Source organism: bacterium, from assembly GCA_017744355.1.
Classification (GTDB): domain Bacteria; phylum Cyanobacteriota; class Sericytochromatia; order S15B-MN24; family UBA4093; genus JAGIBK01.
In genome coordinates, this window is the sequence record JAGIBK010000003.1 from 1 (window position 1) to 57,671 (window position 57,671).

General features: G+C 66.0%; 47 protein-coding genes and 1 rRNA gene (1 of these 48 running past the window's edge). 29 read left to right on the plus strand and 19 right to left on the minus strand.

The genetic code is table 11. From position 1 onward, the window contains the following. Positions 1-186 (minus strand): 23S ribosomal RNA (locus tag J7643_08895); the annotation flags it as partial. A gap of 445 nt (positions 187-631) precedes the next feature. Then, a complete protein-coding gene (locus J7643_08900; protein ID MBO9540692.1) occupies positions 632-1,171 on the minus strand; it encodes a hypothetical protein in 540 nt (179 codons plus the stop codon). Positions 1,172-1,405: 234 nt separating this feature from the next. On the opposite strand from J7643_08900, the gene J7643_08905 reads away from it, so the two are divergent. Further along, positions 1,406-3,184 (plus strand): M3 family oligoendopeptidase, encoded by a 1,779-nt coding sequence (locus J7643_08905; protein MBO9540693.1) that lies wholly within the window; start codon positions 1,406-1,408, stop codon positions 3,182-3,184. Between the two features lie 55 nt (positions 3,185-3,239). Here the strand turns inward: J7643_08905 and J7643_08910 are convergent, their stop codons facing one another. From J7643_08910 to dusB (J7643_08925), 4 genes are all read right to left on the minus strand, one after another. Then, on the minus strand, positions 3,240-4,400 hold the full coding sequence (locus J7643_08910) for a glycosyltransferase family 2 protein (protein ID MBO9540694.1): 1,161 nt from the start codon (positions 4,398-4,400) through the stop codon (positions 3,240-3,242). Positions 4,401-4,567: 167 nt separating this feature from the next. Further along, positions 4,568-7,117, minus strand: a complete 2,550-nt coding sequence (gene glgP, locus J7643_08915; protein MBO9540695.1) for an alpha-glucan family phosphorylase — start codon at positions 7,115-7,117, stop codon at positions 4,568-4,570. Positions 7,118-7,249: 132 nt separating this feature from the next. Then, positions 7,250-8,251, minus strand: a complete 1,002-nt coding sequence (locus tag J7643_08920; GenBank protein MBO9540696.1) for a hypothetical protein — start codon at positions 8,249-8,251, stop codon at positions 7,250-7,252. A gap of 117 nt (positions 8,252-8,368) precedes the next feature. Beyond that, entirely contained in the window at positions 8,369-9,376 is a 1,008-nt protein-coding gene (gene dusB / locus J7643_08925) for a tRNA dihydrouridine synthase DusB (protein ID MBO9540697.1), read from the minus strand. A gap of 89 nt (positions 9,377-9,465) precedes the next feature. On the opposite strand from dusB (J7643_08925), the gene J7643_08930 reads away from it, so the two are divergent. The 4 genes from J7643_08930 to J7643_08945 all read left to right on the plus strand — a co-directional run bounded on the left by J7643_08930 (position 9,466) and on the right by J7643_08945 (position 14,307). Beyond that, a complete protein-coding gene (locus J7643_08930; GenBank protein MBO9540698.1) occupies positions 9,466-10,059 on the plus strand; it encodes a cob(I)yrinic acid a,c-diamide adenosyltransferase in 594 nt (197 codons plus the stop codon). Positions 10,060-10,156: 97 nt separating this feature from the next. Next, the gene (locus tag J7643_08935; GenBank protein MBO9540699.1) at positions 10,157-11,908 is read left to right on the plus strand and encodes a DEAD/DEAH box helicase family protein; all 1,752 of its coding nucleotides are present in this window, start codon (positions 10,157-10,159) and stop codon (positions 11,906-11,908) included. Between the two features lie 83 nt (positions 11,909-11,991). Beyond that, complete coding sequence (locus J7643_08940; GenBank protein ID MBO9540700.1) at positions 11,992-12,441, plus strand: hypothetical protein; 450 nt, start codon at positions 11,992-11,994, stop codon at positions 12,439-12,441. Positions 12,442-12,549: 108 nt separating this feature from the next. Further along, positions 12,550-14,307, plus strand: a complete 1,758-nt coding sequence (locus tag J7643_08945; protein ID MBO9540701.1) for a hypothetical protein — start codon at positions 12,550-12,552, stop codon at positions 14,305-14,307. Between the two features lie 11 nt (positions 14,308-14,318). Here J7643_08945 and J7643_08950 read toward each other — a convergent pair whose 3' ends face one another. After that, on the minus strand, positions 14,319-15,059 hold the full coding sequence (locus J7643_08950) for a 1-acyl-sn-glycerol-3-phosphate acyltransferase (GenBank protein MBO9540702.1): 741 nt from the start codon (positions 15,057-15,059) through the stop codon (positions 14,319-14,321). A 104-nt stretch (positions 15,060-15,163) separates the two neighbouring features. On the opposite strand from J7643_08950, the gene J7643_08955 reads away from it, so the two are divergent. Continuing rightward, positions 15,164-16,648 (plus strand): HAMP domain-containing protein, encoded by a 1,485-nt coding sequence (locus tag J7643_08955; GenBank protein ID MBO9540703.1) that lies wholly within the window; start codon positions 15,164-15,166, stop codon positions 16,646-16,648. After that, a complete protein-coding gene (locus J7643_08960) occupies positions 16,641-17,294 on the plus strand; it encodes a response regulator transcription factor (protein ID MBO9540704.1) in 654 nt (217 codons plus the stop codon). The genes J7643_08955 and J7643_08960 overlap by 8 nt, the downstream gene beginning before the upstream one ends. A 53-nt stretch (positions 17,295-17,347) precedes the next feature. On the opposite strand, the gene J7643_08965 is transcribed toward J7643_08960, so the two are convergent. After that, positions 17,348-18,328 carry a hypothetical protein gene (locus J7643_08965; GenBank protein ID MBO9540705.1) on the minus strand — a complete coding sequence of 327 codons (981 nt, stop codon included), beginning with the start codon at positions 18,326-18,328 and terminating at the stop codon, positions 17,348-17,350. 206 nt (positions 18,329-18,534) lie between these two features. Here J7643_08965 and J7643_08970 point away from each other — a divergent pair, with 206 nt between their 5' ends. Further along, a complete protein-coding gene (locus tag J7643_08970; GenBank protein ID MBO9540706.1) occupies positions 18,535-19,254 on the plus strand; it encodes a hypothetical protein in 720 nt (239 codons plus the stop codon). A gap of 70 nt (positions 19,255-19,324) precedes the next feature. Here the strand turns inward: J7643_08970 and J7643_08975 are convergent, their stop codons facing one another. The 3 genes from J7643_08975 to J7643_08985 form a co-directional block, all read right to left on the minus strand. Further along, complete coding sequence (locus tag J7643_08975) at positions 19,325-19,666, minus strand: hypothetical protein (protein ID MBO9540707.1); 342 nt, start codon at positions 19,664-19,666, stop codon at positions 19,325-19,327. A gap of 91 nt (positions 19,667-19,757) precedes the next feature. Then, positions 19,758-20,756 carry an amidohydrolase family protein gene (locus J7643_08980; GenBank protein MBO9540708.1) on the minus strand — a complete coding sequence of 333 codons (999 nt, stop codon included), beginning with the start codon at positions 20,754-20,756 and terminating at the stop codon, positions 19,758-19,760. A 75-nt stretch (positions 20,757-20,831) separates the two neighbouring features. Next, a complete protein-coding gene (locus J7643_08985; protein MBO9540709.1) occupies positions 20,832-22,472 on the minus strand; it encodes an ABC-F family ATP-binding cassette domain-containing protein in 1,641 nt (546 codons plus the stop codon). A 169-nt stretch (positions 22,473-22,641) separates the two neighbouring features. Between J7643_08985 and J7643_08990 the strand changes: the two genes are divergently transcribed. The 7 genes from J7643_08990 (at position 22,642) to J7643_09020 (ending at position 30,446) form a co-directional block, all read left to right on the plus strand. Next, positions 22,642-24,153 (plus strand): MFS transporter, encoded by a 1,512-nt coding sequence (locus J7643_08990; GenBank protein ID MBO9540710.1) that lies wholly within the window; start codon positions 22,642-22,644, stop codon positions 24,151-24,153. Positions 24,154-24,157: 4 nt separating this feature from the next. After that, positions 24,158-26,062, plus strand: a complete 1,905-nt coding sequence (locus J7643_08995; GenBank protein ID MBO9540711.1) for a PBP1A family penicillin-binding protein — start codon at positions 24,158-24,160, stop codon at positions 26,060-26,062. Between the two features lie 3 nt (positions 26,063-26,065). Then, entirely contained in the window at positions 26,066-26,878 is an 813-nt protein-coding gene (locus J7643_09000) for a carbon-nitrogen hydrolase family protein (protein MBO9540712.1), read from the plus strand. A gap of 104 nt (positions 26,879-26,982) precedes the next feature. Then, positions 26,983-28,146 carry an alpha/beta hydrolase gene (locus J7643_09005; protein MBO9540713.1) on the plus strand — a complete coding sequence of 388 codons (1,164 nt, stop codon included), beginning with the start codon at positions 26,983-26,985 and terminating at the stop codon, positions 28,144-28,146. Beyond that, positions 28,097-29,200 (plus strand): tRNA dihydrouridine synthase DusB, encoded by a 1,104-nt coding sequence (dusB, locus tag J7643_09010; protein MBO9540714.1) that lies wholly within the window; start codon positions 28,097-28,099, stop codon positions 29,198-29,200. The genes J7643_09005 and dusB (J7643_09010) overlap by 50 nt, the downstream gene beginning before the upstream one ends. Before the next feature lie 110 nt (positions 29,201-29,310). Beyond that, positions 29,311-29,946: a hypothetical protein gene (locus J7643_09015; protein ID MBO9540715.1), complete on the plus strand. Its 636-nt coding sequence runs from the start codon at positions 29,311-29,313 to the stop codon at positions 29,944-29,946. Between the two features lie 5 nt (positions 29,947-29,951). Further along, positions 29,952-30,446 (plus strand): 8-oxo-dGTP diphosphatase, encoded by a 495-nt coding sequence (locus J7643_09020; protein ID MBO9540716.1) that lies wholly within the window; start codon positions 29,952-29,954, stop codon positions 30,444-30,446. A gap of 63 nt (positions 30,447-30,509) precedes the next feature. Here the strand turns inward: J7643_09020 and J7643_09025 are convergent, their stop codons facing one another. Next, positions 30,510-30,791 carry an HU family DNA-binding protein gene (locus J7643_09025; GenBank protein MBO9540717.1) on the minus strand — a complete coding sequence of 94 codons (282 nt, stop codon included), beginning with the start codon at positions 30,789-30,791 and terminating at the stop codon, positions 30,510-30,512. Between the two features lie 149 nt (positions 30,792-30,940). Beyond that, on the minus strand, positions 30,941-31,768 hold the full coding sequence (locus J7643_09030) for an endonuclease (GenBank protein MBO9540718.1): 828 nt from the start codon (positions 31,766-31,768) through the stop codon (positions 30,941-30,943). A gap of 336 nt (positions 31,769-32,104) precedes the next feature. Here J7643_09030 and J7643_09035 point away from each other — a divergent pair, with 336 nt between their 5' ends. The 8 genes from J7643_09035 to hrpB all read left to right on the plus strand — a co-directional run bounded on the left by J7643_09035 (position 32,105) and on the right by hrpB (position 41,780). Further along, positions 32,105-33,217 (plus strand): EAL domain-containing protein, encoded by a 1,113-nt coding sequence (locus J7643_09035; GenBank protein ID MBO9540719.1) that lies wholly within the window; start codon positions 32,105-32,107, stop codon positions 33,215-33,217. Between the two features lie 74 nt (positions 33,218-33,291). Then, a complete protein-coding gene (locus tag J7643_09040; GenBank protein ID MBO9540720.1) occupies positions 33,292-34,434 on the plus strand; it encodes a DEAD/DEAH box helicase in 1,143 nt (380 codons plus the stop codon). Between the two features lie 57 nt (positions 34,435-34,491). Continuing rightward, complete coding sequence (locus J7643_09045; protein MBO9540721.1) at positions 34,492-36,225, plus strand: M61 family metallopeptidase; 1,734 nt, start codon at positions 34,492-34,494, stop codon at positions 36,223-36,225. A 92-nt stretch (positions 36,226-36,317) separates the two neighbouring features. Further along, positions 36,318-36,599: a hypothetical protein gene (locus J7643_09050; GenBank protein MBO9540722.1), complete on the plus strand. Its 282-nt coding sequence runs from the start codon at positions 36,318-36,320 to the stop codon at positions 36,597-36,599. A gap of 99 nt (positions 36,600-36,698) precedes the next feature. Next, positions 36,699-38,069, plus strand: coding sequence for a M20/M25/M40 family metallo-hydrolase (locus J7643_09055; GenBank protein ID MBO9540723.1), 1,371 nt, complete (start codon positions 36,699-36,701; stop codon positions 38,067-38,069). 78 nt (positions 38,070-38,147) lie between these two features. After that, positions 38,148-38,678, plus strand: coding sequence for a type II secretion system protein (locus J7643_09060; protein ID MBO9540724.1), 531 nt, complete (start codon positions 38,148-38,150; stop codon positions 38,676-38,678). Positions 38,679-38,768: 90 nt separating this feature from the next. After that, entirely contained in the window at positions 38,769-39,302 is a 534-nt protein-coding gene (locus J7643_09065) for a type II secretion system protein (GenBank protein ID MBO9540725.1), read from the plus strand. A 39-nt stretch (positions 39,303-39,341) separates the two neighbouring features. Continuing rightward, positions 39,342-41,780, plus strand: coding sequence for an ATP-dependent helicase HrpB (gene hrpB, locus J7643_09070; protein MBO9540726.1), 2,439 nt, complete (start codon positions 39,342-39,344; stop codon positions 41,778-41,780). Here hrpB and J7643_09075 read toward each other — a convergent pair. Together J7643_09075 and J7643_09080 are read right to left on the minus strand one after the other, a co-directional pair. Further along, positions 41,746-42,339, minus strand: a complete 594-nt coding sequence (locus J7643_09075; GenBank protein MBO9540727.1) for an SRPBCC family protein — start codon at positions 42,337-42,339, stop codon at positions 41,746-41,748. The two genes, hrpB and J7643_09075, sit on opposite strands and share 35 nt — an antisense overlap. A 15-nt stretch (positions 42,340-42,354) precedes the next feature. Further along, a complete protein-coding gene (locus tag J7643_09080; protein MBO9540728.1) occupies positions 42,355-43,764 on the minus strand; it encodes a hypothetical protein in 1,410 nt (469 codons plus the stop codon). Positions 43,765-43,956: 192 nt separating this feature from the next. Between J7643_09080 and J7643_09085 the strand changes: the two genes are divergently transcribed. After that, entirely contained in the window at positions 43,957-44,559 is a 603-nt protein-coding gene (locus J7643_09085; GenBank protein MBO9540729.1) for a YceI family protein, read from the plus strand. Between the two features lie 32 nt (positions 44,560-44,591). Here the strand turns inward: J7643_09085 and xth are convergent, their stop codons facing one another. After that, positions 44,592-45,371 (minus strand): exodeoxyribonuclease III, encoded by a 780-nt coding sequence (xth, locus tag J7643_09090; GenBank protein MBO9540730.1) that lies wholly within the window; start codon positions 45,369-45,371, stop codon positions 44,592-44,594. Between the two features lie 242 nt (positions 45,372-45,613). On the opposite strand from xth, the gene J7643_09095 reads away from it, so the two are divergent. From J7643_09095 to J7643_09110, 4 genes are all read left to right on the plus strand, one after another. Further along, the gene (locus J7643_09095) at positions 45,614-46,030 is read left to right on the plus strand and encodes a DUF421 domain-containing protein (GenBank protein ID MBO9540731.1); all 417 of its coding nucleotides are present in this window, start codon (positions 45,614-45,616) and stop codon (positions 46,028-46,030) included. 94 nt (positions 46,031-46,124) lie between these two features. Next, positions 46,125-47,537 carry an FAD-dependent oxidoreductase gene (locus J7643_09100; protein MBO9540732.1) on the plus strand — a complete coding sequence of 471 codons (1,413 nt, stop codon included), beginning with the start codon at positions 46,125-46,127 and terminating at the stop codon, positions 47,535-47,537. Next, positions 47,534-48,424 carry a peptide chain release factor N(5)-glutamine methyltransferase gene (prmC, locus tag J7643_09105; GenBank protein ID MBO9540733.1) on the plus strand — a complete coding sequence of 297 codons (891 nt, stop codon included), beginning with the start codon at positions 47,534-47,536 and terminating at the stop codon, positions 48,422-48,424. The genes J7643_09100 and prmC overlap by 4 nt, the downstream gene beginning before the upstream one ends. 68 nt (positions 48,425-48,492) lie before the next feature. Next, positions 48,493-53,472, plus strand: coding sequence for a GAF domain-containing protein (locus J7643_09110; protein MBO9540734.1), 4,980 nt, complete (start codon positions 48,493-48,495; stop codon positions 53,470-53,472). 2 nt (positions 53,473-53,474) lie between these two features. Here J7643_09110 and J7643_09115 read toward each other — a convergent pair whose 3' ends face one another. Together J7643_09115 and J7643_09120 are read right to left on the minus strand one after the other, a co-directional pair. Next, the gene (locus J7643_09115; GenBank protein MBO9540735.1) at positions 53,475-54,200 is read right to left on the minus strand and encodes a hypothetical protein; all 726 of its coding nucleotides are present in this window, start codon (positions 54,198-54,200) and stop codon (positions 53,475-53,477) included. A 90-nt stretch (positions 54,201-54,290) separates the two neighbouring features. Then, positions 54,291-55,181 (minus strand): hypothetical protein, encoded by an 891-nt coding sequence (locus J7643_09120; GenBank protein ID MBO9540736.1) that lies wholly within the window; start codon positions 55,179-55,181, stop codon positions 54,291-54,293. Positions 55,182-55,423: 242 nt separating this feature from the next. On the opposite strand from J7643_09120, the gene J7643_09125 reads away from it, so the two are divergent. Continuing rightward, positions 55,424-57,583, plus strand: a complete 2,160-nt coding sequence (locus tag J7643_09125) for a carboxypeptidase regulatory-like domain-containing protein (GenBank protein MBO9540737.1) — start codon at positions 55,424-55,426, stop codon at positions 57,581-57,583. Positions 57,584-57,644: 61 nt separating this feature from the next. Here the strand turns inward: J7643_09125 and J7643_09130 are convergent, their stop codons facing one another. Continuing rightward, positions 57,645-57,671 carry the end of a peroxiredoxin gene (locus J7643_09130; GenBank protein MBO9540738.1) on the minus strand. It continues 444 nt past the right edge of the window, so 27 of the gene's 471 nt are visible here — the last part of the coding sequence; its start codon lies beyond the right edge, outside the window — the gene reads right to left on this strand; its stop codon occupies positions 57,645-57,647.

The window sequence follows — 57,671 nt, forward strand, 5'->3', positions numbered from 1 at the left end:
GCTTACCTCCTCGTAACCTATGGATTCAGTTACGGGTCACCAGGTATTACCCTGGCGGGGTTGCCCCATTCGGAATCGTGCGAGTCAACGCTTGTTGACAGCTCGTCGCACACTATCGTGGCCTGCCACGTCCTTCATCGGCTGCTGGCGCCAAGGTATCCACCGTACGCCCTTTGTAGCTTGACCTACATTGGCTCTATTCAACCTTGGATTATCCAATCTGATACTTTCGTATCTAATTGGGATAATGTCTTCTCCTATGCAGTTGTCAAAGTGCAGACCGGATTCGTATCCGGTTTGAAATCCTCAGGAAGAAGACTTCAAACCAAACACCGAGTTTTCTCGGCCGATTTCGTTTTTTTCAGAATCCCCACTCTAGCTCCGGGCTTTCGGTCTTGTCAACCCCTGAATTCGTGACGATTGCACAATCGAGCAGGGTTCGAACGAGTGAAAGGCTTTTACCGGGCGGGTTAGAGGCGGCTTGCGTCGCTCTCGATGAGATGTATATTAGCTCCGGCGCGATTCAGGAGTCAAGCACTTTTTTAAATCCAGATTTAGATCCGGTTTGGAAGAGCTTATCTCAAGAGCAGGAGCCCCCGCGCTGACGCGCGGGGGCTCCTGCTCTTGAGACTTAGAAGTACTGGGGATAGCCGTTGCTGTTCATCCCACCGCTGGTGTTGTGGGTCTTGACGTCGCAGCGCGCCTTGGCGCTTGCGAACATACCGGTCTTCTCGAAGGTGAGGGTCTGCTTCTGACCAGGCATCACCGTGACCGTCTTGGTCTGGATGTCCTCGGCATCGGTGCCCGCTCCGAAGTAGCATGTGACTTCGCCACTGAGCGCTCCACTGGCGGGGTTGATGACGTCGACAGTGGTGATGACCGTGCGGTAGGTCCAAAGGGAGAGAGCCGAGCCGGTGCCCTTGACGATCGGGGTGCCGAGAATCAGGTTGCCCTGAACGGTCGTGCCACCGCCGCCGGAAGGATTACCAGGGTTGCCGGGCTGAGGCGTCGGGGTCGGAGTCGCGACCGGAGCCGGGGTGGGCTCGGTGGTGGCGGGAGTTTCGGGGGGCTCTACCATGTTGCCCTCGAGACGCCTGCCACAGCCCGTCGCCAGGGCGAGCGTCAACACTCCCACCGTCAGCATCATCGAAACGACTGGCTTGCGTCCCATCATTACTCTTCCCTCTCAACCGTTCGCCGAAGCGACTGTACTGAAAGTGTTATGGCGCGGAGGCAAAACAGGCTTGCGGCTCCAGGATTAAGTCCCCGTTAAAGTGAAGGTAAGTTCTATAGAGCCCCACGACGCGCGCGCATGACCCCCATGAATTGAACCCACGACGTTGACCCTTACTTGGAAGGGGCGTATCATCGTGCATCGCACGTTGAGCAACGCTGAGGAGGCCCCATGACCCTCGCCGCCGAACCCACTCTCCGCTGGGATCTTCGCGATCTATACGACGGTCCTTTGGATCCGCGGATCGAGCAGGATCTCTCCCAGTTGCGCAACGATGCGGGCGACTTCCGACGTCGCTTCCATGGAAGGGTGCTCGATCTCTCGCCGCTCGCGCTGCGCGACGCGCTGGTCGAGCTCGAGGAGATCTCCTCGCGCATGTACCAGCTTGCGGGCTACGCCACCCTGCTCTTCTCGGCCAACACCGAGGACGAGCAACACAAGGCACTGAGCGATCGCCTCCGGACCGAGGGCACCGCGATCGCCAACCAGATTCAATTCTTCGACGTCGAGATCAAGGCAATGCCCGAGGAGCGCTTCGCGCCCCTGCCCGATGCGCCCGAGCTCAAGGCCTACCGCCACCACCTGCGCACCCTGCGTCGCTTCGCCCCCCACACCCTCACAGAGGCCGAAGAGCGGATCGCCGCGGTCAAGGACCTCACGGGCACCGCCGCCTGGGGGCAGCTCTACACCGAGATCAGCGCCGGGATGCGCATCCCCGTGACGGTGCGCGGCGAGACCCGCGACTACGCCGTCGCCGAGATGCGGAGCCTGCGCGCCGATCCCGATCGCCGCGTCCGCGAGGAAGCGACCCGTGCCCTCTTCAAGGCCCATGCCGAGCGCGGGCATGTCCTCAGCTATCTCTTCAACACGGTCTACCAGGACCACGGCCAGGAAGTCGCGCTGCGCAAGTACGGCTCGGCGATCGCCCCCACCCTGCTCGCCGACGATCTGAGCGAAGGCGTGGTCGAGGCCCTCCTCAGCGCGACCGAGGCCAACTACGACATCGTCCAGCACTACTACCGCCTCAAGGCCAAGGCGCTGGGCATCCAGGACTTCGCCTTCTACGACACCCTCGCGCCCTACGCCGAGACCGTCCGCACCATCCCCTTCGACCAGGCTCGCGAGACGGTCCTCGATACCTTCGGCCGCTTCAGCCCCGACTTCGAGACCATCGCCCGCCGCTTCTTCGACGGTCGCTGGATCGACGTGCCTCCGGCTCCGGGCAAGCGCGGCGGTGCCTTCTGCGCGGGGATGGTCCCCGGCCTGCACCCCTATATCCTCCTCAACTACAACGGCCGCCTCGAGGACGTGACCACCCTCGCCCACGAGCTGGGCCACGGGATCCACAACGTGCTCTCTAGCGAGCAGAGCCTGTTCAACTACGGGGCCGTCACCCCCATGGCCGAGACCGCCTCGACCTTCGCCGAGATCGTGGTTCTCGATCGCCTCCTGGCCGACGAGAAGGATCCGGCCGTGCGCCTGCAACTGCTCGCCAAGCGTCTCGAAGACGCGGTCCACACGATCTTCCGCCAGGTGATGTACACCCGCTGGGAGCTCCGGTCCCATGCGCGCCGGGGTGAAGGCCCACTCGCCGCCGAGGAGTTCTGCACCCTCTGGAGCGAGGAGAACGCGCGCCTCTACGGCGAGGGCGTGCGGATGGACGCCTACGACCGGTGGGGCTGGGTTACGGTGCCTCACCTCGCCCTGTATCGCTTCTACTGCTACTCCTACGCGTTCGGCCAGCTCCTGGTCTACGCCCTCTACCACCAATACAAGGAGGAAGGCCCCTCCTTCGTTCCCAAGCTGCTGGACGTGCTGCGTGCCGGTGGTTCGGACGAGCCCGCCGCCATCCTGCGCCGGGTGGGGGTGGACATCACCGACCCCGGCTTCTGGCAGAAGGGCCTCACCATCCTGCGCGGCATGCTCGCCGAATACGAAGCCGCCCTCTAAGCCGAAAGCGCCTCGCCGAAATTGGCGAGGCGCTTTCATTTACAGCAGTGGCCGTTCAGGGCGTACCCAATCGCTGGGCCTTCTCCCAGGTCACCGGCTGACGCCCACGCACGTAACGCCAGGCTCCCGCCAGGGCGGCCACGTTCAGGAAGGTGAAGTAGAAGGGGACGTAAGCAATCATCCAGCGGATGCCTCGGCGCTGCAGGAAGTAGCCCACCAGCGCCAGGCCGTAGAAGACCAGCTGAAGCGCAAACAGCCAGCGCCACTGACCGTGCCAGGCAAGCACCCCATTGGCGATCAGGGCGAGCGGCAAAGCAAAGGGCACCACCATCCACCTCAGCACCCGGTGAGAAACGTACTGGAAAGCGACCAGCCCGTAACGCGGGGTGAGCAGGGGCCAGAGGCGAACGACCGATTGCCACCCCCCCGCGACGATCCGCACCTTGCGCTTGAACTCGTCGGCAAAGCTTGCCGATGCATCCTCGCTGGCCGTCGCCGCAGGCTCATAGGCCACTCGGCGTCCTGCCATCACCAGGCGCATGGAGAGAATGAAGTCCTCGATGATGGCATTCGTCGGCAGGGGCTCGAAGCAGGCTTTGCGCAGGGCGAAAACCTCGCCCGTGGCGCCGAGGGCCGTCGAGACCTTGGAGTCGAGGCGCTTGAGCCAGGACTCGTAGCGCCAGTAGAGCCCCTCGCCCAGACTGACCGTGCCCGCCCCTTGGTGGATGCGCTTCTCGCCGGCGACCATGGCCACCCGCGGATCCCCGAAGTGGCGCACCAGCAAGCGCAGGCAATCGGCCTCGAAGAAGCAATTGGCGTCCGACCCGACCACGATCTCGCCATGCGCTTGGGGGATGGCCGCGTTAAGGGCGTTGACCTTGCCCGAGCGCTCCATGCGGTGCAGGAGGCGCACCCGCGGGTCCTCCACCGCGAGCACCACGTCCTCGGTGCCGTCGGTGCAGCCGTCGGTGACGATCAGGACCTCGAGGCGGTCGGTGGGATAGTCGAGCGCGAGCGCGTTGTGGATACGCGCCGCGATGATCGAGGCCTCGTTGTAGGCGGCGATCACCACCGAGACCGAGGGCAAGTCGGCCGAGAGGCGCGAGGGGTCGCGCACCAGGCGCGAGATGAGCCAGATGATCAGCCCGTAGCCCACGTAGGCGTAGAACGTAACGGCAAGCGCCCCCCACAGGACCCAGGCCCAGGCGTTCAGCACGGACGCCCTCCTTCCTCACTCAGGAGTAGCGTCCCGATTGTAGCCATCGCCCCCACCGCGAGGCAGGGCATGACCGCCAACAATCTTGGCGAGCGAAAAAGCGAAGGGGCGGCGCAATCGCGCCACCCCTTCGCTCAGAGCCGAAGCTGGATCAAAAGCCGCAGGCGCTAGGCCCAGCGGACCAGACCCACCTCGTTGTCGTCCATCAGCGCCGGGTGAGCGGGCCGAATGCGGACGCCGTAGCTATAGCTACCGCCGGTGTTCGGGTGCAGGCGACCCTCGTAGGCGTAGACGCCCTCGGACACCCGGGCGGCGCGCTTCATGGGAGTGACCTCGAAGCGCTTGACCGTGCCGTCCACCTCGCGGCCCTGGCAGATCTCGACCACGAAGTGGGCGGGATCCAGGCCCCCGAAGCGAACGCGAGCCTCCAGGCTCACCGCCTCGCCGACCGTCAGGCGCTGCTCGCGCGGCCCGCTCGCCTCCAGGTGGATCTGGTGCCAGTTGAGGCGGACCATCCCCTTCCAGTGCGAGAGGTGACGTGCCAGGGCGAAGGAATCCTCGGCGAGCTTGACGCCGTGCTCCATGGCCGGCACGTACAGCTCGCGGCTGTAATCCTGAACCATGCGGCGGGTGCTGTAAGCCGGGGCCAGGGTCCGGATCGCCTCCTTGGAATGCCGGATCCAGGCCGCGGGCACGCCCTGAGCGTTGCGATCGTAGTAGAGAGGCACGATCTGGTCCTCGAGCGTCTGGTACATGGAAACGCTGTCGGCGTCATCCTGCTCTTCGAGGTCCTTGTAGTCGCGCTCCTCGCCGATGCTCCAGCCGTTCTGGCCGTTGTAGCCCTCGCACCACCAGCCGTCCAGGACGCTGAAGTTGAGGACACCGTTGAGGGCGGCCTTCTGGCCGCTGGTGCCCGAGGCCTCCAGCGGACGGCGCGGGTTGTTGAGCCACACGTCCACCCCGTGGACCAGGAAGCGCGCGAGGTTCATGTCGTAATCCTCGACGATCACGATCTTGTCCTCGAGCCCCTCTTGCTGAGCGTACTCGTAGATGGCCTGGATGAACTTCTTGCCAGGCTCGTCGGCAGGGTGGGACTTGCCGGCGAAGATGAACTGCACCGGGCGATCCGCCTTGTGGAGGATGGCCTTGATTCGGTCCAGGTCACGGAACAGCAGGGTCGCGCGCTTGTAGGTCGCGAAGCGGCGCGCGAAGCCGATGGTCAGCGCGTCGGGGTCGAGCATGGTGTCGACCTCGCGGATGCGCGCGGGGCTCTCGCCGTGGCGCAGGCGCATGGCGCGCAAGCGGGCGCGAACCTCTTCGATCATCTTGACCTTGAGGGTGCGGCGCGCCGCCCAGTACTCCCCGTCGGGGATCTTGCTGACGGCGTCCCAGCTCTCGAGGGCATCCACCTGGTCGCGCCACGCCGGGGCGTAGGCGTCGAGCAGCTGAGCCATCTCGGGAGCCAGCCAGGTCTCGGTGTGAATCCCGTTGGTGATGTGGGTGATGGGCACCTCACTGACGGGCACGCCCTGCCAGAGGTCCTTCCAGATGTCGCGCGACACTTCGCCGTGCAGCTTGGAGACGCCGTTGGCCCGACGCGACATGCGCAGCGCGAGCACGGTCATGCTGAACAGCGCGGGGCCGCCCATGGTGTCCTGGCGGGCGATCGCGAGGAACTCCTCACGGGTGATGCGGAGCTCCTGGTAGAAGGAGCGGAAGAACTTCTCCATCATGTCGAAGGCGAAGGCATCGTTGCCCGCGGGCACCGGGGTGTGGGTCGTAAAGACCGCGTTGGCCGCCACGGCTTCCATGGCTTCGTAGAAGGTCAGGCCTTCGGCCTTGACCAGCTCGCGGGCACGCTCGAGGCCGAGGAAGGCCGCGTGGCCTTCGTTCATGTGCCACATGGCGGGCGCGATACCGAGGGCACGCAGGGCCCGGACGCCGCCGATGCCGAGGATGATCTCCTGGGCGATGCGCATGTCGTGGTCGCCGCCGTAGAGCTGCGCCGAGAAGCGCCGGTCCTCGGCCGAGTTGCGCTCGATGTCGGTGTCGAGCAGATACAGCGAGATGCGACCGACCTTGACCTCCCACACCTTCGCGAAGACGCGACGGCCGGGAAGCTCGACGCCGATGATCACCTCATCGCCGTCCAGGTCGCGAGCGGGCTGGATGGGCAGCTCGTTGAAGTTGAGCTTGTCGTAGATCGCCTCCTGGCGGCCCTCGACGTTGAGGCGCTGGCGGAAGTAGCCCTGGTTGTAGAGCAGGCCGACGCCGACGAAGGGCAGACCCAGGTCGCTCGCCGACTTGCAGTGGTCGCCGGCGAGGATGCCGAGACCGCCCGAGTAGATGGGCAGCGACTCATGCAGACCGAACTCGGCCGAGAAGTAGGCGACCACATCCCCGCGGTGCGAAGGGAAGGTCCGCCCAAACCAGGTGGCCTCGTCCTGCATGTACGCATCGAAGAGGTCGAGGACCTCGTCGTAGCGCTTGAGAAACTCACGGTCGCCAGCAAGGGCATCGAGACGCTCTTGGCTGACCTCACACAGCAGCTTGACCGGATTGTGGTAGACCTTCTCCCACAGCTCCGCGCTCAGGGCCTTGAAGAGCTCCTGTGCCGCGGGGTTCCAGCTCCACCACATGTTGTGGGCCAGCTCATCGAAGCGCCGGATGCGCTCGGGCAACGACGGAAAGACCGACACTCTGCCTAGAAGATTCAAGTATCTTTCTCCTTCAGGTGGGACGTCTCAAATCACAAATGGCGCGGCATGACTCTAACAAGTCACCGCGCCATCGCTCAGGGCGTATCATACCACATCCCCGGCGGACCTCCCAAAATTGGCTGAAACTCCCTAGAGACGCGGACGATAGCGGGGCATATCGACCGTGGTGCCGACGACGTCCGGCACGTATGCGATGGTGTAGCCACGATCCGCCACAACGTAGCCTGCGGCCAGTTGTTCACGGTAGACGGGCATGTAAAATTTCATCGGATCCTGGGGAGTGGTATCGATCATCTGGAGCTTGGCATCGAGGATCAGGTGGTTGTTGATGAGCACCGCCCCGCCCCACATGAGCAGGTAGTTCTTGGCCTGGGGCTCCGCGACGTCCGGATAGGGGCGACGCACCTTGTCGTCGAAGATCATGACCACCCGGCCGTTCTCGACGCGCGCGCCGGTGACGAAGCCGTTGATGGCAGGAGGCGGCAGCAGCTTGTCGGGATAGATGACGATGTTGTTGCCGTCGATCTTGACCCCGGCGGCTTTGGAGTTGATCAGCTTGGCCATCTCGAGGCCCATCACGTCCATGATGCCCTTGACGGGGATCCCTGCGCTCTTGACGCTCTCGGGCTTGAGGATCAGCTGGCCCGCCCCGTTGGGGGAGAGACTCCCTTCCATCCAGAAGGGCAGCGGAATGCCCTTGTGCATGGTGCCGGACATGGTGACCTTGCCGTCCTTGTTCGCGATCTTCAGATCGCTCAAGGGGCTGCCCTCGTAGTTGAAGACGTACTTGTTGAAGATCGCGGTCATGGCGGCATCCTCGATCACGAGGTTGCCCGTGTGGATGTTGACGACGAAATCTTCCTTGTTGGCGGGGATGAGGGGCTGGTTGGGACGCTTGACCTGAAGGTCCGCGATAAGGTCGGGCATGCCGACCACGATGTCCTCGTCGACCCGATACACCACGTTGCGGGTGTAAAACTGGGTGATGCCGCCGCGGGGCGTGCTGTCGTCATCGCCGGGACCAGGAAATTGCCGATTGCCGCCGGTCGTGGCCGGGGCCTGTCCGCACCCCGCCAAGAGCAGGGTCAGCAGGGCCAGGGCCCCGATTCCTTTCATCGCTCTTTTCAGCATGCGGCCTCCTCCTGGTACGTTGAATCAGCTGTTAACTCACTATCCGTTGCCACCGGGGCGAACTGACGCAAGTGAGGCTAAATTAACTTTAAAGTCTTGCTAAAAACCAGATCGACTTCAGGACGCCAGAGCGGATCCAGACAGGCGATCGATGAAGGTCCGCACCACCTCGACCAGCTCGGCGTGAGTCTTGGTCGCGTTGATGGCCGCGCGCAGCTCTGCCGAGCCGATCATGCCGCGGGTGTACCAGGTGATGTGCTTGCGGCTCTCGGAGACGCCCTGGCGCTCGCCCTTCTCGGCGATCAGGATGTCGGCGTGGGCGAGGGCCACCTCCAGGCGTTCGACGGGGCCCGGCTCGGGCAGGACCTCGCCGGTGCGCGCGTAGTGAGCGATCCGCGGGATGATCCAGGGGTTGCCCTGAGCGCCACGCCCGATCATGACCCCGGCGACCCCGTAGTCGCGCATCCGCTGGAGGGCCTGGACCGGATCCGCCACGTCCCCGTTGCCGATGACCGGGATGGAAACGGCCTGGGCGACTTCGGCGATCTTGTCCCAGTCCGCCTGGCCCGAGTACATCTGCGATCGCGTCCGGCCGTGGACCGTAATGGCGGCGACACCGGCCTGCTCGGCGAGCTTGGCGACCTCGAGATAGTTCTGGTGGTCATCCGAGAAGCCCAGGCGCATCTTGATGGTGACGGGGGTATCGGGCACAGCCTTGACCATGGCCTTGAGGATCCGCTCCAGAAGGGCGGTCTCCTTGAGCAGGGCCGAACCGTCGCAACCGCTGGTGATCTTGGGGACCGGGCAACCCAGGTTGATGTCCACGACGGCCGCGCCGAACTCGACCAGTCGCTGGCTGGCGGCGGCCATCACGTCCGGCTCGTGGCCGAAGAGTTGGAGGCCGAGGGGCTTGAGATCCTCGGGCACGGTGAGATCGGGGGCGTCCTTGCGCTTGTGCATGTTCATCAGGCCGACGGCGCTGAACATCTCGTGGAACACCAGGCTCTCACGGTCGTAGCGCCGCATCAGGCGGATGAAGGGGAAATCGCAGACCCCGCACATGGGTGCCAGGATCACGGGGCTAGCAAGCTCGAGCTTGCCGATCTTCAAGACATGATCACGCATTGCGCCATTCTAACACGCCCGTTTGGCAAGGCGCGCGCCTCCCGGTACCATGGGGGCGATCCGCGACGACGCAACAGAAAGAGGACTGGATGAAGATCTACACCAAGACCGGCGACAAGGGGCAGACCTCGCTGCTCTTCGGCAAGCGCGTCCCCAAGGACGACCTGCGGGTCGAGGCCTACGGCACCGTGGACGAGGCCAACTCGGCGATCGGCCTCGCCGTCAGCTTCTTGCCTGAGGAGGCCACCCTTACCGAGGTGCGCGGCTACCTGAACGAGATCCAGCAGGTGCTCTTCAACGTCGGCGCGGAGCTTGCGACGCCCGCCGGCCGGCGCCCGGGCTGGGAGACCACCGAGCAGCACGTCCAGGCCCTCGAAGAGGCCATCGACACCCTCGAAGGCCGCATGCCCCCGCTCACGAGCTTCCTCTTGCCCGGCGGCAGCCCTTCGGGTGCCGCCCTGCACGTGGCCCGCACCGTGGCCCGTCGTGCCGAGCGTCAGAGCGTCACCATCGCCGGGCAGGACGAGTTGAACCCCCTGGTGATCAGCTACCTCAACCGCCTCTCGGACTTCCTGTTCGTCTGCGCCCGCTACGTCAACCAGGTGATGGGCCAGGCCGAGCCCGCGGGCCCGGTGCCCCAGGGCCTCAAGGCCAACGCCGCCAAGGCAACCAAACAAGATTAGTCCAAGATTAATCCCTGTAACCCCAGTCACCGCCCGGTGGCTGGGGTTCGCGCTAGGCTGGGGTTTCCGCCTCCGAGAATCGCGTGGAAGGATCCCCATGAGACGCGTCTACTCCGACGCCAGCGGTCAGCTCGATCGGCTGGCCCGCTCCGACTTCGACTCCGCCAGCTGGCAGACCGTCTGCGTCAAGGCCCACCTCCTGAGCCTGGGGGGGGCCATCGACGAGCTGCAAAGTCTCGACCAGCTCAAGGCGGGCCGGATCCAGGTCCTTCCCCACCAGATCGATGCGGTCATGACCGCCGTCAACCGCATGCACTGTCGCGCCATCCTCGCCGACGAGGTGGGCCTCGGTAAGACCATCGAGGCCGGCCTCATCCTCAAGGAATACCTGGTCCGCAACCTGGTCAAGAACGTCTTGATCCTCACCCCGGCGCCGCTGACGACCCAGTGGCGCGGCGAGATGGAATCCAAGTTCGGCGAGGCCTTCGTGGTCGCCGACAAGGACGACGACGAAACCTTCAAGGGATGGGGAGCGCACGAGCGCCTGATCGTCTCCCTCGACACCGCCAAGCACCCCGGCAACGCCAAGGAGATCGCCGCCCGCAAGTGGGACATGCTGGTGGTGGACGAGGCGCACCGCCTCAAGAACTCCCAGACTGCGGCCTACCAGTTCGTCAAAACCCTCGAGGCCCGCTTCAAGCTCTTCTTGACCGCCACGCCGATCCAGAACTCGCTGTTCGAGCTGTACAACCTGGTCGAGCTGCTGAGCGAGGGCATGTTCGGCAGCCTCGAGAGCTTCCGCGCCCGCTTCATCGAAGACGCCAAGGGACGCGTGCTCAAGAACCCTCAGGCCCTCTCGGATCTGCTCGCCCGGGTCATGATCCGGCACCGGCGCAGCGAAGTCGGGATCAAGTTCGTCGATCGCAAGGTCGAGACCGTCCGCCTGCAGGGCAGCTCTGAGGAGATGCGCCTCCACGACGCGGTGGTCGAGTACGTGGCCAAGGGGCTCGGCGCCAAGGAGGCCAAGGGCCAGAAGACCCTCGCCTTCATCCGCCTCTCGCGCATGCTCTCGAGCAGCCCTCAGGCGCTCGCCAAGAGCGCCGAGACCATGGCCACCCATACCACCGTCGAAGAAGGTGAGGACCTGGGGCGCATCGCCGCCCTCGCCCGCTCCATCCAGGGCTCCTCCAAGCTCGACGCGCTGCGCTCGGTGCTCTCCAAGGTCCAGGACAAGGCGATCGTCTTCACGGGCTTCTACGAGACCCAGGACTTCCTCGCCGAGCGCCTGAGGGCCGACGGCCTCAAGGTGCTGATCTTCAACGGGCGCATGAGCCAGAAGGAGAAGGACCGCGTCGTCGCCGAGTTCAAGATGGACGCCGACGTGCTGCTCTGCACCGACGCCGGCAGCGAGGGCGTCAACCTCCAGTTCTGCCACGTGCTCGTGAACTACGACCTGCCCTGGAACCCCATGCGCGTCGAGCAGCGCATCGGCCGCGTCCACCGCATCGGCCAGACGCGCGACGTCCTGATCATCAACCTCTCGATCCAGGGCACCATCGAGGACTACGTCCTGCAAATCCTCGAGCAGAAGATCGAGCTCTTCACCCAGGCCGTCGGCGATACGGACCTCATCCTCTCCAACCTCAAGGGCTCGGACAGCTTCGAGAAGACCATCATCTCCTTGATCGCCCAGGCCAAGGAGCGCGGTCAGCTCGAAGCGGGCTTCGAGACCCTCGGCCGCAACCTCGAGATGGCGAAGGCCGCCGCCGACCAGATCCGCGAGTTCGACTCCCAGACCCTCGCCCTCTTGGATCTCTCGGCCATCCAGCCCGGAGAGAGCGCGTCCTAGCACCCGCCGAAAAACTGCTTGCAAGTTAACAAAACTTCATTAAACTAGGTAAAGCAAGCATTCTTTTTCCTCGGAGGTGCCCCATGCGCATGATCGCCCTCCCCCTCGTCCTGGCCCTCGCCCTCTCGCTGAGCGCCTGCAAGCAGAGCCAAACCAAGAAAGCAGCGACCGATCCCGCCCAGACCAAATCCGCGGCCGCCTCGCAGAGCCTTGACCTGCAAAGCACCGGCGATCCCGCCAAGGACGCGGAGCGCGAGCGCTTCAAGGCCCAGAAGCAGATCGTCGTCAACTCGCTCAACGACGTGCTCGAAGAGCTGCAGAGCCAGGGCATCGAGATCCGCAAAACCCCCAAGAAGCCCGCATGGCGCCTCATCGTGCCCGCCTACGCCCAGATCACCGACCAGGCCAAGCGCGAGGCCGAGGCCACCAAGCTCGCCAGCGACTTCAAGGCCAAGATCGAAACCATCATGCAGAAGAAGATCCAGGTGGAAGTCTACGCGGACGACAAGGAGACGACCCGCCTCAACCCCTGATCAATCGCTAGAGGAGCATCCGTCACAGACTTTCGGACGCAAAGCCCGTACGATCGGCATTACCGCCCTCAACGAGCGGCTGATGCGCCCGCGTCACGGGAGTTGACGATGCAGGAACCCTCGATCCGCAGCTTTACCCTCGACTACTATCGCAGCCTCGGCGCCGAGCTCACCCCGCTCGATGCCGAGGCCCGCACGTGGGAAGTCCGCCTTCCCGAGCGCCGCAGCGTCGACGGCTACACCCCCCTGAGCATCTCGTTCGACCCCCTGAGCGCCGATGCGGCGCCGAGCGGCGACATCAACGCCATGGGGCGGACCGCCCCTCAGTGGCGCGCCATCCTCGAAACCTGCACCAAGGCCCGTACCGTCGCCTATCGCCACGTGGTCGCCGAGCCCGTCGCGCACATCGCCCAGGTCTTCCAGGCCAAGCTCCCGAATTACGGCGTGCAGGGCGCGAAGCTCATCGCCGTCACCCCCCGCACGGCCGTGGGCTTCTCGCACCGGGTGACCTTCGAGGCGCCGGCCATGGCCGCCCGGCACGACGAGCTGCACCACGACCTGCTGGACGCGATCACGGGCGAGCGGCTCGACGCGCTCTCGGACGCCTTCTACACCCTGCACTCGATCCCCATCGATCCGCCGCAGGATCCGCGCTTGCTTCCGATCGAGACCCTCCACGCCCAGGCCCTCTCCTGCGTCGACGTGCGCACCGAGGAACGCGGCCTGGCCCTCGAGACCGAGCTCGCCCCGCGCCTCCACGAGGCCGAAGAGCGGCTGCGGCGCCACTTCGAAGCACAGATCGCCCAGATCCTCCGCACCGAGGAAGCCGAACTCGACGCCAAGCTGGAGCACCTGGCCTACAAGACCCGCGAGACCAAGCTGCCGGGCGCGATCGCCAAGCTCCAGGCAGAGGCGGCCAAGGTGGCCGTCGAAATCGAGCAGCTGCGCGTGCGGCGTGACCTCGAAAGCGAGCGCATCAAGGACGCCGAGCGCGCCCGCCTCGACGCCGAGCGCACCCGCCACGAGGTCACGGTCGAGACGGCCCTGGTCAGCGTCGCGTACGTGACCTTCGACGTGGTGCACTACGCCCTCGAGCTCGTCCAGGGCGATCGCCGGGGCACCCTCGAAGTCCGTTACGTCCCCGTGACGGGCGAGCTGCTCATGCTCCACTGCCCCACCTGCGGCCTGCCCATGACCCACGGGACTCCCGGCCTCACGGAAGAGGGCCAAGCGATCTGCGAGCGCTGCACCTGGCGGCTCGACTACCCCAGCGCCCAGCGGCCCGATCCCGAGCCCTGCTCGCGCTGCGGGGTGCTGGTACCCCACGACGCGGTGCAGCGCTGCCACCTGAGCCAGGTCTCGTACTGCGTGGTGTGCGCCATGGCCTGCGACGCCTGCGGCAAGACCACCGCGCGCGAAAAGCTACGGCCCAACCCCTCGGGCCGCGGCATGATCTGTCCGGACCATGCGATCGCCTGCAACAGCTGCCATGCGCAGGTCTTCCAGAAGGAAACCTTCACCTGCTCGGCCTGCAACGAGCGTCACTGCCACTCCCACGCCACGCCCTGCGAGGCGTGCGGCATGCCCAGCTGCATCCGCTGCGCCCGCGCCCATCAGGGCCACTGCACGGTCTGCGCCAAGCTCACGCGGGTCAGCGCCCGGCACCACCTGGTGGCGGTGGCGCAGGGCATGTTCCCCTCGCTCAAGCGCTGGGGCCTCAGCTGGAAGCTCGCCGAAGCGGGCGAGTTCGCGCTGCTCGAATGGAAGGCCCCCATGGGGCGTCGAGGCCGCCTGGTGCTCGCCGTCCAGGACTACTACCTGGTCTCGCAGCGCGAGAAGGGCCCCTTCGAGCGCCACTGGCACTAGCGAAATAAGGCTCAGCCCGCCATCAAGGCCGCAACGGCCGCCCGGCTCCGGGAAACGATGCCCGCCACGGCCTCCGCTTCGGTCTTGAAGGTAGGCAGCATCAGGGGCTCGCCGAAGCGGATCCGAGCACTCTCATAGAAGACCGCCGCAACGGTCGGGCTCTCGATGTGGGAGGTCCCGCGATCGAAGGCTCGCACAAGCGCTGCCGGTACCGTGAGGCGCCGCTCGCAAGGCGAGCCCACGATGGCCACGGGCACGATCGGCACTGCGTAGTCCCGCACCTCCCACCAGAGACGCGCAAACGCCGTGTGAAAATGCCCCACCGCGCGCGGGGGCGTCCAGGCCGTGAAGTTGTCCATGCCTTCCGGGAAGATCCCCAGCAACTCGCCGTCGGCGAGGGCCGCGGCGCCCTGCGTGATCATGGCATGGCTGCGGTGCACCTGAGACGGCAGGAAGATCACCCCTGCCGCCCGCAGGAAGCGCGACAGGGCCACGTGCCCGAGCCACGAATCGGCCACGAAGTGGACGTGCCGCTCCAGGCTCAGGGCGATGAGCAAAGGGTCCAGCAGGCTACGATGATTGGAGACCAGCAGGGCGGGCCCCACTTCGGGGATGTGCTCGGTGCCGGTCGCCTCGATCCAGGCCATCATCCGGCGCAAGACCGGCGCGATGGCATGCCGCATCGCCTCGTAAGCAATCTCCTGGCCGTACTCGGCAGGGGCCAGCCAATGCCCTGAACGCTTCCTTTCCATGAGCCCGTCCCCTCTCGGGCGGATCCTAGTCGCGCCGCACCGCCGCCACAAGGGCTGCCAGATCCGCGCGCCTGAGGTAGCATGGAGCGAGGAGAGAAGGACCTATGAGCCCCACCACCCGCGAAAAGACCCGTGCCCGCCTGAACTTCCTACGCCGGGCGTACCACAACCTGAGCCTGGGTCGCAAATTGCTCTTCACCGGCGCCACCGCCGTGCTCATGGTGGCGGGTGCTCTGACGGCGACCACCTACGTCAGCGCCGAGGACAGCCTCCGCAGCCAGATGCACCGCCAGGCCCACAACGAGCTCAAGGTCTTCGAGCGCCTCTACGAGATTCGCCTGGACGGCGGCCCTCCCCGGCTCGACCCGCAGGTCGCCCTGCGCGCGAGCACCGAGATGGTGGACCTGATGGGCGGCTTCTCGGCGGTCTTCGCGGGCGATCGCCCCATTGCGGTGGCGGGCCTCGACGGCCAGCGCGACGACGCGGCCCTGCGCTTGCTCGCCGGCCTTCGAGCCGACCAGACAGAGGGCTACACGCTCGCCACCATTCACGGCACCTCCTACGTGGTCGCCATCCACCCGCTGAGCGATGCCGACGGGCAATTGCTCGGCGCCTTCGTCCGGGGGATCCCGCTCAAGCAGATCTCCGACATGCTCCAGAAGCACGCCTGGGGCATCTTCTCGATCTCGGGCACGGCCATGCTGCTCGCCCTCGTCGCACTCACCTGGCTCACCCGCGAGATCACCGCCCCCATGCGCCGCTTGACGCTCGCGAGCCGGACGCTGGCCGAGCATGGCGAGGCCGCCGCCAACCTGCCCGAGGCGCGCCGCAGCGACGAGTTCGGCCGGCTCGCCACCGACTTCAAGGCGATCGCCGATCGCCTCGCGGCCCAGAAGACCGCCCTCGAAGAGAAGGATCGCCTGCGTGGCCAGCTCCTCGAGAAGCTCATCAGCGCGCAGGAAGACGAGCGCCGCCGGATCTCGCGCGAGCTGCACGACCAGACCGGCCAGTCGCTGACCTCGCTCCTGGTCGGCCTCAAGGTCCTCCGCAAGGCCCACTCCCCCGAGAGCATCCAAGAGGGAATCGAGGGGCTGCAGGCCCTGCTCCACGAGACCCTGGACGAGGTGCACCGCCTCTCGGTCGAGTTGCGACCGGCCATGCTCGACGACCTGGGGCTGGTCGCCGCGGTCCGCGCCCAGGCCAAGGACTTCGAAGCCGCACACGGCGTGCGCTCCGAGGTCGCCGTCCAGGGTCTCGACCATCGCCTGCCCGCAGTGGTCGAGACCTCGGTCTACCGCATCGTGCAGGAAGCCCTCACCAACGTGGCCAAGTACGCCCGGGCGCGTCACGTGGTCATCCGCCTGGCACAGACGGACGGCCAGTTCACCGCCTGCGTCAGCGACGACGGGGTCGGATTCGACCCCGCGGCCGCCCTCCACTCCAAGGGGCGCGAGAGCCTGGGCTTGGTCGGCATGCAGGAGCGCGTGGGCCTCTTGGGCGGCACCTTCGCCATCGACTCCGCCCCCGGCCGGGGCACCAACGTCCACTTCGGCATTCCCCTCGACTTAGGAGACCCCACCCATGGCTGATCCCATCCGCGTGCTCATCTCAGACGACCATGCGATCTTGCGCAGCGGGCTCAAGATGCTCCTCAACGCCGAGGCCGACATCAAGGTGATCGGCGAAGCCACCACGGGCGAGGAGGCCGTCCGTCTCGCCGGCGAGCTCCAGCCGGACCTGGTGCTGATGGACATCTCCATGCCGGGGATGGGCGGTATCGAGGCGACCGCCGAGATCAAGAAGCGCCACCCCCCCATCAAGGTCCTCATGCTCACCATGCATGAGAACGAGGCCTACCTCTTCCGGACCATCAAGGCGGGCGGATCGGGCTACGTGCTCAAGAAAGCCGCCGACACCGACCTCATCGACGCCATCCACCAAGTCATGCAGAGCGGCGCCTTCTTGCGCCCCTCGGTGACCAAGATGCTGGTGCAGGACTACCTGGAGCGGGTCGAAGCGGGCGAGGCCAGCGACTCGTACGGCAAGCTCACCGAGCGCGAGCGCGAGATCCTCAAGCTCATCGCCGAGGGTCACACCAACCCCGAAATCGCGCGGCTGCTCGTCATCTCGGTGCGCACGGTCGAGACCCACCGCGCCCACATCATGGACAAGCTCGGCATCCACCAGCGCTCGGAGCTGGTCAAGTACGCCATCCGAAAAGGGCTTCTGGACTGAAGAAAGACCGCCGGGGAATCCCCCGGCGGTCTTTCGCTTTGTGGCGCTACGTTCTACTTATTATCGTTGGTGAAGGTCCAAGTGTACTCGGACACGGCATCCGTCACGTTATCCGAGGTGAGCACCTTGATGTCGTTGGGGGTGGTGCTCGAGAGGCGGAAGGTGATCGCAGCCTCCGAGCCGACGACGGTGGCCTTGGGATCCGCGCTCAGCTCGTCGGCTTGCACCTTGCCGTCGCTGTTGGCATCGTTCCAGCCCAGGACCGAGACGGCCTTGTAGGGCTTGTCGCCAAGCTTGATTTCCAGGGTGTGAGTATCACCAACGCCTGCCGGTGCGATAACCGTAGCGCTCGGCGCCAGGACACCGTCGGTGGTGACGGAGAGCGCATCGAGCGCAGTCCGGAGCTCGGCGTCGGTAGCGCCCTCGACCGTCAGGAAAGCGAACTTCCCGTTGGCGGGCCTGTTGGCCATCTTCAGGACCAGAGACTGCTTGATCTCCTGGAAGGCCCAGTCGTAGGCGGCCTTGACGTCGACCTGCTGATCGGCGACGTACTCCTTGTACTCGGTCTTGGAGAGCACGAAATCGACCTTGGCCTGGTTGTTGTAGGCCAACGCAGAGCCAGCCACTTCGTCGTTGCTGAACTTACCGTCATCGTTCGCGTCGTTCCAGCAGACGAGCATGCCGTAGGTATAAGCCTTGCTGCCGAGCTTGAGCTCGGTGCTGTAGGTGTTGTCGCTGCCCGGCTTGACCGCCGTGAAGCCGGGGTAGCGATCGCTATCCGAGCTGCCAGGCAGCGACATGAAGGCCGTCGCGGCTTCCGCGATGGTGTCGCCGTGCGTGGTCACGAGCATCACCTTCGGGTTGGCCATGCCGTTGCGGGTGATCTTGCCCGAGATGGTCTTCTTGACCTCGGTCGCGTTGTTGTTCTGGTTGTTGTTCTGGTTGTTGTTGGTCTGGGTCGAGGTCGGGGTGCTGGTGCAGCCCACGACGAGCGCGGTGAGCGCGATCGCTGCAACGCGGAACGAATGGTACATGTACGTTTCTCCATGGTGAAAGGGACAACTTTACAGGCTTATCGCCATTTAAGCATATGATTAATAAATCATACATCCTGCGGCCGTCACCAGTAGAAAACACGCACCGGCTCCCTCTGGACAAAGTTGCCGAAACTTAATATAAGTTAAATAATAAATTTAAAAACACCGACCGATGTCGCCATCTTAATAGGGAGGATCGCCCCTTGAAGCAGCATCACTACGTCGCCATCGCCAGCGTCACCGCCACGCTCGGCGCCACCTTGTTCCTGGCCGGCTGCCCCGGCAACAATCCCAGCCCCACCCCCACCGCGACCCCCAGCACCGGGCCGACGGCCACTCCCAACCTCGCGAAGGAGTACCTGTTCCCGCACAAGCTGGATGGGACCTACACGTACGACTGGGTCACGATCACCGCGCTGCCTGGCGGGACGGAAACCGCGACCGATTCCTCGGCCTTGGTCCTCAAGACCACCAAGCTCACCAGCACCGAGGCCGTGGTCACGGCAACGGTCGACAACGTGCCGTATGCGACCGTTTCGATGGTGGTCAAGAACAACGGGATCGAACTCACCCGGCAAGAGAAACCCAATACCAACGGCCCCATCGTGACCACCAAGGAGCTCTACACCAACGACACCTTCACCGAGGCCGGCACGGTCGTGACCACAGCGACCGGATCCATGGGGGCCGTCACGATGAAGCGGGTCGGCGCCGAGTCGGTCACCGCCGCGACCGAGAGCTTCAACACCCTCAAGCTTCAATCCCTCGAAGCCACCCCGAACGCGACGCCCAAGTTCAAGTGGGTCGCCAAGGGGATGGGCTATCTGGGGGTGAAGAGCACCGAGGTCTCGACAAGCTCGGCAAACGGCGGTGGCATCGCGACCGATAGCACCGAGATCCTGCTCAAGTCCTACACCAAGTAGGCCACTGCACGCTCAAAGGCCAGGGGCTCCCTTTGCGGGAGCCCCTGGCCTTTCTCGTCTGGTGCTAGTGCTAGCGGTTCGGCTCGAAGCCCGCGAGTGTCGCTGCCAGGTTCTGGAACAACGTATCACCCGTCGCGGTGAGGCCGTCGCCGACGCCCTGCGCCCGCGCGATCGCCTGCTGCATCCGCTCGATGCGATCCCCCGAGCCCTCGGCCGCAAACGAGTCGGCGTAGTAAGAGAGATCGAGCAACCCAGACCCGAGCGCGTTCGCCTGCTCTTCGTCCTCGGTGACGGCGGTCGCCGCCTCCTGACGCTGTGCGTTGACGCGTGCGAGGGCTTGCAGCAGCAGCTTGCGACGCTCCTCGTCTTCCTGCGTAAGCTTGAACAGGTAATTGGAATCGATGCCCGCCACGCCTGGCCTCCTGCTCGTGTCTGCGGCCTTCCAGGCTCATGATACCCAGTTCTGGCGAGCCTTACCTGCGCCATTTCACGCAGGCCGCGCGTCAGCGCACGCCGCCGCTGTCCCGGAAGGGCTCGATCTCCGTCAAGAACGGGTCCGGCAGGGTCAGGTGAACCGGGTGATGCATGGCGTGGTGAGCGATCATGCGCTCGGCGTTGCGATGGCAGATCCACTCGCCCTCTTCGGGGGTCACGGCCTCGAGCACGTTGCGCAGCGCCACCTCTTGCGACAGCAGCGGAAAATCCGACCCCATGAGCACCCGGTGCTTACCGAGGCGATCGATCGCTTCTCGGATGATGGCAGGCGGTTGCCAGGAGGTTTCCACGTGGATGTGGGGGTACTTCTCCCCGAGGCGCAGGACCTTCTCGTGCTGGTCCCAGCCGATGTGCCCCAGCACGATCGGGATGCCGTCGTAACGCGCGATGAACGGCTCGAGGGCCTCCACGTCGTCGTGGTGCGGGTGCATCGGGAAGGGGAAGGTGCCCGCGTGGATGAAGACCGGCAAGGCGTGCGCCTGGGCGAAGGCGCCCATCTCCATCAGCTCGGTGCTCGCCGGGTGTGGCCCTGCGACCGGCGGGTGGATTTTGAGGCCGACGACCTGGCCCGTCTCCACGTAGAAGGCGAGGCGTTCGAGAAAACGGGGCTCGTAGGGATCCACCGCGCAGTAGACCGAGATGCGATCACGGTGGGGCGCGATCGCATCCAGCACCTCGATGGTGCCGATGAACGGCTCGATCACGCAGACCACGGCTCGCTCGATCCCGTTGCGGTCCATGCTCTCGATGAATTTGTCCACCCGGTACTTGTTGAGCAGGCGCAAGAGCTCGTGGAAGCCCAGGTAGGTGAACTCCCGGTAGAGGCGGTGGAAGCGCGGGCTGCGGCCGTGGCGGGCGAAGAGGTTCACCCCCCGGTAGAGCAGGGGCTCCAGGGCATCCGCCAGCTTGTGAAGGATGGGGTACTGGGGGATACCACTCATGTCGATCTCGCCCTCCCCCTTGAGATGGGCGTGATAATCGATCAGTGGACCGCGATACTTGGCCATGGCTTTATCCTCTCCGTAGCGGGCACCATCGTACCCGCTACGGAGCGCAGGATAAACCGTCGCCTTTCCGCTCGATTAGCCGACTCGCAGGGTCTGGCCGAACTGCGAGCCCGGGAAGCGGTTCCCGTTCTTCTCGAGGAAGTGCGAGAGGCCGCCCAGGTATTCGGTGGTGGTCCCCTGGTCGATCAGGATGACCTTGGTGGCGATGTCGCGCAGGAAGTGGCGGTCGTGCGAGACGAAGACCAGGGTCCCCTCGAAGGTCTTGAGGGCCTCGAGCAGGATCTCGCGGGTGCGCATGTCGAGGTGGTTGGTCGGCTCGTCCAGGATGAGGAAGTTGACCGGATTCGCGATGATGCGGGCGAGCACCAGGCGGGTCTTCTCGCCGCCCGAGAGCACCGAGACCTTCTTCTCCACGTCGTCGCCGCTGAAGAGCAGCGAGCCCAGGATGTTCTGGATGCTCGAGCGCGAGGTGGTAGGCGCCGCCTCCTGGACCGTCTCATAAACGGTCTTGTTGCCGTCGAGGATCTCGGTCTGGTGCTGGGCGAAGTAAGCGGGCAAGAGGCTCGCCCCCAGCTTCACCTCGCCCTCGTCGGGCGTGAGCTGGTCGGCGATCATCTTGAGCAGGGTGGACTTCCCGGCGCCGTTGACGCCGAGGAGCGCCACGCGCTCCAGGCGCTTGACCTCGAAGCCCGCGTTCTTGAGCACCGTCTTGTCGCCGTAGGCCTTGCCGACGCCCGAGACCGAGACGACCTGCTCGCCGCTGCGGGGGCAAGCGGGCCACTGGAAGTCGACGGCGCGCAGCTCCTTGGGCACCTCGATGCGGTCCATCTTCTCGATCATCTTGACCCGGCTCTGCACCTGGGCCGCGTGCGAGGCGCGGGCCTTGAAGCGGGCGATGAACTCCTCTTCCTTCTCGAGGGCCTTCTCCTGGCGCTTGGCGGCGGCCTCCAGGTTGGTGAGGCGCTGGGCGGCCTCGGCCTCGTAGAAGTCGAAGTTGCCCGAGTAGACGCTGATGCCGCCGTACTCGACCGCCACGATCTTCTTGACCAGGCGGTTCATGAAGTCGCGGTCGTGCGAGGTCATGAAGATGGCGCCCTTGAAGCGATCAAGGAACTCCTCGAGCCAGATGATCGACTCCACGTCCAGGTGGTTGGTAGGCTCGTCCATCACCAGGGCGTCGGGGTTCTGCAGGAGGACCTTGGCGAGCTCGATACGCATGCGCCAGCCGCCCGAGAAGCTCGCGACCTGGCGCTGCTGCTCTTCGGCGGAAAAGCCGAGGCCGCTCAGGATCTCCTGGGCGCGCTGCTCCAGGTCGTAGCCGCCGAGGGCCTCGAAGGCGCTCTGGGCTTCACCCAGCTCCTCGAGCACCTTGTCCATGTCCTCGAGATCCGGGTCGGAGAGCTTGTTGGAGAGCTCCTCGATCAGGGCGCCGAGGCGATGGGCCTCGCCGCAGCCGGCGAGCGCCGCCTCGAGCACGCTCATCTCGACCACCCCGGCGGGATTCTGGGAGAAGTAGCCGATGGTGAAGCGCTCGGGAACGGTGATCGAGCCCTCGTCCGGGCTCTCTTCGCGCATGATCATGCGGAAGAGGGTCGTCTTGCCGGCGCCGTTGGGGCCGACCAGACCCACCCGCTCGCCGGGGTTGATCTGGAAGCTGGCGTCCTTGAACAGGAACTTCTTGCTCTGGAACTTGGAAACCGAATTGAACGCGATCATGAACCCTCTGCTCTCGCCCTTCTCAAACGTCTGGCCATTGCACAGCCTGGTATTCTACCACGAATGGCTCCCCATCCGGCTTTGCTGGTAGAATAAGAGCTTATTCGCCCCATCCACTTGCCCCCCAAAAACCACCCCCGCCAACCGGGGGAGAAACAGCGGAGTCTACGTGGTCACCAACGAGCAGAGCGTCGCCGGGCCGGCGGCCGAGCAACAGGGCTTCCTCCACCAGGTCAAATCCTTCGGTCGCCCCTTCTGGGCCGCCAACGTCATGGAGCTCATCGAACGCTGGGCGTACTACGGCGTGCGCGCCGTGCTGTCGCTCTACATCGTGGATGCGGTCGCCAACGGCGGCCTCGAGTTCACCCACGTCCAGAAGGGCAGCATCTACGCCGCCTGGGCGATGGTCCAATCCCTGCTGCCGCTCTTCACCGGGGGCTACGCCGATCGCTACGGCTACAAGGGCACGGTGGCCTTCTCGATCCTCATCAAGATCGTGGGCTACCTCCTGATGGCGACCCAGCACAGCTACGGGGGCTTCTTCCTCGGCTGCATGCTGCTGGCGACCGGGACCGCGGTCTTCAAGCCCGGCGTCCAGGGCATCATCGCCAACGCCAACCTGGGCAACAAGGCCTCCGTCGCATGGGGCATCTTCTACGCCATGGTTAACGTGGGCGGCTTCATCGGGCCGTGGGCCGCGGGCTACCTGCGCATGATGAGCTGGGCGCACGTCTTCTATGCCAACGCCGCGCTGGTCGCGCTCAACTTCATCATCCTCTTGATGTTCAAGGAGCCCGAACGGCCGGCCTTCGAGGGCAAGCGCCCCTCGCCCGTCACCGAGTTCGTCGGCATCCTCTTCTCGTCGGTCAAGAACGTCTTCGAGCCCCGGCTTGCGGCCTTCCTGGTGCTGTTCTCGGGCTACTGGCTGATGTTCAACCAGCTCTTCGACCTGCTGCCCAACTTCATCGACGACTGGGTCGACACCTCGGGCACGCTCGCCTGGCTGGGCAAAACGCTTGGAAATCCGACCATGCTCCAGAACGGTCTGGCGGGCGGCCAGATCCAGCCCGAGTGGATGATCAACATCGACGCCGGGGCCATCGTCTTCCTGATGGTGCCGATCGCCGCCCTCTTCAGCCGCATGAAGCCCATCCACTCGATCATCCTGGGGATCCTGGTCTCGACCATCGGCATCGTGCTCTCGGGCTCGACCATGGTCGGCGCCTACTGCATGCTCGGCATCTTCATCTTCGCCATCGGCGAGATGATGGCGAGCCCCAAGAAGCTCGAGTACCTGGCGGCCATCGCCCCCAAGGACAAGATGGGCCTCTACATGGGCTACGCCAACGTCCCCAACGCCATCGGCTGGGGTATCGGCAGCTCGCTGGGCGGCCACATGTACCAGACCTACGCCGACAAGACCACCCTCGCCAAGGCCTACATGGCCGACAAGCTCCACATGACCCCCGAGGCGATCGCCGCCATCCCCAAGAACCAGGTGATGGAGACGCTCGCGGCCCAGCTCGGCCAGACCCCGCGTCAGGTCACCGAGATGCTCTTCGCCATGCACCACCCCGAGCACATCTGGCTCGTCTTCGGCGCCATCGGGATCGCCTCGATGGTGGGCCTCATCGCCTACAACGCTGTCGTCACCCGTCTGCCCAAGCCCGCGACCGTCTAGTGCCATGAAACGCCACGTCCTCCTCGGAACCCTCGCGCTCTCACTGATCCTGCCCACGCTTCCGGCGTGGGCGGGCATCGGCACCGAGATCTACGACACGCGCGGCAAGCTCATCACGGTAGTGCGCGGCAAGGAGCGGCGCCTCTACGTGCGACTCGCCGACATCCCCAAGGTGACCCGCGACGCGGTGCTCGCCATCGAAGATGCGCGCTTCTACGAGCACAACGGGGTCGACCTCCAGGGCATCGCGCGCGCGATCTGGACCGACATCCGCCGCGGCGGCAAGGTCGCCGGCGGCAGCACCATCACCCAGCAGCTGGTCAAGAACAAGTACCTGAGCTCCGAGAAGACCTTCCAGCGCAAGATCGACGAGGCGCGCCTCGCCCTCGAGATGGAGCGGAAGTACTCCAAGGACCAGATCCTCGAGATGTACCTCAACGAGGTCTACTGGGGCCACGGGGCCTACGGCATCGAAGCCGCGGCCCAGACCTACTTCGGCCACTCGGCCCGGACCCTCAACCTGCAAGAGTCGGCCCTCTTGGCCGCCCTGCTCAAGGCCCCCGAGCACTACAGCCCCTACCGGGACAAGAAGGACGGCATGGCCCGCCAGCGGGTCGTGCTGGACCGCATGGCCGAGGTGGGCTTCATCACCGAGGTCCAGGCGGAGAAGGCCAAGAAGGCTCAGCTCAAGATGCCCGGAACGCCCGGCAACGGCTACAAAGCCTCCTACTTCACCTCGTACCTGGTCGGCGAGCTCATCGAGCGCTACGGTGCGGACGTGGTGCTCAGGGGTGACCTGAAGATCCAGACCACCCTGGACCTGGCCACCCAGGAGGCCGCCGAGAAGCTCGTCACGCAGCTGGTCGCCAAGCACGGCAAGCGCTTCCGCTTCGACCAGGCGGCGCTGGTTGCGATCAACCCCCACACCGGGGGCATCCTCGCCATGGTCGGCGGCGCGGACTTCCGCAAGAGCGAGTACAACCGCGCGGTGCTCGCTCACCGTCAGCCGGGCTCCACCTTCAAGCCCTTCGTCTTCCTGACGGCGTTCGCTCAGGGCATCCCCGACACCCTGATCATGAACGACACGCCCGTCACCTACCCCGGCGTCAACGGGAAACCCTGGACGCCCGGCAACTACCACGACGCCAAGGAAGGCACCATGACCCTGCGCCGGGCCCTGGAGCTCTCCAACAACGTCATCACCGTCAAGCTGCTGGATCGCGTCGGCCCCCAGGCCGCCATCGAGACTGCCCGCAAGCTCGGCATCAAGAGCCCCATGCAGCCGACCCTCTCCCTGGGCCTCGGCTCCTACGAGGTGACGCCGCTGGAGCTGGCCTCCGCCTACGGGGTGTTCGCCGCCAACGGCGTGCGCAACGAGCCGATCGCCTACTGGAACGTGCGGGACGCGAGCGGCCGCTACCTCGAAACCCATCGCCCCGCCCCGCAACGGGTCTTCGAAGAGGAGCCGGTCAAGCTGCTCAACGACGTGCTGCGCGGGGTCGTCACCCGCGGCACCGGCACCACCGCCAACGCAGGGCGGCCGATCGCCGGCAAGACCGGTACCACCAACGACTCGCGCGACGCGTGGTTCGTCGGCTACACCCCTCAGATGGTGGTGGCCCTGTGGGTGGGCAACGACGACAACAGCAAGATGGCTCGCAACGCCACCGGCGGCGTCGTCGCAGCCCCCACCTGGGGCCAGTTCGTCAAGGCGGCCCTCAAGAACGTGCCCGTCACGAACTTCGCGCCCCCCACGGGCCTGGCCCGCGACGCCGCCGTGGCTACCGGCTCGAACGCCACGGGCTCGAACGCCGCGCGCGCGCTGCCCAACGCCGTCCCGACGGCCGCCCCGATGGATGCCATCGACGAGCCGTCGCCGGCATCGACCGGCAGCGAGACGAGGCGCTAGGCCATGATCCAGCGCCCGTACCTCGCCTGTGCCGTTCACCTGACGAGCACCCCCGACCTGGAGGCGAACCTGGCCCAGGCCGAGGCCCTGGTCGCCAAGGCCGCCGCGCGCGGCGCGGAGCTCGTCGGGCTGCCCGAGAACTTCCCCCAGATCGGCGAGACCCAGGAAGAGGTCGCGCGCCAGGTCGAAACGACCCACCCGCGCGCCGAGGCCTGGCTCAAGGACCAGGCGCGTCGTCACCGGATCGTGCTGTACGGCGGGATCCTGGAGCCCGCGCCCTCGGGCAAGGTCTACAACACCCTGGTGGTGGCAGGCAAGGACGGCGAGGTGCTCGCTCGTTACCGCAAGCGCCACCTGTTCGACGTGGCCTTCGGAGGGCGCAACACCTTCCAGGAGTCGGCGAGCGTCGAGCCGGGCGATGACGCGGTGGTCGCGGACCTGGGCGAGCTCGGACGTCTGGGCCTCTCGATCTGCTACGACCTGCGCTTTCCCGAGCACTACCGGGCGCTGGTCGACCAAGGGGCCGACCTCTTGACGGTGCCCGCGGCCTTCTTGCCCATGACGGGCAAGGACCACTGGCATGCGCTCCTGCGCGCCCGGGCCATCGAGAACACCTGCTACCTGCTCGCCCCTGCTCAGGGGGGGCAGCACAACGCCCGGCGCGAGTCCTACGGACATGCCGTGGCGATCGATCCGTGGGGATGCGTGCTCGCGGACACCGGAAACCGGCCGGGTCTTGCGATCGCCGAGATCGATCCTGCGCGCCTGGCCGAGGTCCGGGCGCAACTTCCCTGTCTGCGCCATCGGCGCGTGTGAAACTTTGTTTACCGAGCGGGCATTGTCGTCCGCGCGGGGTATGAAAGGATGAACGGCGTCGGTGGCCGGCGCCGGCCCCACGCGGGGGCTAGACGGAGGCATTCGTGCGGAGATTCGGGTATCGGGGAACGGGGACACTTCGGCTGGACTTGCCGAACCCCACGGACGTGCAGGTGCTGGTCGAGGCGCCCGGTGTGGCGAGCCACGAGCGGCTCTACATGGCCTCGAACGTCAACGGCTGGAACCCCCGCAACGATCGCTACGCGCTGCGCCGGATGCCTGATGGTCGCTTCGAGATCCGCCAGCTGCTCGCGCCGGGCAGCCACTTCGAGTTCAAGATCACCCGCGGCGGCTGGGACCGCGTCGAGGTTGCCGCTGACGGCAGCGACCTGCCCAACCACACCCACAAGGTGACGGGCCAGATCATGCGGCTCGAGGTCAAGGTCGCCGACTGGCAGGACCACCACCCTCGCGCCCCCAAGCCCCGGACCACCGTGGGCGACGTGCGATCGCTGGGCGAGTTCACCATCCACACCCTCAACCGCCGCCGCGAGGTGCTGGTCTACCTGCCGCCGCGTTACGAGTTCGAGACCGACCGGCGCTATCCGGTCATGTACATGTGGGACGGCCAGAACCTCTTCGACGAGTCGACCGCCTTCTCGGGCGAGTGGCACGTGGACGAGATCCTCGAGGCGATGATCCCCAAGGGGCACCTGCCCCCCATGATCGTCGTGGCCATCTACAACGGCCAGGAACACCGCCTCAGCGAGCAATCGCCCTGGTCCGCGCCTCACTTCGACGTGGTCGGCGAGGGCGACGCCTTTTTGGACTGGGTGGCCTACGACCTCAAGCACCGCATCGACCGCGGCTTCAGGACCCTGACCGATCCGGCCAACACGGGGGTCGGCGGCTCCTCCATGGGCGGGCTGACCTCCCTGTACGCCGGCTTCAAGTACTCCCACGTCTTCGGCAAGGTCCTGGCCATGTCGAGCGCCCTGTGGTTCGCCGACAAGCAGATCTTCCCCTACGTGCGCAGCCAGCCCAAGCCCCACGGCAGTCGCTTCTACGTGGACTGCGGCCGCTTCGAGGGCCTTCGGCGCTCCCAGCTCAGCTTCCTGCGCCAGAACCAGGAGATGGCCCAGCTCCTGCGCGACAAGGGCTTCTCGGACGGACACGACCTGATGTTCGTCGAGGACCCCAACGGCACCCACAGCGAGCATGACTGGGCCCGCCGCCTGCCGCAGGCCATGCGCTTCCTCTGGCAATAGAAAACGGGTCCCGGTGCTCAAAATCGGCTCGCTCCAGCTCGAAAGCCTCGCGATGCTCGCGCCCATGGCGGGGGTCTGCGACAGCCCGTTCAAGCGGGTGGTCCGTCACTTCGACACCAAGAGCCTGCTTTCGACCGAGATCGTCAACAGCGACGCCCTCCTGGTGGGCAACCGCGAGATGCTCGAGCGCATCCGCCTGCACCCCGAGGAGAGCCCTGCGGCGCTCCAGATCGCAGGCCACGCCCCCGAGCCGCTCGCTCGCGCCGCCGAGATCGCCCAGGAAGCGGGCGCGGACCTGATCGACATCAACTGTGGCTGCCCTTCGCCCCAGCTGGTCAAGAGCGGGAACGGCGCGGCCCTCATGAAGGATCCGACCAGGGTCGCCGCCCTCTACTCGGCCGTCCGCAAGGTCACCCGGGTCCCCATGACCGTCAAGATGCGCCTGGGCTGGGACGTGGACGCGCTCACCGTGTTCGAGATCGCCAAGATCGCCCAGGAGTGCGGCGCGGACGCCGTCTGGATCCATGGCCGCACCGCCGTGCAGCAGTACTCGGGCACCGCCGACTGGGACCTGATCGGCGAGGTCAAGCGCACGCTGCGGATCCCGGTCATCGGCAACGGGGATATCTTCACCCCCGAGGACGCCAAGGAGCGCATGGCGCGCTCCGGCGTGGATGCGGTCGCCATGGGCCGCGGGGCCATGGGCAACCCCTGGATCTTCCGGCGGGTGGACCACTACCTGCGCACGGGCGAACTGCTGACCGAGCCCACCCTCGCTGAGCGTATCGCCACCGCCAGGCTCCAGTGCCAGTACCTGATCGAGGAGATCGGCGAGCGGCGCGGCGTGCTCGAATGCCGCAAGCACGTGGCCTGGTACACCAAGGGCCTGCCCGATACCGCCGACCTGAAGCGCGCGGTCAACGCCTCCCAGAGCGCCCAAGAGGTCTACGACGCCCTCGCGCGCTACCTCTCGGCGCAGCCTAACCCGGAAGCTCTGCCCGATGCGGCGAACGTGGGCAAACTCGTCGACGCGAAGTGGCAGCGGTATCAGTAGATTAGGCCAAAACGCCGAAAAACGTCATCTTCACTTCACCCCCCGCGTCATATACGCCTCAGGAAGCGGTGGTATAAGATGCTGGTAACCTGGCGAGAAAGGGGTCCTATGTGCCGACGCCTATTTCATCCAATCTGCGCGGCGTAAGGACTGCGATCGCGCTGCTCACCGGAGCCCTGCTCTGCGCGACGGCTGCGCCCGCACGGGGGCAGGGCTACTTCGGTGAGCTGACCCCGGACGAGCAGAGCAAGGTCGATCACGGCGAGATCATCGTCAAGGTCGAGAAGACCGAGGCCCCGCTCAAGCGCTTCATGGTCGTGGGTCGCTTCGAGTCGAGCGCCGCCGACGTCTTTCGCGTCTTCACCGACTACGACCACTACGCCGAGATCTTCAACATCAAGGACACCAAGGTCCTCAACCGGGTCGGCAACGTCCTGAACATCCGTGCCGCCTTCCAACTGCCCTGGCCCATCGGCGAAAAGTGGCTCATCAACGAGACCCGGCTCCAACCCGAGCGCTACTCGTTCGTCTACAAGCGCACCGAGGGCAACATCGTCGAGTACGCGGGCAGCCTCCGCATCGTCCCCAAGGGTCCGCAGGCCTGCGAAGCCTACTACGTGGCCAAGACCGATCCGGGCATCCCCGGGTTGCCCGCGTGGCTCCTCAACCGCTTCCAAGAAAGCATGCTCCCGAGCTCCATCCAGAGCGTCCGCGACCACCTCAAGCGCCAGAAGAAAGCCTCCTGAACGCCATGCCCTACCAACCCGTCCTCGCCACCCTTGGCTACATCCTCTCCCCCGATGGCCGCTCGGCCCTCATGATTCACCGCAACGCCCGCCCCGACGACCACCACTACGGCAAGTACAACGGGCTGGGCGGCAAGCTCGAGCCCGACGAGTCGATCGTCGAGGGCCTTGCCCGCGAGCTACACGAGGAGGCCGGGATCACGATCGAGCGCCCGGTGCTGCGCGGCACCATCAGCTGGCCCGGCTTCGGCAAGCACGGCGAGGCCTGGTTCGGCTTCATCTTCCGGATCGACGCCTGGAGCGGCACCCCGCACGCCGCCAACCCGGAAGGCAGCCTCGAATGGGTGCCCATCGAGCAAATCCTGTCGGGGACGCTCAACCTATGGGAGGGCGATCGCCACTTCTTGAAGCTGGTCTTCGACGACGACCAGCGGGCCTTCCACGGGGTCATGCCCTACGCGGACGGGCGTCCCGTCTCCTGGAGCTTCCAGCGGGCCTAATTCAAAGCGAAATCGCCCCCGGCGCGTGCCGGGGGCGATTTCGTGCTTTCAGCGAGTAGAAGCTTACTTCTTGCTCTCGACCGCGTCCTTGACGGCCTTGCCGGCCGACCAGGCGGGAACGCGCTTGGCGTCGATCTTGAGGGTCTCGCCGGTCTTGGGGTTGCGGCCCTCGCGAGCGGCGCGGTCGCGCACTTCGAAGGTGCCGAAGCCAACCAGGGTGACCTTGTCACCGGCGGCGAGCGCCTTGGTGATCGAGGTGACGGTGGCGTTGAGGGCCTGCTCGGCGACGGCCTTGCTCAGGTTCGCTTCCTTGGCGATAGCGCTGACGAGTTCTTCTTTGTTCATGGGGTTCTCCAATGGGTGGGGGGAAAAGTAAGGTTCGCAAGGATGTTCTAACATCGGGATCGGCGCGAAACGGTGACGCATGCACTTATCCCCAGCCCTGCGAGCCAGCTTGAAGCCATTCTCCTATGAAAGCATGGCTTGGATCGAAATCAAAGCCCCCAATCGGCGCCGATCTTGGCCACAAACTCGGGGCGATCGACGTAGGGGTTGCGGTTCTGCTGGACTGCATAGACCGCATCGTTGCGCGAGCGCTCGGCGGCATCGACCGGGTCCTGCTGGTGCCACTTGAGGATGACGGGCAGCTCGACGCGGAAGTTATCGACCGAGATGGTGATGGCCGAGGGTTTCACGCCGTAGCAGGTGTAGAAGTAGAGCAGGGCGCGGGCCACGTTGCCACGCTCGCTGGCGCGGGGCTCCCAGACGGTGGCGCCGTTGGCGTTGACGCCGAGGCGGCTCTGCTGACCACGCTCGTCCGCCTCGGGCGTGACGTAGCTGGGGGTCAGGACCTCGCCGAAGGGGTAGCTGCCGCGGCGGGAATTGACTTCCATGTCGGCGGGGAAGAGGTGGTGCAGGTCGGCCTTGGCGGCGTTGACGGCACCCTTGCTCTGAGGCCAGGTGTGCTCGGTGTTCATGTCCTTGTCGCTGGCCGTTCCGCGGCTGTAGATGCCCGAGCGGCGCGTGCCGTCGTAGACGCCAACGACCACGTCGTCGTTGTCCGGGTCGTCCACCGTGGCGAACATGACGTCGCGGCCCTGGTCATAGCCCAGATCCTTGTGGGGGACGACGATGGCGTGCAGCGCCGCCAGGAGCTCCTTGCCTTGGGCCGTTTCGGCCTTGGCGTAGTAGCCGGTGGGGATCCCGCTCGCGCGGAGCTTGTTCCCGCTCGCGCCACCGACCGTCTGCTGGCCGGAAGGAAGGGCGCAACCGACAAGTACGGTCGCAAGCCCGAGGGCAATCAGGACGGTCTTCTTGAGCATAGCTCTCTCCTCGTCTTTGAGGTTAGTGACGGCTTAACTAAAGGCTAACATACCCAAAAACTTCAGATTAACTAACATGGGTCGAAAAATCCCCTGCTTGTGCTGCGATCGGCGATCAAAAGCTTTTTCTCGTACGCTATGTCGTTTTTGAATCAAAAGCACCACCGAGCGTCATCTTCAGGAGACGGGAGCTTAGTTGAAAATTAACTGAAAGCCCTCCGAAAGGCTCGTTTCGATGCTCGCTCGCCGGGAATAATGTTGGACGTGGACGCTTGTTCGCTCGTCCTGCCCGCGACTTCGCAGGCCCCGCCCCCTGCACGAGGAGAGGCTCAACGCATGCTCGAAAAGAAGGTTGAAGCCTGCTCCGGGTGTGCGGCGCCGCTTTCACACCAGGACCTGGGCGGGCGTCTCTTCCTCGGCTTCCCCACCGACCGCAGCCTGCGGCAGGTCCTGCGCCACCTGGAGGGCGAGGGGCACGTCTACCGCCACCTCGAAGAGGCGCACTGCATCTGGCTCGCCGTCGCCCCGGGGCTGCACGGGACCGTGATGGACGCGCTCGACGCGGCCCTGCGCCCTGAGGTCCAGGAGGAAATCCGCGCCCTCTTCCTGACCGGGCACGACGAGCCGGTGCTCTCGGATTTCGCCCGGGTCGCCTCCCTCAAGGAGCTGATCGTCCGCTCCCAGTCGCGCTGGCTGCTGGACCTGCTGCTCCACGAGCGTCTTACCAGCCACTTCCAGCCCATCGTGCATGCGCACGACACCTCCCGCATCTTCGCCCACGAGGCCCTGATGCGCGGGGTCGAGCCGGACGGGCGACTCGTCTTCCCCAATCGCATCCTCGACTTGGCGCGCCGGGCGGATCTCATCGACCAGCTGGACCTGCTCGCCCGGCGTACGGCCATCCGCGAGGCCCGGCGTCACGGCATCGACCGTCACGTCTTCATCAACTTCAACCCGGGGGGCATCGACGACCCCGCCGTCTCCCTGCGCAGCACGATCCAGGCGGTGGACGAGGCCCAGATCCCGCGCGATCGCGTGGTCTTCGAGCTGGTCGAGTCCGACCACACCCGGGATTTGGCCCACCTCAAGGCCATCGTCGCCTACTGGCGCGACGCGGGCTTCAGCGTCGCCCTCGACGACCTGGGGGCGGGCCACTCGACCCTGAATCTCCTCCACCAGCTGCGCCCGGACTACGTCAAGCTGGACATGGCCCTCATCCGCGACGTGCACCTGGACCCTTACAAGGCCCTCATCACCGGCAAGATCCTCGAGATCGCCCAGCAGCTCGACATCCGGACCGTCGCCGAGGGCGTCGAGGTCCCCGAGGAGCTGGAGTGGATCCGTGAGCACGGCGCCACCTTCGTCCAGGGCTACCTGATCGCGAAGCCCGCCCACCCACCGGTTTCTGCGACCCCGCTCATTCCTCACCGCCAGAGCAAGAGCGCCTAGCTATCCCCTCGCGGGCCGAAACCTCTATAATGGAAGCCTTTCCCGTTTCGGCTTCCCTTAAGAGAGGTTTTCCCTTGTCCACCTTCGCAGAACTCGCGATCGCTCCCTTCTTGATCGAGGCGCTCGAGCGCCTGCGGCTCACCGAGCCGACCGAGGTCCAGGCCACCACCATTCCCCTGGTCATGGAGGGCAAGGACGTCCTCATCCAGTCGCAGACCGGCACGGGCAAAACCCTGGCGTTCCTCCTGCCGGTGCTGTCGCGCCTCAACCCCGAGGAGCGCACCGTCCAGGCCATCATCGCCGTGCCCACCCGCGAGCTTGGCATGCAGATCTTCGCCGAGCTCGGCAAGCTCCTGGAAGGCACCCCGCTCATCGCCCAGCAGCTCATCGGCGGGGCCAACGTCCGGCACCAGATCGACCGCCTCAAGAAGAAGCCTCACCTGGTGGTGGGCACCCCGGGCCGCCTCGCGGAGCTGATCAACGACGGCAAGCTCAAGACCCAGGCCACCCGCCTGCTCGTCCTGGACGAGGTCGACCACCTGCTCGATCCCACCTTCAAGACCGACCTCATCCGGGTGCTCAAGTCGGTCTCGCGCGATCGCCAAACCCTCTTCGCCTCGGCGACCATCACCCCCGACGTGCAGGAGGTGGCCGAGCGCTGGATGAAGGAGCCCACCCACGTCCACGTGGAGGCCAGCTACAAGCTGCCCCCCAACCTCCAGCACACGTACATGGAGGTCGAGGGCCACAAGAGCGACGCCCTGCGCAAGCTGATCCACGCGAGCCAGCCCAAGGCCGCTATGGTCTTCGTCAACTCGAGCAAGCAGACCGAAGAGATCGCCGAAAAGCTCAGCTTTAAGGGCCTCAAGGCGGCCGCCCTCCACGGCGGCGCCCGCAAGCAGGACCGCGGCGCCATCCTCAAGGCCTTCCGCGAAGGCCAGATCCAGGTCCTGGTCACCAGCGAGATGGGGGCGCGCGGCCTCGACTTCTCGCACCTGACCCACGTCTTCAACCTGGACCTGCCGACCGATGCCGCCCACTACCTGCACCGCGCTGGCCGCGCGGGCCGCATGGGCCGCGAAGGGATGGTCGTCTCCCTGGTGACCCCGGCCGAGCGCTTCGTCATCGAGAAGCTCGGCAAGGCCCTCGGCCTCACGTTCTCGCCCCTGACCCTCAAGTTCGGGCAGGTGCAGGGCGCCCAAAGCGCTCAGGCTTGACCTGAGCGCTCCGCCCAAGGATACTGACTCTTCCCTGTTTCGCGCGAAGGAGCAACGATGCCTCATCCCTCGAACACCTCCCTGCCCACGCTCTCCTACCGTCTCGGCATGGAGCGGCCCCACACCCACCTGTTCCAGGTGGAGCTGCGGGTTCCCGCCTGGCCGGGCGAGCACGTGGACCTGGCGCTGCCCGCCTGGACTCCCGGCGCCTACAAGATCGTGGACAACGCCCGCAACCTGCGCGGCTTCGAGGTGCGAGGGCTCAATGGCGAGGTCCTGAAATACGATCGCCAGGACCTCCATACCTGGCGGGTCCACCACGGGGGCAACGGCTTTACGGCCCGATACCAGGTCTACGCCGACAAGATGACCATCCACCAGGCGCAGCTCAACGCGCAGCACGCCTTCGTCAACGGCTGCATGGTCTTCCTCTATCCGGTGGGCGGGCAGCATTGCCCGGCGGAGCTCGAAGTCGAGGCCCCCGAAGGCTGGAAGATCGGCACGGGCCTCGAAACCCTGAGCGAGACCCGCTTCAAGGCGCCCACCTACGACGACCTGATCGACTGCCCCCTCGAGATCGGCACCTTCCAGGAAGCCGAGTTCTTCGTGGACGGCACCCCATACCGGATCGTCTGGAACGGCCCGACCCCCATGGACCGGGTGCGGGTGGTGGACGGCCTGCGCAAGCTGATCGAGACCGAGACCGCCTTCTGGGGCAAGGCACCTTACAAGTCCTACACCTTCATCTACAACGTGACGAAGGACGACTATCTCAACGGCCTAGAGCACAAGAACTCGACGGCCATCCAGGGCCCCATCGACCTGGATCGTAACGACAAGGGCTTCTTCGCACTGACCGCCCACGAGCTGTTCCACGTCTGGAACATCAAGCGCCTGCGGCCCATCGGCTTCGGCCCCTTCGACTACTCGCGCCCGGCCCACACCACCGCCCTGTGGGTGGTCGAGGGCCTCACCGAGTACTACACCGACCTCATGTGCCTGCGCGCGGGACTCTCGACCCGATCCGAGTACCTGCGCGGCATCGCCGATAACCTGGTCCACCTCGAACGGTCGCCGGGCCGCCATTTCACCAACCTTGAGCAGGCGAGCTTCATCACCTGGAACTTCGGGGACGACCGCTGGAACGGGGCCGTCAACTACTACCTCAAGGGCTCGCTCGCGGGTCTTGCGCTGGACCTCGAGATCCGCACGCTGACCGACAACATGAAGTCGCTCGACGATGTCATGCGCGTGCTGTGGGAGCGCTACGGCGCGCCTGATTTGCCCTACGACCCCGAAGAGGTCGAGGCGGTCATCGAGGAGGTCGTGGGCCAGCCCATGGGCGCCTTCTTCGACCACCACCTGCGCTCGACGGCCGATACCGACTGGGAAGCGGTCTTCGCCAAGGCCGGTCTCACGCTCTCGGTGGAGCGCGAGACGCCTGCGCTCCAGGCGCGCCTTGCGGCCAAGGAAGGCGGCATGCTGATCGAGGACGTGCGGGCCCAGGGGGCTGCCGAGCATGCGGGCCTGATGACGGGGGATCTGCTGGTCGCCATCGGCGATCGCAAGGCGACCGCCGCCCTGACGGGCAGCCTGGATGCCTACTTCAAGCCCGGCGACACGATCCCCGTCTACTTCTTCCGCAACGATCGGCTGCATGCGACCGAGGTCACCTTCGGGGGCGATCGCCAGTACGCGATCCGCCCCGTGGAAGCGCCCACGCCCTTGCAGGAGCGCATCCTCCAGACGTGGCTCGCGGCGCCCTCCCGCATCCCCACCTACGTGCGCTGATCCAAGTCTCGGCAGAGCGTTGCCTCTGCTTTCCATGGTGTCCTAGGGTAGGCCTCAGGTTCGCACATCACGCCTGACGGCAAGGAGGTTCCATGGACAGCAAGATGGTCAAGCAGCTCGGCTATTTGGCTTTCGGCGCCGGTATCGCTTCGGTCGCAGGCTCGGCGCTCATTTACATGCTCGGCCAACGCGATGAAGTCGAAGGGCGGCGCAACACGGGCACCTTCGTCGGACTGTGGGCCCCGACCTTCTTCGCGATCGCGAGCCTTCTCGATCGGATGGCCGACGAGGACCGCTCCTACATGGGCATCCCCATCGAGCGCAACCTTGCCCAAGAGCTGCGCGAGCGGGGACGCGAGCTTGTCAGACGCTAGCCGCTGAGCCGATCTCCTGAACCTGCGCCCCGACCGATGCGGTCGGGGCGCGCGTTTGAGTGCTAAAATCTCAAGAAAGCCCGCTCAGAAAGGAATTCCATGGCCACCATCGAAACCCTCTCGCCCCAGCTCGCCCAGGAGATCGAGGCCCTGCGCCCCGAGTTCGAGCAAGCGCTCAAGGAGATCGTCGAGATCCCCACCGTCAGCATGGACCCCGCCTGCAACGACGCCATGCGCCAAGGTGCCGAGTGGGCCCTGCGCTTCCTGGACGCCCTCGGCTGCGAGGCGATGCTCTACGAGACCGAGGGCTTCCCGGTCGTCGTCGGCACCCTGCGCCACCCGCGCGCCACGCGCACCCTGACCATTTACAACCACCTGGACGTGCAGCCCGCCAACGAGCCCGAGTGGCAGACCGAGCCGTTCGTCTTCACCAAGCAAGATGATGTGTACCGCGGCCGCGGCACCACCGACGACAAGGGGCCCGCGCTCGCGGCCTACTTCGCCGCCAAGCTCGCCAAGCGGCACGACATCCCCCTCAACCTCCAGTTCGTCTGGGAGTTCGAAGAGGAGATCGGCAGCCCCAATTTCGAGGCCTTCCTCGAAGCCCACAAGGCCGACCTCGAAACCGACTCGGTCCTGGTCTCGGACACCATTTGGATCTCACGCGACAAGCCCGCCGCCCCCCTGGGCCTGCGCGGCCTGGTCGGCTTCCGCCTGCTGCTCGAAACGGGCACCAAGGACGTCCACTCGGGCCTCGCGGGCGGGGCTGCGCGCAACCCCATCGGCGAGCTGTGCCAGCTCATCTCCGAGATCTACGACGCCCGCACCGGCCAGGTGAAGATTCCCGGCTTCTACGACACCGCCCGGCCCGTGACCGAGGCCGAGCGCGCGAGCTTCGTCGCCTCGGGCTTCGACCCCGAGCACTTCAAGGCGGCCCACGGCCTCAAGTGCCTGCGGGTCACCGATCCGGCCGACATCACCGAGCGGATCTGGGCCAAGCCGACCTTCGAGGTCCACGGCATGGTCGGCGGTTACACCGGCCCCGGCATCAAGGCCATCGTGCCCCCGCGCGCCGAGGCCAAGGTCAGCATGCGCCTGGTGCCCGACATGCAGCCGCAGGAAATCTTCGAAAAGGTGGAAGCCTTCGTCAAGGAGCACGCCCCCGACGTGGTCCTCGAACGCGAAGGCGCCCTGGAGCCCTACATGGGCTCCAGCGAAGGCCCCTACGCCGCGGCCATCAAGAGCTCGCTACGCTTCGGCTTCGGCGCGGACCCCGCCTTCGTCCGCGAGGGCGGCTCCATCGGGGCGGTCGTGAGCATGCAGCGGCAGCTGGGCTGCCCCATCATGTTCATCGGCCTCTCGCTGCCCGAGCACGGTTACCACGCCCCCAACGAGCACTTCGACTGGGGCATGGCCCGTGGCGGCATGATGGCCTTCATGCGCTACTTCGAGCAGGTCGCCGCCCTGTAACCATCCCTTCGAAAAAAACTCACCCTATCTTCACGGTAGGGTGAGTTAATTCTTGGCTGTCTGGTCTATAGGAAGGGCATGACCAAACAACGCGGCTTCACCCTCATCGAGGTATCCCTGGCGATCGTCATCGGGATCGTCGTCCTCGCGTCGGCAAGCGCCCTGTACACCCAGGTCCGCGAATCGGCCGGCAACGCCAGGGCTCGCGAGAAGCTCATGCGCATCGCGGGGGTCATCGAGACCTACGCCGCAGAGAACAAGGGATTCTACCCCACCCTCACCCAGTTGCAGAACAAATGGCACTCGACTGCCCCCGACGACCTGGGCTCCAGCCCCTGGGGCGGCCTCTCGGGAAAGCCCGGCAGCTGGCCCGATCCTGAACAGGAGAAGGGGATCATCTCGGCACCGAACTGGCCCGCGACCCCCTGGACCATCGACGCCTCCCGCGACATCGCCCTTCAAGGCTTCACGGGCTATGGCCTCAATTCGCCTGGTGCGAGCCAATCCGCGACCGACATCTACAGCGGGACGACCAAGGTCTACAACCGCTACGTCGTCGGCATCTGGAACTCGCACGGCGAAGGCCCCTTCATGCCGACCGGGCACTAAACGCGCAAAACAACAAAACTTCACTTCCGAGGCCTACTTCTTGAAGAAGAACCCTCGATATTTCGCCACCTGAGCGGGAATGAATTCGGCATGAGCAAGCAAAAAGGCTTTACCCTAATCGAAGTCTCTCTGGCGATCGTGATTGGCGTCATCGTGCTCGCTGGCGCGATCGCGCTTTACAACCAGACCAAAACCTCGACCGGCAACGCCAAGGCGAAGGAAAAGGTCTTGCGCGCAGCAGCCGTGATCGAGAGTATGGCCGCCGAAGGGGGAGGCATCTACCCCAGCCCTAAACCTCTCCAGGATAAGTGGTACGCAGTCGCAGGCGAAGATGCCCTGATGAGCCCTTGGGGAGGCGTCAACGGCAAGGAGGGAACCTGGTGTTTTGGGGTGGCCGGTGTGAAGGGCATCCTTGAGCAAACCACTTGGAAAACCAACCCATGGGACAACTACGCCCTGGGCAATACCGATTACCAAGGAATGCTCGCTTACGGCATCAACACGCCCGGCGCGACCCAGTCGGCGGTCGACTATCTCTCCGGATCGACCAAAACCTTCCACCAGTATGTCGTCGGGGTCATCGACCCCAAAGGGAACGCTCCTCTTTTCCCCGTCGGGAACTAGCGAGTTCATCCAATCCAGACCGCGTGCTAGCATGAGCCCATGCCCACGACCTTCCAGCTCCCGATCCTCGCCTATACCGACGCCATTCGCGATGCCATCCAAGACCATGGCCGCCTGATCCTCTCGGCACCCCCAGGCACCGGCAAGTCGACCCAAGCGCCTCAGATCCTCTTGCCCGAGACCGGCACCGCCATCGTCCTCCAGCCCCGCCGCATCGCGGCGCGCAACCTGGCCATGCGGGTCGCCGCCGAGCGCGGCGAGAGCGTCGGCGAGACGGTCGGCTATCAGGTACGCTTCGAAAAGGCACGCAAGGACACCACCCGCCTCCTCTTCATGACCTACGGCGTCTTCTGGCAGCAACTGCTCCAGGACCCGACGCTCCCAGGCACCTCGCTCGTCATCCTCGATGAATTCCACGAGCGGACCCTCGAAGCCGATGCCTGCCTTGCCTGGCTTCGGCGCTTGCAGCGCACCACCCGGCCGGACCTCTCGCTCGTCGTCATGTCGGCTACCCTCGAAGGCGACGCCCTCTCGGCCTTCCTCGACCACCCACCCTTCATCGAGATCGACGCCAAGCCGCACCCGGTCGACATCTCTTATCAGCCGCCCCAGCCGCAAGAGCCCGTCTGGAATCAGGCGGTGCGGGGCTTCCGCCACCTGCTCGCCAATGGTCTCGACGGCTCGGCCCTCGTCTTCATGCCGGGCGTCCGCGAGATCCGGCGAACGGCTGAAGCCCTTGAGCCCGTCTGTCGCTCGGTAGGCTACCGCGTGCTCGAACTGAGCGGTGCCGAAAGCCCCGAGGCCCAGCAGCGCGCCCTCTCGGCGCCCGCTAACGAGCCCTGCGTCATCGTAGCGACCAACATTGCCGAAACCTCGCTGACCATCCCCGGCGTGACGGCCGTGATCGACTCCGGCCAGTCGCGTCAGGCGGCTTACGACCACGAACGGGACTTGGACACCCTGCACCTGGGCTGGATCAGCCGCCACAGCGCCACCCAGCGCGCGGGCCGCGCGGGCCGCCTCGGGCCGGGCCGCTGCCTCAGACTCTGGGCCAAGAGCCTGGAAAGCAGCATGCCCGAGGCCTTCGCCCCCGAGATCGAACGACTGGACCTCAACCGCCTCGCCCTCAGCTGCGCCGCCCTGCCGGGCACCCCGGAGTGGCTGACACCGCCGCCTGACGAACGCTGGCAGCGCGCCGAAGCCCGGCTCAAGACCCTCAAGGCCCTCGAATCGGGTGGCGGCATCACCCCGCTCGGACGGCGCCTGCTCCGCTACCCGATCCCGCCGGCCCTCGCGCGGGTCCTGCTTGCAAGCCAAGAAGCCGGCTACTCCTCGCTCACCGCCGCCATGATCGCCCTCATCGAAGGGGCAGATCGGCGTAGCCTTTCGGATGAAGGCGACCTGTACCTATTGGGCCTTTCGCTGGTTCGGGAGCCGCAGGGACGCCAGTGGGGCCGCGAGGTGCAGGACACCTATCGCCAGCTCAGGCAGCTCGCCAAGCCCAGTGAAGCGGATGAAGCCGTCTCGATGGCGCGCCATCCCTTCGACTCCAAGGCCGAACAGGAGCGCCGCCGCGCCGTGACGCGCTGCTGGCTTGAAGCTTTTCCCGATCGCTTGGCATTTCGGCAGGACAAGGCCTTCCACCTGGCGGATGGGCGAAAAGGAATGGTCTCGGCGGGCGATCCCAAGGCGCCGCTGCTGCTCGCGCTCGAATTGCACGAGGTCGGTGGCGGCCAGCAGAACCGCCGGGTCAGCATCCCGCTCTACCTGCCGTGCGAGGCCGACTGGATCGACGGCGAAGGCGAGCCGAGCGTCGTCTGCACCTGGGATGCCAATCGCCAGCGGGTGGTGCAAGAGCGCCACTGGATGCTCGGTGGCCTGACCCTTCGCAAGGAGCCACTGCCGCCCGACGAGTGGGACCGCGAGCAGGGCGAAGCGCTGATCGTCGAAAGGCTCGTCAGCGGCGAGGTAAAGCTCGCTAACCTCGATGAGGACGTGGAGCAATTGATCCTGCGGATCCGGCTCGCGGCCAAGACCTGGCCGGACGCCGGCATCCCCGTCCTCGAAGACGAGGATTGGCTGCTGCTCTATCACGAGCTGATTCGCGGCAAGTCGAGCCCCCAGGACGTGAGCAAGGAAGCCATCATCGAATTGCTGCGCGAATACGTGGGCTGGGAAGGCATGTTCCGGATCGATCGGGAGGCGCCGCGCACCTTCAAGCTGCCCTCAGGGCGCAACGCGCGGATCACCTACTTCGAGGACGCCCCGCCGGAGCTGTCCGCCCGGCTCGGGGACATGCTGGGGCTGCAAGGCACCATGCGCCTCTACGAGGAGCGGGTGCAGGTGCTCTTCGACATCCTTGCGCCCAACTATCGAACGGTGCAGAAGACCTTCGACATGAGCGGCTTCTGGGCGAACACCTACCCCGAAGTCAAGAAAGAGCTCAAGCGGCGCTATCCCAAGCACCCTTGGCCGTAGCCCGACGCAGCATCTCGCGGCGCAGGTCGCCAAGCAGGCCCTTCACCGTATCGAGGAAGAAGGACTTGCCGAAGAAGGGCACGTTCATGCGGGGCCGGGCGTTGGCCACGTAGTCCACGCGGGTGCCGCCGGGGATCTTTTCGAGCTGCCAGGAGCCGTAGTACACCTCGAAGTCCTCGCGCGCCGTATCCTCGAAATCGATTCGGCGCTCGGGCTCCTCGTCCACCTGCAAGAGGACTTTCAGGCGCTTGGGGAAGGCGAGGACGTAGACCGTGCTCTCCTGGGCCACCAGGGCCGAGGTGGGCCCCGATCGCTTGATGACTGACGAGCGCATGGAGGGGATGCGCTCTCCAAGCTGGTCGTACCCGCTCAGGACGGACCAGGCAAGCGACGGGGGCGCCGCCACGGTGAAGGAGCCCTTCACCGTGTAGACGCCTCGGCCGTCTTCCGCCACCTGGGCGGTAGGGGTTTCTTCGGGGCCGGCGAATGCGGGCACGCCCGCACCGAGCAGGATCAAGCAGAAGCCAAGGCCCCCGATCAGCGCGTGCGTACTCCGCATCTCAACCCCCTTCGTTTAGAACTGGTACTGCAGGCCGCCGCGCAGCTGGTACACGAACTGGCGCTCGATGGTGTTACCCACCGTGTTCAGGTAGGTGACCTGATCGGGCTGGTTGACCAGGTTGTAACTGCCGATCCCGACCGGCTTGTTCTCGGTCACGATGGGCGCATTAAAGAGAATGGGCATGTCCACCACGATCTTGAGGTTCTTGTTGAGGTGGTACGAGATCGAGGGGGTCAGCTCCTGGATGGGCACGGCGCCGGCGAAGATCGCCGTCTGCTTGTTGAAGTCGGGGTTGGGCTTGGTGGTGGCCACCGTGGTGCCCGCGGGGATACCCGGGACATCAGCGGAGGTGAGCTTGCCCGCGATGGTCGCGTTGGTGTTGGTGACGGCCATGTTGGCGTCGGGCACCACCATCGCGTAGCGCAGGCCGACCTCGACGGGGTTCAGGTTCATCACGCCCTGGACCCGACCGCCGGTGGCGTAGAGGCCGCCGAACTGGTTGTTGAAGCCGCTGCGCAGCAGCTCGGCTTCGGCCGAGAGCACGCCGCCCGCCACGGGGACGCGGGCCACGTAGTCCACGCCGGCCTGCCAGAACTCGCCCTGCACCATCTCACCGGTCGAATCCTTCTTCCCGATGTAGGGGTTGTAGTTGGAGCTCAGGAGCAGGTTCTTCTCGAAGGCGTTCTTGATGCTCAGCACGTTCGAGTGGCCGACCAGCGAGTCGCGCATCCAGAAGCCGTTCACCGACAGGGTCTGGCGGAAGCGATCGACGCTCGAGACCGACTGGGACAGCAGGAAGCGATCCGCGTCCGCGTCACCGACGCTCAGGCGCAGGGTCGTGAGAGGAGTGCCGAGGATCTGCGGGATGTAGCGCTGCGGGGTGTCGCGGCCGCCGCCCGTGAACACGCCGGCGACGTAGCCGACCGGGCCGAGGTCGCCGCTGAGGGCAGCACCCACGTCACGTCCCATCATGAAGTAGGGCGAGAGGATCGACGAATCGTTGAAGGCGACCGTGCCGCTGTCGTCGCCCATCAGCTCGCGGCCGTAGGGCACGCGGAACTGACCGACGCGCCAGTCGGCGACCCCGAAGAAGCGGCCGGTGGCGTACATGTCGAGCAGGGTGAGGTTGGTGTTGCTGGTGTAGACGTCCTCACCGCCCAGCGCGAGCTGGCTGAAGAAGCGGTTCTCACCCATGGTCGCATCGACCGTCAAGCGGGAGTTCTTCTGGAACAGGAAGATCCGCCCCTGGCTGCGGTGGGGCTCCTTCTCCAGCATCTCGGCAAAGCCCATGGTGTAGAGGCGGCCGCCCACCTTCACTTGCGGGTCCTCAGCGGCCTTCGCCTCGCTCGGGGCGCAGAGGCCGGCGATGATGGCGGTCGACAGGAGCGTCGTCAGGGCTACGAAACGGTGAGTCATGGTCATTTCTCCCTCTTCCGCCCACCTCGGGCGGCTCTCTATGAGGCAAGCATGATGCCACCAGCAAAGTCGAGGGACCGTATCAACTACGGATCTGCACGGCGCGCCGCTTAAATACGCAGTTTTCCCTGACGAGCGGATTCCCGCGAGGGGGCAGGATGGTAACAAGCCAGCCCACTCTTCAGAAAGGAAACCCCCATGCGAAAGTCACGGATCAGCGTCATTGCCTCGGCCCTCTTGCTCGCGGGCATCTGGGGGGTCGGCACGCCTCACGTCGCCCAAGCGGCAAAGGCGCCGGGCATCACCGTCTCGCCCGAGAGCAAGATCTGGTTCGACGGCGATTCGACCCTCCACGGCTTCAGCTTCAAGTCCAAGAAGCACGAAGTGACCGCCGCGGGCTCCGCGAGCGGCGCGCGACTGGACAAGCTCGAAGTGGAAATCCCCGTCAAGCAGCTCAAGTCCGGGGACGGCACCATGGACGGCAACATGTACCGGGCCCTGGATGCCGACAAGTACCCCACCATCCGTTTCTCGATGAACAACGCCAAGGTCAAGGCCACGGGCGGTGACCTGGATGTGGACGCGATCGGCACCCTGACCATCGCAGGGACCGAGAAGCCCATCACCCTCAAGGCCGAGGGCAAGATCGACGGCAACACCTTCCGGATCAAGGGCAGCAAGGAGCTGCTGATGAGCGAGTACGGGGTCAAGCCCCCGGTCATCTCGCTGCTCGTTGCCAAGATCTCGGTCAAGGACCGCGTCGTCATCCGCTATGACCTGACGGGCACCCTCGACGACTAAGCGAGAAGGGCAGCCTGACGACGCCTTGCTAACTAGCTCAGCAGGGCGTCGTCCAGCTCCAGCACCACGGGGCAATGGTCCGAACCCTTGACCTCGGGCAGGATGTAGACGTCCTTGACGAAGGGGACGAGCGCCTCCGAGACCAGGAAGTAGTCGATGCGCCACCCGATGTTCCGCTCACGCACGCCGGGACGGTTGCTCCACCAGGTATAGTGACCGTTCTCGCCGGGGTGGCGATCGCGGAAGACATCCTTCAGGCCTTCGCTCAGGTAGCGATCGACCATCTCCCGCTCGGGCACGAGAAAGCCCGTGGTGTTGACGTTGGCCTTGGGGTTGGCCAGATCGATGGCCTGGTGGGCGGTGTTGAAGTCCCCCGTCACGATCACCCGCTCGCCCTGGGCGTGGAGCGCCTGGATTCTGGCGAGCAAGGCCTCGTAGAACGAGAGCTTGAAGGGCACGCGGCTGTGGTCGCGCGAGCCGTTGGGGAAGTAGACGTTGAAGAGGGTGAAGCCCGGATACTTGAGCTCCTGGACACGGCCTTCGGCGTCGTACTCGGCGATCCCCACCCCCCGGACCAGTGCCTGGGCGGGGCGCTTCATCCAGACGCCCGTGCCGCTGTAGCCCTTCTTCTCGGCGGGATGGTAGTCCACCGCGCACCCCTCGGGCTCGCGCATGGCGACCGAGAGCTGATGCTCCTCGGCCCGCACCTCTTGAAAGCAGAGCAGGTCGGGGGCGAAGCCGCGGTGCCAGTCGGCGAGGCCTTGCTTTTCGCAGGCGCGGATCCCGTTGACGTTCCAGGTGACGATCTTCAAAGCAGCTCTCTCTCCATTGGGTAAGGGCGACACCCTCGCCGGGCTCGTCTCCAGGATACCGCGTCGCTGCGCCGGTTTGAAGCCTGCCACCCGGTGAAGCCCGCGCTTCGTGATAAGCTGTTCGAGTCGAGGAGGGGTAGGGCGTGGCGATCCACCTCAGTGACGTGTACGACATCATCGTTCGCACGACGGTCGTCTATTTCTTCCTGCTGTTCGGCCTGCGGGTCGCAGGCAAGCGGGAAATGGGCCAGATGACCATCTTCGACCTGGTCGTCATCCTGGTCATCTCGAACGCGGTCCAGAACGCGATGGTCGGTGCGAACACCACCCTGCTCGGGGGCCTGGTCGCCGCCGCAACGCTGCTGACGATCAACTCCGCCATCGGACAACTGCGCTACCGCAACAAGCTCATCGCGCGCTGGATCGGCGGAAGCCCCACCCCCATCATTGAGGACGGCAAATTCCTGCCCCAGAACCTCGCCAAGGAGGCCCTCAGCGAGGACGAAGTCCTGATGGCCATCCGTGAGCACGGGATTTTCGATGCCGAGGAGGTCCAGCACGCCTTCCTGGAGACCGACGGCTCCATCAGCGTGGTCCCCAAGGCAGATCACCACATCAAGCGCCGGCGGCGCGTTCGGTTCCTCAAGAAGGGCTCCTGAAGCAAGCTATGCCGAACGGGGTATATAGGAGCGTTCAACAAAGGATGATCCAAGGGTGCCTGCCAGCAAGCAGGGTTGCACGAGAGTAGGAAGCGTGAGCGCGATTCGAGATTTTGACCTCATCGTCGTCGGCAATGAAACAGAAGGGTGCCTGGCGGCCATCGCCGCCAGCCGCGCAGGAGCCAAAACCGCGCTCGTCGTCCCCCCCGGCAAGCTGCTCGGCGGCCTGCTCACCGAGTGCGGCCTCGCCTTCGTCGATCGCGACTCGCGCCATCTGACGCCCCCTGAGGCCTCCCCCCACGATGGCCTGTTCGGCCAGTTCCTCGCCGCGGCGCGGGTACCGCTCGTCAGCCTGGAAGCCGGGCAGGGCCACCGCACCCTGGCGACCATGCTCGAAGACGCGGGGGTTCAGATCCTCGAAGCCGACTGGATCGGCCTGGTGGTCGAGGGCGATCGCGCCACCGCCCTTCGCATGCACGACGGCGGCGTCCTCACGGCCCGGCACTTCCTCGATGCGACGCCCGACGGCGACCTCGCCGAAACGGCGGGCATCCGCTTCGCCGAAGGGTTCTCGGAGTACGGCATCGACCGCTACCTGGGGGTGAGCCCGCTGCCCATCGTGCGCGGCGTGACGCCCGAGACCATCCTCGAGACCTGCGAGCGCCTCGCCCAGGATCCCGGCCTCGAAGCGCTGCGCGCCAAGGCCTTTGGCGAGCGAAAGTTCCTCGACCTGGACCACGGCCCCGACTACATCCTCATCGGCCCCCCGCACCTGGGGCTCGCCTACCAGCGCTGGCGCGAGGCCCACGGTTTCGAGACCCGCTATCCGTTCGAGGCGGACGGCTTCAACGTGGCCGTCATCGGACCGGACGCCACCTCGTGGAACGGGCTCATCTACTTCAGCCAGGACCCGAGCACCCTGCTCAAGCTCTCGCGCGAGGGCAGCGACGCCTTCTTCAAGCTGGAGGCTTCGCGCTTCGAGCGCTTCCTGCAAGACGAGCTCGGCTGGCGCGAGGCGCAAGTCGAGCTGCCGCGCGGGGTCTACGTGCGCCAGACCCGGCATGCGCTCGGCACCCGGCACCGGCTGAGCCTCGGCGAAATCGTCGCCAACCACGACGCGGGCAGCGTCGGGACCTTCTGCTACTACCCCGACTTCCGGGGCTTCAGGGCCGTCGCGGTACCGAACCCGCTGACCGCCCACGTCGTCCTGGAAACGGGCCTGTTCCACGCCGTCCGCAACCTTGGCATCGCAAGCCGCGCGGGGGGCTACACCCCCTTCGCCCACTCGCTCTGCCGCCTGGTGCAGTACAACGTCACCCTCGGCACGGCCCTCGGCGTCGCTGCGGCTTTCGCCGAGCGCGACCTGGGCGCGGTGCCCCTGCTCGAGATCCGCGCCGAGCTGGGCCGCCAGGGAATCCTCTCCGACGACCCCGCGGGCCTGGAGCGTAACCGCAACGCCCAATTCGCCCTGCGCAGCGATCCCATCCTCAAACTGGAGTCCGCATGACCACCTTCACCATGAACGACACCCCGACCATCGGCGACGCCCTCCACCGGGGCAGCGCCCACCTGCGCGAGGCCGGCGTCGGCTCGGGCAACCTCGAAGCGGCCTTGCTGCTCAGCAGGGCCACCGGGCTCGATCGGCTGGGGCTCATCAACTACATGTCGCGCGAGCTGAGCGTCGCCGAGCTCGAAGCCTTCGAGGGGCTGATCAACCGCCGCAGCAAGCGTGAGCCCCTGCAGCACATCACCGGTTCGACCGAGTTCATGGGGCTCGAGTTCGAGGTCTCGCCCGCCGTCCTGGTGCCGCGGCCCGACACCGAGATCCTGGTCGAAGCGGTGCTCGACCTCGAAGAGGGCGAAGGTGCTCGCGAGAGCGTGCTGATCGCGGACGTGGGCACGGGCAGCGGCGCGATCGCCGTTTCGCTCGCGAGCTACCTCAAATACGCCCAGGTGATCGCCATCGAGCTCTCGCCCGAGGCGGCCGAGGTGGCCAAGGCCAACATCGCCCGGCACGGGGTGGGCGATCGCGTGGAGCTCGTCCTCGGTGACGGCCTCGCGCCGCTGGCCCCCTACGCGGGCAAGCTCACCTACCTGGTCTCGAACCCGCCCTACATCCCGCAAGAGGACATCCCCGGCCTGGAGCCGGAGGTCCGGGACTTCGAGCCCCGGATGGCGCTCACCCCTCCGGGCGACGATCCGCTCGTCTGGTACAAGCGCTTCGCCGCCGAGGCGGGCGCACTGCTTGCCCCCGGCGGAGTACTCGCCGTCGAGGTGGGCATCCACCAGGCCGAGCCCGTGAAAGCCCTGCTCGAAGCCAATGGGTGGCAGGACATCTCGGTCCATAGCGACCTCGGCAGGATCGAGCGCGTGCTCATCGCCCGCCAGGGATGATAGCCGACAAGCGAGCGGGGTAAGATTCCATGAGGACGACGTATCCCTCTTGAGTCGGAGGCCTGCGCATGACCCTACCTGCCCGATCACTCGACACGATGCTGGCGGGCAGGTACGACCTCAAGCAAATGCTGGGCCAAGGGGGGATGGGTCAAGTTCACCTGGCCTTCGATCGGCTCGCTGATCGCCTGGTCGCGCTCAAAGTCCTCATCCCCACCCTCACGCAAGACGAGACCGCACGCCGGGCGCTTTGCCAAGAGTTCCTCATCGCCAAGCGCCTCGCCCACCCTCGAACGGTCGAGGTCCACGACTTCGGCACCACCGACGATGGCCGGCCCTACTTCACCATGGAGGTGGTCGCCGGCCCTGGCCTCGACGAGCGGATTCCGCTTCCTCCCCATGAAGCGATCCCGCTGCTGCGCGACGCCCTCCAGGCCCTCGCCCTTTTGCAGGCGCGAAGCCTCGTCCACGGCGATCTCAGTCCTCAGAACCTTCGACTGGACCAGCAGGGACGCCTCAAGCTGATGGACCTCGGCTTGGTCCGGCCTCAGGGCGAGGGACCGGGAACGGTCCAGGGCACCCCCCTTTACCTCTCGCCGGAAGCCGCGCGGGGCGAGCGCCTTGATCACCGCTCGGACCTCTACTCCCTGGGGGCCGTGTTCTACCACCTCCTGGCAGGGTCTCCCCCCTTCCCCGAAACCGAGCCGCTAGCGCTCTTGCGCGCCCACACCGACACCCTCCCTCAGCCGCTGAACGAGCGCTGCCCAGCGGTGCCAAAAGCGCTCGCGACGCTCCTCATGCGCATGCTCGCCAAATCTCCGAGCGAGCGACCCGCAAGCGCCACCGAGGCCCTTGGGTTGCTGGATGGCGACCATCCTCTGAGCTTGCTCCCCCCTGACCTCATCGGACGCGAAGCCGAAAGCGCCACCCTGATGCGGGCGCTGGACGAGCCCCCCTCAGGCGCGCTGAAGCTCGCGGGACCGGCGGGCAGCGGCAAGAGCAGGCTGCTGGCAGCCGTCGCCTCCCTCGCCCAGCTCAGCGGCCGCGACGTGCTCCTGCTCCGCACCGGCGGCCCCGAGGCGCTTCCCTACGCCACGCTCGCTCCGCTTCGGCGCCACCTGGAGCTGCTCGCACACCACCGGGCCCCGCAAGCCCTCACCGCTGCATTGAGATTGCTGGACGAGGAGCCGCCAGGACAGGATCCGCGCAGCCGATGGCTACGCCTGCAAGCTGGCTGGATGGCGCTGCTCGAAGCAAGCAAAGGCGAACGCCCGCTGGTCCTCTTGCTCGATGACTGGCACTTGGCGGACGAAGCCAGCCGCGAACTGGTCGAGAGTCTGTCCGCGTGCGGAACGGCCCACGTCGTCACGGTTGATCCCCTGGCTCCGATGGCGGAAATCGTGCTCGGTCCGCTCGACCTTCGAGGGATCGAGACCCTCGCGGCCCAGCGTCTCGGTCTCAGCTCGCTCTCTCCCCTCTTCATCCAGGACTTGCATCGCCTGAGCGAAGGCTCGCCGCTGCGCGCACTCGGCCTTATCGACGCGCTGCATCGCCGCGACGGCATCCCTCGCGAGGGTACGCGCTGGCGAACCGACCGCATCGCGCTCACGGTCGAGGACCTCCCCCAAGATCTTGCAGAGCTGGCCCTCGCGCGCCTGGAGCCTCTCAGTCCCAATGCCCGATTCCTGGTAGAAGGCCTCGCTGCTGCCCGTCGCGCCCAGGCGCTCACGCTTCTCGGCCGGTGGATTGGGCTAGAACCCGCAGCCCTCACGACAGCAAGCGCCGAACTCGAGGCGTGCGGGCTGCTCCTGCGCGACGGTGAAGCCCACCGCCTCGCGGACCCTCAGGTGGCAAGCGCCCTTTCCCGAAGCCTCGACGCCGAGAAATGGCGCCGGCTGCATCAAGCCCTCTGCGCGGGCATCGAGAAGACTCCCGATACCCCGGCACGCACGCTCGATCTGGTGCATCATCTCACCGCGTGCGAGCGCCACGAAGAGGCCGCCCATCACGCCGTGAGAGGGGCCCGGTTCTTGCTGGACGCGTACGCCCTCAACGAGAGCGCACGCTTGCTTGAAACGGCCCTCGGCCAGCCGAACCTCGATCTAACCGATCGCTCGCAAGCGCTCGAAGTCCTGGGCGATCTGCGGCGCATGCGCGGCGAGCACGAGGCTGCGATCGCCCCTTACGAGGAAGCCCTCGCCCTGCGCCCCTCGGGCAGGACGAGCCGCCTGCGGATCAACCTCGCGCTGGTCCACCAGATGCTCTCGCGCTTCGAGGCGGGCCTCGCCCTCGCCGAACAGGGAGCCAACGAGGCCGCACAGGCGGTCGACCTCCTCGAAGAGGCCCGAGCCCTCACGACCCTCGCCCGCCTTCACCACCTCATGGGCGAAGTGGGGCCCGCACGAGACGCGGCAGAACGCGGCCTCACCGCCGCTCGGCGAGCTGGCGCCCAGGGCTTCGAAGCCGAGGCGCTCGGCCTGCTCGGTTACTTCAAACTCGGCGAACCGGCGGAGCTCGCCGAAGCCCTCACCCTGCTCGATGCCTCCCTGCAGCTGCGCGAAGCGCTCGGAGACCGCCTCGGCTTGAACGACGCGTACATGCTGCGCGGCAACGCCCAGATGGCGCTCGGACGTTACGAAGAGGCCCGCGCCTCCTTCCGGCACAACCTCGCTCTCTGCCGTGAGATTGGCGCGGCGCACAGCGACGAGATCACGGCCCTGCTCAACCTGGGCCAGGTGGCCCTCGAACTTGGCGATCGCGAAGATGCCGAGCGCGCGCTGGACGAAGCGCTCGAAATGGCCCACACCAGCGGCGATCGCTTTCTGCAGGGCTACGGCCGCGCCCTGCGCGCCCGCCTCCTCACTCAGCGCGGCCAACTCGCCGAGGCCGAAGCCGAGGCCCAGGGAGCCCTCGCGGCGGCCGATGAGCTAGAGAGCAAGTACCTCGCGATCGTCGCCCACGCGAGCCTCGCCCCCCTGCACCTCGCCCTGGGCGATCCCCTCGGCGCACTGGAAGCAGCAGAGCGCGGCCTCGCCCTGAGCCGAGAAAACGGCATCAACGAGTTCGAAGCCCCCCTGCTCCTCGAAGCGGGGGCGGCCTGTCTCGCGCTGGGAGCCCCCGAGCGGGCGGGCCCTCACGTCTTGGCGGCCCTGCATCGGGCCGAAGAGCTGCGCTCACAAGGGGCCATCGCCCGTGTGACCTTGGCGAGTGCTCAAATCGCACTCGCGCAAGGGGATCTCGCGAGTGCGGCGCAGCACCTGGAGGCTGCACGCCTACTTGCCACGCAGGCAGGGATGGCCGACGTGCTGCTCGCCGCGACGTCGAGCGAGGCGACCTTGATGACCGCGCAGGACCAAGTCTGGGAGGCTGCCCTGCGCTACCGGCAGCTTCATGCCGAGGCCAGCCGCCGTGACCTTGTCCTGCTTGCCATCGATGCCGCCCTGCGCCTCGGCGAGCTGGCCCCTGGGGATGAGGCGCAGCGCCTGATCGCACAAGCCGAAACCGCGCGCACCCGCATTATCGAAACGCTCGCCCACGCGCGCCGCGCTGCCTTCGCGCGCCGATACCGTTCGGCGAACACGGCGCAGGCCCCCTCTCTCGAAGCCGGGATGGCCTCGGTCATCGCCGACTTCGGCCGGATGGTCACGGGCTCTCTGCAGCCCCAAGAGGTCCTCACGCGGGTCATCGACCAGGTCATGGCCATCACCGAGGCGGCCCGCGGCATGATCATGCTGGTCGACGCCCATGGGGCCCTAAGCGGGCTGGTGACGCGCCCCCGCAGCGAAGCCGAGGACGGGGGCCTGATGAGCTTCAGTCGCTCGTTCGTGGACGCCGCCCTGCGCGAGCGGCGATCCGTCTGGGTCGCCGACGCCCAGACGGATGCGCGCTTCGCCGCGGCACGAAGCGTCCTGGCCCTCGACCTGCGAACGGTCATCTGCGTTCCTCTGATCGTCGAGGACGCGGTGATCGGCCTGCTCTACCTGGACCGTCAGAGCGTCAACCGCACCTTCGACGAGGCCGACCTGCGCCTGGTCGAAGGGCTCGCAGGCTTCGCGGCCCTTGCGATCGCAAACGCCACCCGCTTCGAGGAAACCCAGGAGCGCAACAAGCTGCTCGCCACAGCCCAGGCCCTGGCCTCCCTCTGCTCGCCGCGGGTCACCCCCGAGCAGCTCCGGCGCGAGATTGCCTGGCAAGGCCTCGTGCTGGCCGACGCCGAGACCGCCGCGCTCTACGACGAAGCCGCCGAACCACTCGTCTGCCTGGACGCTCGGGGAACGGCCATCACCTGCCAGCCCCCCCTCGAAGCCCTCGCGAACGCCCGGCTCACGGGGGTCGTGAGCACGACGAGCAATGTCCAGCTCACCACCTTGATCTTGCCCTTGATGGCCAACCATCGCTGCTGGGGCATCTTGTGCCTGAGCCGTCCTGCCACGCGCCTGTTCACCCCGCAAGAGATCGCAACCCTCGAGGGAATCGGCGCCCAGATGGCGCACCTGCTGGAGGCGCAAATCAGCAGGGAAGCGCAAGCCCAGCGCATCGAACGTCTCGAAAAGGCCATGCGCCAGCTGGACGACCGTCACGACGCGAGCAAGCTCGACCCACAGAGCGGCCTGTTCAGCGCCCCCTACGTCATTCAACGCCTGAGAGACGAGGTCACCGAGGCCCTGCGCTACGATCAACCGCTTTCCCTGCTCGTCCTCGAAGCGGCGCGGATCGAAGCGCTCGCCGCTCACTTCGGCCCCCAGACCGGCGACGACATGTGGCGGCACCTGGGGGATGCGCTTGCTCAGATGAGCCGCAAGACCGACGTGGCGGCTCGCCTCGAAGGCGAGCACTGCGCCATCCTGATGCCCCAGACCCCACTCGCCGGAGCCGAAGTCTTCGCCCGGCGCCTCAAGGAGCACCTCGACGAGTTTGCGATCTGCGACGCGAACGGCGCCGAGCTCTGGAAGCTGGACGTCGCCGTCGCGACCATCCAGTGGCAAGTCGCCGAAACGCCCGACGAGATGCTCGCGCGCGCCCTCGGCGCCCTCCCGAGCGAGGGCTGAGATCACTCCCGCTTGATGCGGCGGATCACACCCTGCAAGAAGCCCTCCGGGGGTGGCGGGTTGGCCATGGTCTGCACCGGCCGGGGCTGCTTCGGGATCGGCGCGTCGCCGGGAGCTTTGAACTTGGGGCCGGACGGTTTGCTTGCAGGGGCCGTGCGCTCGACGCACGGGAACATCTGGTTCAGCACCGGATCGTTCTTGAACAGCAAATCGAACGTGGTCAGCAGGTAAAGCCGTGTCTTGAACTTGTTGAGATCGAACTCGGCGAGCAGGCGCCGACGCCTGCTCGCCTCGTCCTTGCCGAGACGCTGCAGCAGCGCCATCATCTCCGCGATATCGGCCGCTTCCAGTGTGCTTTCAAGCGTCAGGAGGGCCTGCGCCTCCTGCGCAGCCTTCGCCGCCTCATCGAAGCGCTCCACGGCGATGCGCAAGCGCTTCTCGAGGCCCGGATCCTTGAGCGACTGCTTGAGGACCCCAGCCACCATCGACGCGTGATCCTCGCGCATCCCGGCCAAGGTCGGGGCCCAGCGCTCACGGGGCTGCTGCTGCAGCTCCAGGATGAAGCGCAGCATGCGAACGCGCCCGGCCAAGGCCTCTTGCTGGGTCTCGAAGAGCGAAAGATAGCGCTCGGCCTCGGCACGCAGGGTCTGCAGCCACGTCCGATCGAGCGGCGGGCTGGTGGCTTGCCGGGCGGGGGTCTTGATGGTGAAGGGCGACTGCACGAGCACATCCCCTGCCATCCTGGGGGATGGCAAGGGATGCGGCGCAGAAGCAGCTCGGCGTGAAGGGTCGCTCACGCACACCCCAGGCCGGATAGCCTAGCGGGCGACACTCTGCTGGTACTCGCCCATTTGCTTGCGGACGTCGGCGAAGGACAGCTTCTCGTTGACGACCCGGTTGGCCCAGTAGTCGGGGCCGTTCCCCGCCGTGTTGATGTCCTTGCCGGTGAGGTCCTGGTAGATCTTGGCAATGGTGTCGTTGATGAGCTGGCGCGACATCCCGGCCGACACGGGCTCGGCCGACTGCGAGAGGCGCTCGACTTCGAACTCCCGAAAGCGCTGCTTGATGGATTCCTGGCTCGAGCCGGGGCGCATGTACTCGTTGACCATGCTCTCGAGGAAGGCCCCATCGCCGGTGAAGTCTCGCCCCATGGCCTCCTTGGCGATCGCAAGCACGCTCTGCTCGGCCGAAGCGTGCAGGGCCGCCACGTCCCCTATGAATTGCGACTTGCTCACCTCGCCGTACATGGCCGGATCGTAGAAGCGATGGCGCGTGTTCAGCTCATCTCCCGAGAGCTTCCCATCGTGGTTCATGTCCGCCTCGTCGAACAGGGCCGCGAACTTCTTCGCGCGCTCCGGATCGATGGAGGTTGCAGCCTGAGGCGTCGCGGAGACGGCGCCGAAATCGGAGCCCGGCGCGGCCGCTTGAGGCTTGGCGTTGTCGAGGACCGCAAGCCCGCCCGTGACCTGGCTCTGGTCCTGGGCCATCTCGGGCTTGCCGAAGTCCGCGAGGTTCTCCTTGGTCACCAGGTCCTGCCCGAGCTGCATGAGGCCCTGGGCCATCTCGCCCAGGCCCTCGATGACCTCGCCGGCGGCGTCTATCTGTGCCTTGACGGGGTTCTTGCCCTGGAGCAAGTCCATGGCCATGTGGCCCCCCATCGCCATCGGATCGAAGCGGGCCGCGCTCTTGAGAAAGCCGCCGATATCCATGCATCCTCCTCCTGACCGTCACAGGGCAACGCTTGTTGCCGATCAAATCGACGCACTGACGATAAAATCGTCCTCTATCCAACAGCTATTAACCCCGAATGAAGTGAACTCTATCTTTCTTAATGAAACTAAAACAATACACAAAAAACTGAGATCGTTTCGTTATCAAAATACCTTTCACGGGAACATGGGATTCGATCGGCTTGCCACGTTTCACGCCTCTCGACCAGCGAGCAACATGCATGCGTAAAAGCCTTCTCGCCCCTCTTCTGATCGGCCTTCTCGTGAGCGCCGGCTGCACGACCGGGCAGCTCGTCGACACCACCGGGGGCAACGACTCCGGCCTCGCGGCGCGCAACACCGCCACCGGCGAGTACACCGGGCAAGTCCTCGGACTGAACGGCAAGCCCGCCGTGAACGTCCAGGTGCAGGGCTATCTGGTCTCCAACAACAGCGCGAGCATCATCTCGAACAACAGCGGGGGCCTCATCTCCCACAACGGCTCCAAGTATGCGATTCTCGCCGCCGAGACGCTCTCCACCACCACCGACGCCAAGGGTCGCTTCAAGCTCGTCAGCCGCAGCGGCTTGCCGATGAACGTCGAGGCCGTCCTCTCGGCGAACGTCAAGGCGATTCAGCTTGGCGTCACCGAAGAGACCAGCGCCAAGCTCCAGCTCGCCAAGACCGGGCAGATCAGCGGTCGAGTCACGACCCCCAAGGCCCCCTCGGTCACCAACTGGGAAGGGGTGGACGTCTTCATTCCCGGCACCTCGTACGTGGCCAAGACGGACGCGGCCGGTCGCTACACCCTCTCGAACGTGCCGGTCGGCACCTTCGACCTGGTGGGAACCAAGGCCGGCCTGGGCCGCGGCAACCAGCCGAGCGTCGGGGTCGCTTCCGAGCAGACGACGCAGGCGCCGGACCTGGCCCTCTCGGTCACCACCCCGGAGATCGCGAGCATCAGCCAGCCGAACGGTGGTCCCGGCAGCGTCGTCACCCTCACAGGCTCGAACTTCGGGGCCTCCACCGGCGAGAGCCTCGAAGTGACCTTCGGCGGCGCCCAGGTCGCCGCCCCCCAGCGCGTCGACGACCGGACCCTACGGGTCGAGGTGCCGCCCGCGGCCGACTCGGGGGCCGTCGTGGTCACGGTGAGTGGCATCAAGAGCAACGCCAAGAACTTCACCGTTCTATCCGAGCTCATCCTCTCGCCCCGCTTTCCGTACCTGCGCAAGGGCCGCCCCCAGCGCTACACCGTCACCGCCCTCGACCGCGACAAGCACGTCGTTTCCAACCCCTCGGTCACCTGGAGCGTGACGGGCAATACCTTCCAGCTGAACAACGGTCTGGTGACGCCCACGGGCGAGGGACAGGGAACCCTACGCGTCACCAGCGGCATGCTGCGCGCGCCCCTGGACCTCCAGGCCTTCGATGGCCCGGTCGTCAACACGCTCGCCGGCAGCTACATGGGCTTTCGCGACGGGGTAGGCAGCGAGGCGCAGTTCTCCTACCCCAACGGGGTCGCGGTGGACGCGAGCGGCAGCGTCTACGTGGCCGATCGCAACAACCACCGCATCCGCATGATCAGCGGCGACGGCCTGGTCAGCACCCTCGCGGGGACCGGCCTTCCCGGGCGCAAGAACACCATCGGGGCCGCTGCGGAATTCTACTCCCCCGCCTGCGTCGCCCCGGACGGCAAGGGGAACCTCTTCCTGACCGAAGCGGGCAACCATGATGTCCGGTGCATCTCGCTCACGACCGGCATGGTCTCGACCGTGGCAGGAGACGGGGTCGCCGGCTACTACGACGCCTGGACCCCTCTAGAGACCGCCCGCTTCAACACCCCCCACGGCCTGGCCGTCGGGAGCGACGGGACCCTCTACGTCGCCGACTGGGGCAACCAGACCATTCGCTTCATCCTGCCCAACCGGGCCGTGCGCACCATGGCCAACATCATCGTCTACAACGGGACCCCCGTCCCGGGCTTCGTGGACGGTTCCTACGCGAACGCGCGCTTCAACTATCCCATCGGCGTGGCCGTGGATTCGAGCGGCAAGCTCTACGTCTCCGACCAGCACAACAACCGCATCCGGCGCATCGACACCGACCTCCAGGTGAGCACCTTCGCCGGCAACGGCGACCCCGCCCTGTTCAACGGCCCCCACGATCTGGCGGTCGATGCCGCTGGCAACGTCCTGGTCGCCGATCACGACCACAACCAGATCAAGCAGATCGCCCCCGACGGGACGATCCGCGTGATCGCGGGCTCGGGGGAGTACGGGCTCGCCGACGGTCGCGGATCGCAGGCGAGCTTCAACGAGCCTTTCGGGGTCGCGGTGGACGCGAGCGGCAGCATCTACGTGGGCGATCGCAACAACCACCGCATCCGCCTCATCTGGCCCTAGCCCTCAAACGAAACGACCGCCCGGTCTCGGGCGGTCGTTTCGTTTGGGATGGGGGAATGCCTTACGCCAGCGACTTGTAGATGCGCTC

Bases quoted from the DNA above. Each gene is read 5' to 3' on its own strand.
- prmC (MBO9540733.1), top strand. From the start codon at position 47,534: ATGACCACCTTCACCATGAACGACACCCCGACCATCGGCGACGCCCTC.
- J7643_09030 (MBO9540718.1), bottom strand. From the start codon at position 31,768: ATGCTCAAGAAGACCGTCCTGATTGCCCTCGGGCTTGCGACCGTACTT.
- J7643_08995 (MBO9540711.1), top strand. From the start codon at position 24,158: ATGAAACGCCACGTCCTCCTCGGAACCCTCGCGCTCTCACTGATCCTG.
- J7643_09075 (MBO9540727.1), bottom strand. From the start codon at position 42,339: ATGCGGAGTACGCACGCGCTGATCGGGGGCCTTGGCTTCTGCTTGATC.
- J7643_08955 (MBO9540703.1), top strand. From the start codon at position 15,164: ATGAGCCCCACCACCCGCGAAAAGACCCGTGCCCGCCTGAACTTCCTA.
- J7643_09095 (MBO9540731.1), top strand. From the start codon at position 45,614: ATGGGCCAGATGACCATCTTCGACCTGGTCGTCATCCTGGTCATCTCG.
- J7643_08920 (MBO9540696.1), bottom strand. From the start codon at position 8,251: ATGCTGAAAAGAGCGATGAAAGGAATCGGGGCCCTGGCCCTGCTGACC.
- J7643_09065 (MBO9540725.1), top strand. From the start codon at position 38,769: ATGAGCAAGCAAAAAGGCTTTACCCTAATCGAAGTCTCTCTGGCGATC.
- J7643_09055 (MBO9540723.1), top strand. From the start codon at position 36,699: ATGGCCACCATCGAAACCCTCTCGCCCCAGCTCGCCCAGGAGATCGAG.
- J7643_08965 (MBO9540705.1), bottom strand. From the start codon at position 18,328: ATGTACCATTCGTTCCGCGTTGCAGCGATCGCGCTCACCGCGCTCGTC.
- J7643_09085 (MBO9540729.1), top strand. From the start codon at position 43,957: ATGCGAAAGTCACGGATCAGCGTCATTGCCTCGGCCCTCTTGCTCGCG.
- dusB (MBO9540714.1), top strand. From the start codon at position 28,097: ATGACTGGGCCCGCCGCCTGCCGCAGGCCATGCGCTTCCTCTGGCAAT.
- J7643_09025 (MBO9540717.1), bottom strand. From the start codon at position 30,791: ATGAACAAAGAAGAACTCGTCAGCGCTATCGCCAAGGAAGCGAACCTG.
- J7643_08935 (MBO9540699.1), top strand. From the start codon at position 10,157: ATGAGACGCGTCTACTCCGACGCCAGCGGTCAGCTCGATCGGCTGGCC.
- J7643_09050 (MBO9540722.1), top strand. From the start codon at position 36,318: ATGGACAGCAAGATGGTCAAGCAGCTCGGCTATTTGGCTTTCGGCGCC.
- J7643_08980 (MBO9540708.1), bottom strand. From the start codon at position 20,756: ATGGCCAAGTATCGCGGTCCACTGATCGATTATCACGCCCATCTCAAG.
- J7643_09035 (MBO9540719.1), top strand. From the start codon at position 32,105: ATGCTCGAAAAGAAGGTTGAAGCCTGCTCCGGGTGTGCGGCGCCGCTT.
- J7643_09120 (MBO9540736.1), bottom strand. From the start codon at position 55,181: ATGGATATCGGCGGCTTTCTCAAGAGCGCGGCCCGCTTCGATCCGATG.
- J7643_09000 (MBO9540712.1), top strand. From the start codon at position 26,066: ATGATCCAGCGCCCGTACCTCGCCTGTGCCGTTCACCTGACGAGCACC.
- hrpB (MBO9540726.1), top strand. From the start codon at position 39,342: ATGCCCACGACCTTCCAGCTCCCGATCCTCGCCTATACCGACGCCATT.
- J7643_08930 (MBO9540698.1), top strand. From the start codon at position 9,466: ATGAAGATCTACACCAAGACCGGCGACAAGGGGCAGACCTCGCTGCTC.
- J7643_08985 (MBO9540709.1), bottom strand. From the start codon at position 22,472: ATGATCGCGTTCAATTCGGTTTCCAAGTTCCAGAGCAAGAAGTTCCTG.
- J7643_08905 (MBO9540693.1), top strand. From the start codon at position 1,406: ATGACCCTCGCCGCCGAACCCACTCTCCGCTGGGATCTTCGCGATCTA.
- J7643_09020 (MBO9540716.1), top strand. From the start codon at position 29,952: ATGCCCTACCAACCCGTCCTCGCCACCCTTGGCTACATCCTCTCCCCC.
- J7643_08940 (MBO9540700.1), top strand. From the start codon at position 11,992: ATGCGCATGATCGCCCTCCCCCTCGTCCTGGCCCTCGCCCTCTCGCTG.
- J7643_09080 (MBO9540728.1), bottom strand. From the start codon at position 43,764: ATGACCATGACTCACCGTTTCGTAGCCCTGACGACGCTCCTGTCGACC.
- J7643_08960 (MBO9540704.1), top strand. From the start codon at position 16,641: ATGGCTGATCCCATCCGCGTGCTCATCTCAGACGACCATGCGATCTTG.
- J7643_08900 (MBO9540692.1), bottom strand. From the start codon at position 1,171: ATGGGACGCAAGCCAGTCGTTTCGATGATGCTGACGGTGGGAGTGTTG.
- J7643_08945 (MBO9540701.1), top strand. From the start codon at position 12,550: ATGCAGGAACCCTCGATCCGCAGCTTTACCCTCGACTACTATCGCAGC.
- J7643_09110 (MBO9540734.1), top strand. From the start codon at position 48,493: ATGACCCTACCTGCCCGATCACTCGACACGATGCTGGCGGGCAGGTAC.
- dusB (MBO9540697.1), bottom strand. From the start codon at position 9,376: ATGCGTGATCATGTCTTGAAGATCGGCAAGCTCGAGCTTGCTAGCCCC.
- J7643_08950 (MBO9540702.1), bottom strand. From the start codon at position 15,059: ATGGAAAGGAAGCGTTCAGGGCATTGGCTGGCCCCTGCCGAGTACGGC.
- J7643_09060 (MBO9540724.1), top strand. From the start codon at position 38,148: ATGACCAAACAACGCGGCTTCACCCTCATCGAGGTATCCCTGGCGATC.
- J7643_09045 (MBO9540721.1), top strand. From the start codon at position 34,492: ATGCCTCATCCCTCGAACACCTCCCTGCCCACGCTCTCCTACCGTCTC.
- J7643_09125 (MBO9540737.1), top strand. From the start codon at position 55,424: ATGCGTAAAAGCCTTCTCGCCCCTCTTCTGATCGGCCTTCTCGTGAGC.